This is a genomic window from Rhodopirellula sp. MGV (assembly GCF_002251265.1).
Taxonomy (GTDB): Bacteria; Planctomycetota; Planctomycetia; order Pirellulales; family Pirellulaceae; genus Stieleria; species Stieleria baltica_A.
Genome location: NZ_NPDI01000020.1, coordinates 57,672 through 115,342 on the forward strand (window position 1 = coordinate 57,672; position 57,671 = coordinate 115,342).

General features: G+C 56.1%; 35 protein-coding genes (2 of these 35 cut by a window edge). 18 read left to right on the forward strand and 17 right to left on the reverse strand.

Annotation, left to right across the window (positions count from 1 at the left end; all coding sequences use genetic code 11):
- The 3 genes from CGZ80_RS06385 to CGZ80_RS06395 form a co-directional block, all read right to left on the reverse strand.
- On the reverse strand, window positions 1–438 hold the 5' portion of the coding sequence (locus CGZ80_RS06385) for a YceH family protein (protein ID WP_094412516.1). Its footprint begins 237 nt before the window's first position; only the first 438 of its 675 coding nucleotides appear in the window; the start codon lies at window positions 436–438; its stop codon lies beyond the left edge, outside the window.
- A gap of 102 nt (window positions 439–540) precedes the next feature.
- Window positions 541–945, reverse strand: coding sequence for a hypothetical protein (locus CGZ80_RS06390; protein WP_143543774.1), 405 nt, complete (start codon window positions 943–945; stop codon window positions 541–543).
- 118 nt (window positions 946–1,063) lie between these two features.
- On the reverse strand, window positions 1,064–2,488 hold the full coding sequence (locus CGZ80_RS06395; RefSeq protein ID WP_094412706.1) for a RecQ family ATP-dependent DNA helicase: 1,425 nt from the start codon (window positions 2,486–2,488) through the stop codon (window positions 1,064–1,066).
- Window positions 2,489–2,704: 216 nt separating this feature from the next.
- On the opposite strand from CGZ80_RS06395, the gene CGZ80_RS06400 reads away from it, so the two are divergent.
- The gene (locus tag CGZ80_RS06400) at window positions 2,705–3,970 is read left to right on the forward strand and encodes a GspE/PulE family protein (protein ID WP_158222583.1); all 1,266 of its coding nucleotides are present in this window, start codon (window positions 2,705–2,707) and stop codon (window positions 3,968–3,970) included.
- A gap of 23 nt (window positions 3,971–3,993) precedes the next feature.
- On the opposite strand, the gene CGZ80_RS06405 is transcribed toward CGZ80_RS06400, so the two are convergent.
- Complete coding sequence (locus CGZ80_RS06405; protein ID WP_233148260.1) at window positions 3,994–5,034, reverse strand: ThiF family adenylyltransferase; 1,041 nt, start codon at window positions 5,032–5,034, stop codon at window positions 3,994–3,996.
- A 51-nt stretch (window positions 5,035–5,085) separates the two neighbouring features.
- Here CGZ80_RS06405 and epmA point away from each other — a divergent pair, with 51 nt between their 5' ends.
- The 3 genes from epmA (at window position 5,086) to CGZ80_RS06420 (ending at window position 9,669) form a co-directional block, all read left to right on the forward strand.
- Window positions 5,086–6,045, forward strand: a complete 960-nt coding sequence (gene epmA / locus CGZ80_RS06410; protein ID WP_094412524.1) for an EF-P lysine aminoacylase EpmA — start codon at window positions 5,086–5,088, stop codon at window positions 6,043–6,045.
- 128 nt (window positions 6,046–6,173) lie between these two features.
- Window positions 6,174–6,716, forward strand: coding sequence for a hemerythrin domain-containing protein (locus CGZ80_RS06415; RefSeq protein WP_233148261.1), 543 nt, complete (start codon window positions 6,174–6,176; stop codon window positions 6,714–6,716).
- A gap of 379 nt (window positions 6,717–7,095) precedes the next feature.
- Window positions 7,096–9,669 (forward strand): DNA gyrase subunit B, encoded by a 2,574-nt coding sequence (locus tag CGZ80_RS06420; RefSeq protein ID WP_094412526.1) that lies wholly within the window; start codon window positions 7,096–7,098, stop codon window positions 9,667–9,669.
- A 156-nt stretch (window positions 9,670–9,825) separates the two neighbouring features.
- Here CGZ80_RS06420 and CGZ80_RS06425 read toward each other — a convergent pair whose 3' ends face one another.
- Both CGZ80_RS06425 and CGZ80_RS28535 read right to left on the reverse strand, forming a co-directional pair.
- Complete coding sequence (locus tag CGZ80_RS06425) at window positions 9,826–10,857, reverse strand: PDZ domain-containing protein (RefSeq protein WP_158222584.1); 1,032 nt, start codon at window positions 10,855–10,857, stop codon at window positions 9,826–9,828.
- Window positions 10,858–10,918: 61 nt separating this feature from the next.
- Window positions 10,919–12,301: a S1C family serine protease gene (locus CGZ80_RS28535; protein ID WP_233148262.1), complete on the reverse strand. Its 1,383-nt coding sequence runs from the start codon at window positions 12,299–12,301 to the stop codon at window positions 10,919–10,921.
- Between the two features lie 167 nt (window positions 12,302–12,468).
- Here CGZ80_RS28535 and CGZ80_RS06435 point away from each other — a divergent pair, with 167 nt between their 5' ends.
- On the forward strand, window positions 12,469–13,431 hold the full coding sequence (locus CGZ80_RS06435) for an NAD-dependent epimerase/dehydratase family protein (RefSeq protein WP_094412712.1): 963 nt from the start codon (window positions 12,469–12,471) through the stop codon (window positions 13,429–13,431).
- A 129-nt stretch (window positions 13,432–13,560) separates the two neighbouring features.
- Window positions 13,561–14,352 (forward strand): MBL fold metallo-hydrolase, encoded by a 792-nt coding sequence (locus CGZ80_RS06440; protein WP_094412530.1) that lies wholly within the window; start codon window positions 13,561–13,563, stop codon window positions 14,350–14,352.
- A 6-nt stretch (window positions 14,353–14,358) separates the two neighbouring features.
- On the opposite strand, the gene CGZ80_RS06445 is transcribed toward CGZ80_RS06440, so the two are convergent.
- The 3 genes from CGZ80_RS06445 to CGZ80_RS06455 are packed head-to-tail and all read right to left on the reverse strand — an operon-like array spanning window position 14,359 to window position 17,665.
- Window positions 14,359–15,135: a 2-phosphosulfolactate phosphatase gene (locus CGZ80_RS06445; protein ID WP_158222585.1), complete on the reverse strand. Its 777-nt coding sequence runs from the start codon at window positions 15,133–15,135 to the stop codon at window positions 14,359–14,361.
- On the reverse strand, window positions 15,135–16,637 hold the full coding sequence (locus CGZ80_RS06450) for an MATE family efflux transporter (RefSeq protein WP_233148263.1): 1,503 nt from the start codon (window positions 16,635–16,637) through the stop codon (window positions 15,135–15,137). Before CGZ80_RS06450 ends, CGZ80_RS06445 begins: the two co-directional genes overlap by 1 nt.
- A complete protein-coding gene (locus CGZ80_RS06455; RefSeq protein WP_094412534.1) occupies window positions 16,634–17,665 on the reverse strand; it encodes a rhomboid family intramembrane serine protease in 1,032 nt (343 codons plus the stop codon). The genes CGZ80_RS06450 and CGZ80_RS06455 overlap by 4 nt, the downstream gene beginning before the upstream one ends.
- Window positions 17,666–17,940: 275 nt before the next feature.
- Here CGZ80_RS06455 and CGZ80_RS06460 point away from each other — a divergent pair, with 275 nt between their 5' ends.
- Together CGZ80_RS06460 and yidD are read left to right on the forward strand one after the other, a co-directional pair.
- Window positions 17,941–18,273, forward strand: a complete 333-nt coding sequence (locus tag CGZ80_RS06460) for a HesB/IscA family protein (protein ID WP_094412536.1) — start codon at window positions 17,941–17,943, stop codon at window positions 18,271–18,273.
- 141 nt (window positions 18,274–18,414) lie between these two features.
- The gene (gene yidD / locus CGZ80_RS06465) at window positions 18,415–18,654 is read left to right on the forward strand and encodes a membrane protein insertion efficiency factor YidD (protein ID WP_094412716.1); all 240 of its coding nucleotides are present in this window, start codon (window positions 18,415–18,417) and stop codon (window positions 18,652–18,654) included.
- Window positions 18,655–18,783: 129 nt separating this feature from the next.
- On the opposite strand, the gene CGZ80_RS28540 is transcribed toward yidD, so the two are convergent.
- Window positions 18,784–18,936 (reverse strand): hypothetical protein, encoded by a 153-nt coding sequence (locus tag CGZ80_RS28540; RefSeq protein ID WP_233148264.1) that lies wholly within the window; start codon window positions 18,934–18,936, stop codon window positions 18,784–18,786.
- Between the two features lie 224 nt (window positions 18,937–19,160).
- Between CGZ80_RS28540 and CGZ80_RS06475 the strand changes: the two genes are divergently transcribed.
- Both CGZ80_RS06475 and CGZ80_RS06480 read left to right on the forward strand, forming a co-directional pair.
- Window positions 19,161–23,957: an Ig-like domain-containing protein gene (locus CGZ80_RS06475; protein ID WP_094412540.1), complete on the forward strand. Its 4,797-nt coding sequence runs from the start codon at window positions 19,161–19,163 to the stop codon at window positions 23,955–23,957.
- Between the two features lie 374 nt (window positions 23,958–24,331).
- Window positions 24,332–24,649, forward strand: coding sequence for an HU family DNA-binding protein (locus CGZ80_RS06480; RefSeq protein ID WP_094412542.1), 318 nt, complete (start codon window positions 24,332–24,334; stop codon window positions 24,647–24,649).
- Between the two features lie 98 nt (window positions 24,650–24,747).
- Here CGZ80_RS06480 and CGZ80_RS06485 read toward each other — a convergent pair whose 3' ends face one another.
- Both CGZ80_RS06485 and CGZ80_RS06490 read right to left on the reverse strand, forming a co-directional pair.
- The gene (locus tag CGZ80_RS06485; RefSeq protein ID WP_094412544.1) at window positions 24,748–27,246 is read right to left on the reverse strand and encodes a DUF3488 and DUF4129 domain-containing transglutaminase family protein; all 2,499 of its coding nucleotides are present in this window, start codon (window positions 27,244–27,246) and stop codon (window positions 24,748–24,750) included.
- A complete protein-coding gene (locus tag CGZ80_RS06490; protein ID WP_094412546.1) occupies window positions 27,243–28,673 on the reverse strand; it encodes a DUF58 domain-containing protein in 1,431 nt (476 codons plus the stop codon). Before CGZ80_RS06490 ends, CGZ80_RS06485 begins: the two co-directional genes overlap by 4 nt.
- 145 nt (window positions 28,674–28,818) lie before the next feature.
- Here CGZ80_RS06490 and lhgO point away from each other — a divergent pair, with 145 nt between their 5' ends.
- From lhgO to CGZ80_RS06515, 5 genes are all read left to right on the forward strand, one after another.
- On the forward strand, window positions 28,819–30,039 hold the full coding sequence (gene lhgO / locus CGZ80_RS06495; RefSeq protein WP_094412548.1) for an L-2-hydroxyglutarate oxidase: 1,221 nt from the start codon (window positions 28,819–28,821) through the stop codon (window positions 30,037–30,039).
- A 12-nt stretch (window positions 30,040–30,051) separates the two neighbouring features.
- Complete coding sequence (locus CGZ80_RS06500) at window positions 30,052–30,855, forward strand: ABC transporter ATP-binding protein (RefSeq protein WP_094412550.1); 804 nt, start codon at window positions 30,052–30,054, stop codon at window positions 30,853–30,855.
- Window positions 30,852–31,697: an ABC transporter permease gene (locus CGZ80_RS06505; RefSeq protein WP_233148265.1), complete on the forward strand. Its 846-nt coding sequence runs from the start codon at window positions 30,852–30,854 to the stop codon at window positions 31,695–31,697. Before CGZ80_RS06500 ends, CGZ80_RS06505 begins: the two co-directional genes overlap by 4 nt.
- Window positions 31,698–31,956: 259 nt before the next feature.
- On the forward strand, window positions 31,957–32,802 hold the full coding sequence (locus tag CGZ80_RS06510; protein WP_094412720.1) for a serine/threonine-protein kinase: 846 nt from the start codon (window positions 31,957–31,959) through the stop codon (window positions 32,800–32,802).
- Window positions 32,803–32,958: 156 nt separating this feature from the next.
- Window positions 32,959–33,738, forward strand: a complete 780-nt coding sequence (locus CGZ80_RS06515; protein ID WP_094412552.1) for an SDR family NAD(P)-dependent oxidoreductase — start codon at window positions 32,959–32,961, stop codon at window positions 33,736–33,738.
- A gap of 22 nt (window positions 33,739–33,760) precedes the next feature.
- On the opposite strand, the gene CGZ80_RS06520 is transcribed toward CGZ80_RS06515, so the two are convergent.
- The gene (locus CGZ80_RS06520; RefSeq protein WP_103296471.1) at window positions 33,761–34,804 is read right to left on the reverse strand and encodes a hypothetical protein; all 1,044 of its coding nucleotides are present in this window, start codon (window positions 34,802–34,804) and stop codon (window positions 33,761–33,763) included.
- Window positions 34,805–35,179: 375 nt separating this feature from the next.
- On the opposite strand from CGZ80_RS06520, the gene CGZ80_RS06525 reads away from it, so the two are divergent.
- Complete coding sequence (locus CGZ80_RS06525; protein ID WP_094412556.1) at window positions 35,180–35,656, forward strand: 6-pyruvoyl trahydropterin synthase family protein; 477 nt, start codon at window positions 35,180–35,182, stop codon at window positions 35,654–35,656.
- Between the two features lie 53 nt (window positions 35,657–35,709).
- Here CGZ80_RS06525 and CGZ80_RS06530 read toward each other — a convergent pair whose 3' ends face one another.
- Together CGZ80_RS06530 and CGZ80_RS06535 are read right to left on the reverse strand one after the other, a co-directional pair.
- Window positions 35,710–36,705 carry an ROK family protein gene (locus tag CGZ80_RS06530; RefSeq protein ID WP_094412558.1) on the reverse strand — a complete coding sequence of 332 codons (996 nt, stop codon included), beginning with the start codon at window positions 36,703–36,705 and terminating at the stop codon, window positions 35,710–35,712.
- The gene (locus CGZ80_RS06535) at window positions 36,698–37,846 is read right to left on the reverse strand and encodes a Gfo/Idh/MocA family protein (RefSeq protein WP_094412560.1); all 1,149 of its coding nucleotides are present in this window, start codon (window positions 37,844–37,846) and stop codon (window positions 36,698–36,700) included. Before CGZ80_RS06535 ends, CGZ80_RS06530 begins: the two co-directional genes overlap by 8 nt.
- A 433-nt stretch (window positions 37,847–38,279) precedes the next feature.
- Here CGZ80_RS06535 and CGZ80_RS06540 point away from each other — a divergent pair, with 433 nt between their 5' ends.
- Window positions 38,280–39,101, forward strand: a complete 822-nt coding sequence (locus tag CGZ80_RS06540; RefSeq protein ID WP_094412562.1) for a LuxR C-terminal-related transcriptional regulator — start codon at window positions 38,280–38,282, stop codon at window positions 39,099–39,101.
- A 452-nt stretch (window positions 39,102–39,553) separates the two neighbouring features.
- Window positions 39,554–40,228, forward strand: a complete 675-nt coding sequence (locus CGZ80_RS06550; RefSeq protein ID WP_094412566.1) for a DUF1080 domain-containing protein — start codon at window positions 39,554–39,556, stop codon at window positions 40,226–40,228.
- Between the two features lie 16 nt (window positions 40,229–40,244).
- Here CGZ80_RS06550 and CGZ80_RS06555 read toward each other — a convergent pair whose 3' ends face one another.
- Entirely contained in the window at window positions 40,245–41,375 is a 1,131-nt protein-coding gene (locus CGZ80_RS06555; RefSeq protein WP_094412568.1) for a redoxin domain-containing protein, read from the reverse strand.
- A gap of 117 nt (window positions 41,376–41,492) precedes the next feature.
- Window positions 41,493–57,671, reverse strand: partial view of a tandem-95 repeat protein gene (locus tag CGZ80_RS06560; RefSeq protein WP_094412570.1) — the 3' portion only. It continues 7,908 nt past the right edge of the window; only the last 16,179 of its 24,087 coding nucleotides appear in the window; its start codon lies off the right edge, out of view; its stop codon occupies window positions 41,493–41,495.

Here is a 57,671-nt window from a genome sequence, read left to right on the forward strand (position 1 = left end):
GATCAGCGACTCGAGCACTGACTTCACTGCGTCCAAATCTGGCAGCGCGTACATTCGCGAAGCTCGCGTGCGCAGCTCACCCATCGTTTGCGGGCCACGCAGTAGCAACTCGGTGATCACGGCGGCTTGTGGGTTATCCAGCGTCAACCAGTCATACGCCGAATGGCGGAACTTGTTGACGCGCCCGCTGCCTTGGATCTCCCTCGCCGCACCACACGCACGCAACTCGTCGAGTGCCAGAAGCACATCGTTTTCGTCGAGTGACATCTGCGGCGAGCGATTCGATTTTTGGTTGCATCCACTGATCAACGCGGCAACGGTCATCGGATAGTTGTCCGGCGTCGTTTTTGCTTTTTCGACCAAGACTCCCAACACGCGGCGGGCGTTCGCGGACAGGGGGACAACCGGTTTGGAATCTTCGCCGTCGCTTTCAGACATGGGTGGATTGATTGAATTCGTGCCGCGGGTGGATGGGGAAACGATCGCAGAAGTATAACGCTGTGGGCACCGTCTGGTTAACGGGGGCTTGTCAGCTGTCGCTCAGCGGATCATTCCCATGAACGTCATCCACAGCGAATTGCTTGGCACCTCGAGTTGGAAATACCACGAGATCGCCGTTGCAGTGACCAGCGTCGCGGTCGCTAGCCCCACCCAGCTACGTTGAAACCCACGCAGCCCGTTGGCCAGCAAGAACAGTGAAGTGGAGAACACCAAGTACTCGCCCACAAGTAGCAGCAGATAGGCTTGCGTCTGGCGCGAAACGTTTGCGATCGAATTTAGGTCCAAGCCGATGCTGGAGCCCCAAAGCAGCCCGTCAAGTGAGATCACCCAAGCGGCGATGAAACTGACGAAGACGATGAACTCGCGAACGTTGTTGATCAGCGTCGAGTGCGAAGGTGTTTCGTGAGCAAGGTCGTGCGGCGGTTGGTAGGGCGACGTGATCATGGCGATTCGTTCCGATACTCGTTTGGCAGCCACTTTCATCGTAACCGCCAGCCACCGCCGAATGTGAGAATTACGCCGATTCTCATGCGATCGGAATCGAATGCGACCGTACGGCTTGCTAGCCGAAATAGCGATTGAGGAACTCTTTGCGGTCGCCTTCTTCACCGGCAAACTGCACCATCGCATAAAGCCGCTGTTGGTCACGGCGTTTCTTTTCACCCAGTATGTCTTCGTCTTGCAAACCCGGGGGAAGATCCGCGATCACGTCGTAACATGCTGGCGGATGGGGGCCTTTGACCACGCCGTGACGATCCAGCATGGGCAGGGCAGTGGCCAAGCGATGGTCGTGCTTGCTGCGTCGCTGAAGTTGTTCGTTGATCCAATCGAAACCATAGGCATGGCACTGTTCACCGCGTTCGACCAGCAAGCGATGGAGTCGAGTGTAGAACGCCGCGTCCGGGTTCGACCACTCGATGAACTGCATCTGTGTCATCAAGTCTTCTTGGGCGTACAGCCAAACGCAGCGACTGGGTTCGCCATCGCGTCCGGCTCGGCCGATCTCTTGATAGTAGGCTTCGATCGATCCTGGCGTTTCGGCATGCACAACGATGCGAATGTCTGACTTGTCGATTCCCATTCCGAACGCATTCGTGGCCAGGACCAAGTCAGCGTCGCCGGACATGAATTCGTTCTGAACGCGGGTGCGAACGTTGCGCGGCAAGTCGCCGTGATAGCAGACGTGGTCGACGCCTTTGGAAAGCAAGTCGTCGCTGAATCGCTGAAGTGTTTTAATCAGCGAAAAGTAAACGATCACGCTGCCGCCGCTGTACGTTGGGTCGCAAACGATTTCCGGTAGCAGCGACAGTTTTTCGGACTCGTCGTAAACCGGTTCGACATCCAGCTTCAGGTTCGGCCGATCGATGCCTTCGTTGAACAGTTTGATTTGGTCCGCGGAAAGACCGATTTGTTGATAGATGTCGGCACGGCATTCACTGGTCGCGGTCGCGGTCAAAGCGATCGTGGTCGGGTTGCCGAGACGCTCACGGATTTCTGCGATCCGTGTGTAGTCGGGGCGAAAGTCATGTCCCCACTGGCTTACGCAGTGTGCTTCGTCAATCGCCAGCACATTGATGTCACGCTGTGCGATCGCATCGAGGAACTCTTGTTTGCGAAACCGTTCCGGCGTGACGTACAGGATTTGGTAGTCGCCTTTTGCCAGCCGTTCGTAGCGCTGGGTTCGTGTTTGCCGATCAAGCGACGAGTTGATGAAGGTGGCGTCGATCCCACGGTCGGTCAGCGATTGCGATTGGTCCTGCATGAGCGCAATCAGCGGTGACAGTACCAGGGTCAACGATCCAGGGCTGCGTTTTGCGTTAACGAGTGCGGGGATCTGGTAGCACAGCGATTTTCCCATCCCGGTTGGCATGACCACCATCGCGTGTTCGCCATGGAGAACGTGGTCGATGATCGCTTGCTGGCTGTATCGAAACGAGTCGTAGCCGAAGTAGTGCTTGAGAAGCTGTTGTGGGGTGTCATTACTCATCGCGTCAATTGTCACGCTGAAACGGTTCCGCGAAAGGCTTCCGCGGTAAAATTTGCACCACCCCGTGGGGCTGGTTTGGGTTGGCCAATCTGAAATCCACGGTTTGCGAAGACAGGCAGCAATTTTGCATCCACGGGATCAATCGCGCATATTAGGCGGGCCGAAAGCGAAGCGTGCATTGGGAACCGACGAACGACACAACGGGACGACGTAACTGTGAGTGATGATTCGAGGATCGATTTTCAGGAAGTGGATGAAGGTGCTGGCGAGATCGAACTAACGCCGCCGGAGCTGTTCGCCGCGAATTTGATCGAATGGGCGCTGGAGCGGCACGTGAGTGATCTGTTCTTGTCGGATGTCGATGGGGCGGTGATGGTGACAGTCCGGCGGCTGGGAAGAATCGAGCCGGTGCGTCGATTCGCGCCAGCTTACGGGCATCGGTTGCAAGGTCACTTTCGCGTTCTTGCCGGTGCCGACGCGGGCGAAGCGGTGCGGCCGTCCGAAGGCCGTGGGCGATTGACAACGCCCGACGGATCGACCGCCCACTTGCGACTCAGTTGTGTCCCAACGGTTTTCGGCCACGACGTTGCCATCCGTTTGTTTGATCCACGCCGTGGGCGACGATCGATTCAGCAGTTGGGGATGGATACCGTTGATGTCCAGGCGATCGAACGTCTGGTGCGGCGTAAAAGCGGTCTGATCTTGGTGACCGGGCCCGTCGCGAGCGGCAAAAGCTGCACGCTGTATGCGATGCTGGACTACCTCAACAACGGCACCAAGAAAATCCATACGATCGAAGATCCCGTCGAACATCCCATTTCGGGGATCATGCAATCACAGGTCAATACGAAGCTAAAGATGGACTTCGCAGATTTGTTGACCGTGGTGCTGCGGCACAGTCCCGACGTGATCATGATCGGCGAAGTCCGTGACCGCCAAACGGCCAGGACGGCGGTGCGAGCCGGCGCGAGTGGCCAGTTAGTGCTGGCGACGGTGCACTCACGCAGTGCCGCCGAAGCGATCGAGATGATGTTGCAATATGAAAGCGATCACAAGTTTTTGTCCAGTTCGCTGTGCGGTGTGATCAATCAACGGTTGATTCGGCGTTTATGTCCGGAGTGTCGTCAGCCGTTTGAAATCACCGATGTCTATGAAGTTCCCGATCGGGTTCGGACCAGAATGGGACAAGATAATCCGACAGTGTTTACCGCAGGTCAGTGCAATACCTGTCACGATGGCGGGTTCGATCACCTGATCTCGATGCCCGAAGTGATGGTGGTGGATGATCAAATCATCAACGCGATCAGCAATCGTGCGACAGCAACGGAGATCGAATCGATCAGCATCACCAACGGGATGTTGACGCTGCCTGAAGTCGCGCTCAGTTATGTGATGCGAGGTCTGACATCAATCGACGAGGTCAACCAAGTGTTGAACGACCCCGTGCTGGCCGGTCTGGGCCGTCAGTGGAATCGCGAGTAGGTGGGGCAGCGGCATTCTCGCCGCTAGCCGCCGACATAGCGATCCACCAACGAACGGGCGCGGGGTAATTCGCTGGTTCCGTTGACGATCACTCTGCCATCACGAAACAGCGTCAGTTGTGTTTCAGAATCAATTTGGACACGCACAAAGAATCGTGATCGTTGTGTCGTGCCGATCTGCTTCCAGCGTTCTTCCATTGTCGCCAAATCGACTTGGCGTGTTTCGGCGGGAGTGATCTGCACCGCGTCGCGTCCGCACAGTGCCAGTTCGGTTTGACGTTGTTGGTCACCATCCAGGAATTCGAACTTGCGCCCGACACAGGCAACACAATCGGGCGAGAGGTCTTCGGTCAGGCGGATGCGCCGCGTGCGGTTGTGCCAAAAATCGATCGCCAAGACGTCTTGGGAAACCGCGTCACGGTTTCCGCTCAGCCACTTGATCGCTTCGGTCACTTGTAAACTTGCGATCGCATGCGTTGCCGATCCTAACACGCCGGCGGTGTCGCAAGTGTCGACGGCATCCGGTGGAGGCGGCGAGGTGACGAGGCAGCGAAAGCAGGGACGGGCTGCACCGTCGAACAGCCGCACTTGACCGGCGGCGCCTACGCATCCGCCGTGAACCCAGGCGGTGCCCGTCGACAGGGCCCAATCGTTCAGCAGAAAGCGGACTTGAAAGTTGTCGGTTGCGTCGATGACCAAGTGGGTGTCGTTCAGCAAGCCATGAATGTTGTCCGCTCGCACGTCGGCCGCTTGGGCGTCGACGTCGATCAGGTTGTTGATTTCTCGAAGACGCGATGCGGCCGCTTCGGCCTTGCTCGCACCTGTTTCGGCATCGTGTCCGTCGAACAGCGATTGCCGCTGCAGATTACTCCACTCGACAATGTCACGGTCAATGATTCGAATTCGTCCGATGCCGGCACGACAGAGCAGCTCTGCAGCGACGGTGCCGAGCGCGCCGCAGCCAAGCACTGCAACGTCGGCATCTTGCAAGCGTTGTTGGCCTTCGTCGCCGATCGGCGCGAATTGTTTTTGTCGGCAGTACCGGTCGTGAGTGTCGTTCGACATCAATGGCCGTGGTATCGGTAGGCGTGGCGGGAAACAGGGAATCGAGAGTCGATGATCAATCTAAAGCATCTGGTGGCGCGATCGGAAACGTTGCGACGAACGCGTCAGTTTTTTGATTCGCACGGGTTCTACGAAGTCCAGCCACCATGTTTGTCGCGGGACTGTGTCGTCGATGCGTACTTGGATCCTATTTCGATTTCGGTGGAGCGGCTAGGTGTTGCCGGCCCCAAGTTGGCGCCAGAGTATTTCCTGCAAACCTCGCCGGAATCAGCGATGAAACGCATGCTGGCTGCCGGCGCGCCGTCGATTTATTCGTTGGGGCCGGTATTCCGTGGAGCTGAGTTGGGGCGAAATCATAACCTCGAATTCACGATGCTGGAGTGGTACGAGGTGGGCGGCGACTACGAGTCAGCGATGCGTTTGACGGCGGACTATGTCCGTCCAATTTTGAACTGCGAGCGAATTGATCGGATGAGTTACCAGGCCGCGTTTTTGCAAACGGCCGGGATCGATCCGCTGGAGGCATCGGATGCGGACGTGGTCGAATTGGCTCGCGAGTTGATGCCGGGGATGTCACTAGCGGATGACGCGGACCGAGATGACTGTTTGGATTTGATCCTTTCGGAAAAGGTCTCGCCGGCGTTGGGAACGGAGCGGCCGGTGCTGCTGACGGACTATCCGCTTGCCCAGGCGGCGCTTGCCAAGACGTCACCGGCGGACTCACGTTGTGCGGCGCGGTTTGAGTTGTTTTACCAAGGCGTCGAGCTTGCCAATGGATATGACGAGTTGCTCGATGCGGCAGAGCTGGAGACGCGTTATCAAGACAACAACCGCAAGAGGGCTGCCAGTGGTCGTGAGCCGCTGAGCTGTCGCACAACCCTTATCGAGGCGATGCATGTCGGGATGCCTCGATGCAGTGGTGTGGCGCTGGGGTTTGATCGCTTGTTGATGTTGTCCGTGAAGGCAAGCGAATTGTCCGAAGTGATTCCCTTGCCGTTTGACCAAGCATGACGATTCTGACTGACCGGCGCAGCCGTCCTGTTGTCTTCAATGTCAGTGTAAAATGCGTTGATTCTCCGCCGTAGATGCTCAATAACGGCTACAATAAACGCGTCTCGAACGAATAAGGAGAAGGCCCGATGAGTGATGCGGTTACGCAAGGTGGAACCGGGATGCCGGTCAACACATCGCGAACAGAGCAGCCACAGGTGCAGACGCCGCGCAGCGGTCGCTTGGGCGTCAACGCCGCCTTCTTGCAAGAGATCAAAGAGGACAACCGTCATCTGAAGGATCTTTGGGATCGTTTGTTACCGCTGCTTTCTCATCCCGAGACGTCGCTCAACCACTGGGGTGAAATCATCGCCGCATTGGCGGAGCTTCGCGATCAACTGGCGATTCACTTTTCGCTGGAAGAAGCCTACGGGTACTTTGACGACGCCGTCGATGTCGCGCCACATTTGAGTGTCGAAGCAGAGTCGTTGAAGGGCCAGCACAGCGGGTTGTTCGCGCAAATCCGTGACCTTGCGGACCAGTTTGCCGAAGTCGATTTGCAGCGCGACGGACAGGTCGATAAGGTGCTTCGCAAATTCCAAGCCTTTCAGGCCGAATTTCAATCGCACGAAGAATCAGAGTTGAAGCTGATACTGAATTCCTTCGACGATGACATCGGCGTTGGCGATTGAATCGGAGTTGCTGCAGGCCCGTAGTAAGCCGCGGTCGTTACGAACGATTGTCGATTTGGGGGTGAGCCCCTGCCCTTAGTGAGGTGCCAGCTGGCGATCAGTTCGGACTGCCCGGTTAGTCCCCTTTCGAGTGGCTGCGCGGTATTCGGAGCAGGCGACCAAGCAGTAGTAGCAATTGCGACTAGGTGGCGGGTGAGGCTGATTGTCGGAAAAACTGAAAACCCCGTGTTTGACGAGGTTCTAGCGGCTCCAGACGCCTCGCGACCCAACGCGAAAAATGCTAGAATCGGGATTCGAAATGCAGCCCTTCGGGCCATGCCCGACGCGGGTATCGGACCGGAGGTGCGACGACGATTTTCCGCCTCCTTGATAGGGTTCTATGAGCGACGCCTCCTCCCCAGAACCGGCCGATTCCGAACCGATCGATTCCGAACCGATCGATTCGACGCCAGCGTCCAATCCTGCGACCACGTCCACGCCTGCGGCGAACGAGCAGTACACCGACGAGGACTTGAAGCACCTTTCCGACTTGGATCACGTGCGCAAGCGTCCCGGGATGTACATCGGTGACACGTCGACTCGGGGGCTTCACCACTTGGTCTACGAAGTCGTCGATAACTCGATCGACGAAGCCATGGCTGGCTTCGCGACGAAAGTCTCTGTCGTCGTTCACACCGACGGTAGTGTGACTGTCGAAGACGACGGCCGCGGCATCCCCGTCACTCAGCACAAAGAGCTGTCTGTCGAAATGGGCCGCGAGGTCAGCACCCTCGAAGGTGTGATGACGGTCTTGAAGTTCGGCGGGAAGTTCGAAAAAGGTGCCTATCAAACCTCCGGCGGTCTGCACGGCGTCGGTGTCACCGTCGTGAACTTCCTCAGCCAATGGGCGGAAACCGAAGTCAGCCGTGACGGTTACACCTGGAGCCAGGAATACGAACGCGGAGTCGCTACCGGCCCAATTACCAAGGGACGCGAGACCAGCAAGACTGGAACCAAAACCACGTTCAAAGCGGACTCGCAGATCTTCAGCGTGACGAAGTACAGCTTCGACACTTTGAACAAACGACTGCAAGAGCTCGCGTTCTTGAACAGCGGCGTCCGCATCACGTTCTTGGACGAACGCAACGGCGAAGGCGGCGACTATCGCTACGATCGCGGGATCACCGAATTCGTCGAGCACCTTAACCGCGCCAGCGATCCGCTGCATGCGGATGTGATTTCGATCATTGGCGAAAAGGAAGGCTGCCAGTACGAAATCGCGGTGCAGTACAGCACCGAGTACACCGAAAACGTCCAGTCGTACGTCAACAACATTCACACCATCGAAGGTGGAACGCACGTCAGCGGTTTCCGGGCCGCGTTGACACGGACGCTGAACAACTACGGCAAGAAAGAAAACTTGCTGAAGAACACCGCGTTAACCGGTGATGACATCCGCGAAGGCATCACCGCAGTCATCAGCGTTCGTGTTCCTCATCCACAGTTCGAAGGGCAAACGAAGACCAAGCTGGGCAACAGCGAAGTCGAAGGCATCATTGCCGCAGGTGTCGGCGAACAGTTGGCCAAGTACCTGGAAGAAAACCCACGGACCGCCAAATCGCTGGTCCGTAAAGGTCTGTTGGCGTCGGAAGCACGTGAAGCGGCACGCAAGGCGAAGGACTTGCTCCGCAAACGAAAAGACGCACTCGGCGGTGGCGGCTTGCCCGGCAAGCTACGTGACTGCATCAGCAAAGACATGAAACGCTGCGAGTTGTACTTAGTGGAAGGTGACTCGGCGGGTGGATCCGCCGAGGGTGGCCGGATGCGTGACTACCAAGCGATTTTGCCACTGCGCGGTAAGATCATCAACGCTTACAAAAGTCGCGAAGACAAGGTTTTGGCCAACGAAGAAGTCCGATCGATGATCCAAGCGATCGGGACCGGCATCGGCAACGACCAAGACATCTCCAAGCGTCGGTACAACAAAGTCGTCGTCATGACTGACGCGGACGTTGACGGTAGCCACATTCGCACCCTGCTTTTGTGTTTCTTCTATCGTCAAATGTACCAGTTGGTTGCCGACGGGCACGTTTATGTTGCCCAGCCGCCGTTGTTCCGTGTGACCCAAGGGCGCAATAAGTACTACGTCCAAACCGACGAAGAAATGAAAGGCCAGTTGCTCGAACGCGGTTTGAATGACACCGTGTTCGAAGCCGAGGATGGACGTCGTGTCGAAGGCGACGACATGCGAAAGCTGTGCTCCGCTTTGGCCGCGATCGAAGACGCGATCATGGCACTCGAACGCCGTGGTGTTTCGTTGCGTGTGCACGCACTTCGCTTGGATCCTGTGTCAAACAAGCTGCCCGCCTGGTTGCTGACCTATGCCAACGAAGAACACTGGTTCCACAGCACCGACGAAGTTCAAGAACACCTCAACGCCAACGGTTTGGTGTTGGACGACGAGGCGAGTCAGTCGGAACCTGCCGAAGGCGAAGAGAACGCCGAAGCAGCTGAGACACAGGAACAAGAAGAGAAAAAGCAAATCGCTCATTTGGCCGAATTGCACGAGGTTCGCACGATCAACAGCGGCCTGAAAGATCTCGCTGTCCTGGCATTCTCGATCGACGATTTGATCCCTGCCGACCGAACCGGGATGACCACCCCGCGATTCGAGCTCGTCCGTGGTGAGGATCACCGCCGGCCGCTGGAAGACCTTCGCGACTTGCTGACCGAAGTCCGTGCGGCGGGTGAAAAAGGTCTGCAGGTGACTCGCTTTAAAGGACTGGGCGAAATGAACGCGGAGGAGCTCCGCGAAACGACCCTGGATCCGGCCAACCGAACCCTCGTCAAAGTGAACATGAAGGACGCCGGTGCGGCGGACGAAATGTTCCGCTTGCTGATGGGCGACAAGGTCGAACCGCGTCGCGAATTCATCGAAAAGCACGCGTTGGACGTCCGTAATTTGGACGTTTAGCGGAAAGAAAGTGTGTCAGGCTCGTTGCAAGGCACCTGCCTTGCAACGCACTCAACGAAGACTCAATGGCGGGTTCTGCCTGCCACGAAAGGACACGACGGGTACTTCTTTTATCAGGCCGATCGCCGCTTCGAGGCACGATGATCTGGCCACCGGTTACTGACGGCGGGCTTCGTTCAGCATGCTAACGATTTCTGCGTTGATCAGCGCCGATGGCAATGCATAGGTAACGACGCGACCGGCACGTGCGATGTTGATTCCGATCACATCGCCTTCGGAATCCAAGATTGGGCCGCCGCATTGGTTCGGGGCCAGCACGGTGTCGTGCTGGATCACTTGATCAAAGCCACTCAACCTCGCGTTGCGTGGGCCGTTGACTTTGGCGTCGTTCTTTGACTCCATCAAAATCGCTTGGTCTCGCATCCGAGCAGCCAGCTCGATGGTGTCGTCGCCGCGAAGGATCAGAAGCTCGACAACTTCGCCGGGGTAGAATCGCCCCAGTGTCGAGATTGCCGAACGCGATCCTTGCATCTGTTCGCCATTGATACGCAGGATTTTATCACCGTCTTGAAGTCCGGCATCAAACGCTCCGCTGCTGGGGACGACCCGTTGGACGATTGGCGGTTCGGTTGCACCATCATAGAACGTGACCCCTAATCGACCGCGGTGTCCGACGTGGCGAGCGCCGACGCCGAGGGTTCCAATCCCAATGCTGTTTCCGTCGTTATCCGGCGTGATGACGAAGCTGCCCGTTTGGGGCTCACTCGTTTCGAAATTTGCGGGCCGGATGTCCCAGGTATCTGGTTCGCTGCCTTCGAGCTTTAGAAGGGCCAGATCGTTTGCCGGTCGAACGGCCGAGACGCGGGCCGGGACTTTCTTGCCGCTGGGGACGCGAACAGAAATCGGCGCGGCGCTCAGTTCGCTGAACTTCGTAATCGCATAGCCATCTTCACTGACGATGGTCCCCATGGCCACGATTCGGCCACCGGAGAACACTTGGATAATGGATTGTTCGACGCTTTCGGAAAGTGGCTGAATCAGGCGCATCATTTCGGCGCCGTCACGCGATTCGATTTCCGGTTGGCGCGACGCCCAGCGATGTAGCCATGATTCTTGTGCCATCGCTTGCGACGACGTGAAGCAAAGCAGTGCGGTGGCGACGGCAGAAGTCCAGCCTTGGCGTTTCATCAGCATTCTGGGGTGATTGTCCATGTCGTACGAAAAAGACCTAACCTGTGAATCGGTCGAGCTAGTCACCGCTGCGTCCGATCTCTACTGTCATGCGAATGATTTGATTTTGTCGGCGAAGGACGATCAAAACACGTTCGCCAGGCATCGTGTCGTCAACGGCCTCCTTTAATGATGCGAAGTCGGTCAGCTCTTTCTCGCCGAACTCTAAAATCACGTCACCAACTTGGATGCCTGCTTTGTCGGCGGGTGAGCCTGGGGCGACTTGGCTAATCAAGGCAGTCAGGTCGGATCCCTTTCCTGAAACGCCAAGGGTAGGTTTGAAGTTTGGTAGGTATCCCCAAGCTTTTCCCTTGAGCATGCCTTCCCAAGAGGTGTCGTAGTGGTCGATCGGGACGTGCAAGTTGTCGGCGACGTCGTTACCGATTCGGCTGTGCACCGCGATTAGTTCACCAGCCAGGTTAAACAGCGGACCGCCACTGTCACCACCAATCAACGCACAGTCGGTTCGGATGACATCTCTGGAAACCTCAAGCAATCGTCCGACGCGGACAACCGCCCCTCTGGCGGCATCGTAGCCGCCGGGGTGTCCCATCGCGATGCACCACATGCCAGGTTCCAGGTTCTTGCTTTTTCCCAAGCTGGCGTAGGGCCATGGTGTTCCGTCGCCTTGATCTGGATCAATCCGAAGCATGCCGGCGTCGACCGAGCGGTTCATGCCAAGCGTGGTCGCGGTGACGCGGCGTCCATCGCTCAGGGTCACGATCGCCGTTTTTCCAGGTCGGATCGCCACGTGGGCGGCGGTAAAGATATAGCCTTTGTTCGAAATCAGCACGCCGCAACCCTGGGCCGCGCCGATGCGAATGCTGACGGTGCATTTTGCGGCCAGTTCAGCGACTAAGCGTTGCTGACGCTCCATGATTCGCAATGTTTCTAGCGAGCCGGGCGTTCCGCCTTCGTACAGCAGTTCCTCAAGGTCTTCTGGAACGGAAACTTGAGTTCCTTCCGAAGGCAGCTTGCGGACGAAGTGGCTGGGGGCGGAAGTGGACGAGCTGGCAGCGATTGGCGTCTGCTTGAGCGGCTGTTCGCCGAAACCGGGACGGATCGGGCCGATCGATGGCCTCGTGTCACCCGTTTGCTTGGGGACAGCTGGCGGGCCAAAAATGTCATCGAGAGGGGGTTGTTGGACGAGTCGCTGCTGGGTTTGCGGTTTTTTGTCCGTTTCAACGCTGTCCGATTCCCAACGATATCCTGCAGAGACGTTTTGGTTTGCCGATGCCGTCGATTGTGGCAGGGTCGATTGCGACAGTGCAGAAGACTGGGCGGATACAGACGGCGTGCTCGCCCATGCCGCCGCTAAAACCAAACATGCAGGCAGGGTTGCCAGGAATGCCCCGAGACCTGCAAACTGCCGTCTGAGTGAATTCTGTCGATAAAAAATCAAAGCGGTCCCTCGTGGGTGGCACCAAGGGCACCGATTTTTTCGGGCCCAGTCAAGTTTTCGCTCGCTCAGCAGCACGGATCGTTAAGGCCAGCGCGAACGGGTTCGGCATGGCCATGCTGTGCGTGGAGTCCCATTGTAGCCAACCTGTGTTCAAAGGCGAAAAACAGATGCAAATTGCAACGTCAAATGGCGAAAAGGACGTGCTGGTGGTTGGGGCAGGCTATCTAGGAAAGCGAGTCGCCCGACTGTCTCAACAATTAGGTTATCGCGTATTCGCGACGACGCGGCATCGCGATCGATTTGACGAGCTAAAACGGGATAGATTCCATCCGATTTTGCTCGATTGGAATGATTCCCGGACATTTAGTGAACAGGATCCCCCCCAGGGCGAAACGGTCACCATTTCCGGGCAAACTTTCGCCCCAGGATTGCGAGTGTTGGTTGCAGTCGCCTATGACCCTCGCGGTTTGGGGGCCAAGCCGGTATCACGATACGATTCCCAGGTCCTTGGGCTGCGACGATTACTGCGGCATTTGCCCAGCGACGCGCTGGTGTCCTACGTCAGCACGACCGGGGTGTATCACCAACGAAACGGCGAATGGGTGGATGAAACGTCCACGACCCATCCAACACGCGAGGCTGCGGCAGTGCACCTGCAAGCCGAGCAAGAGTTGCATCGTAACCGTCCGAACGGCAAGTTCTTGGTTTTGCGTTTGGCAGGAATCTATGGACCGGGGCGGATCCCGCGCGTGGCGGATATCGCTTCGGGAAAGCCGATTGAAGCAAATCCGGACACCTATCTGAATCTGATTCATGTGGACGACGCAGCAAAAATTTGTCTGCGTTCGTGGGATTACCTCGATTCGCACTCCTTTCAAGGGGCGTCGATGCAGCAACGATTGATGCTGGTGGCGGATCATTACCCCGTGGCGCGTGGCGAGTTTTATCGTGAAGTTGCTCGCCAAGTCGGTGGGCCCAGCCCGAGCTTCGTTCCGCCGGCGGCTACGACAAGCCCGCGGCGTCGCGGTGAGGCCAACAAGCGAATTTGCAATCGCAAAATGGCCCGGTCGCTAATGTCAAACTTGGCCTTTCCGGACTATCGGCAAGGTCTAGTAAGTGCGTTGGGTTGACCGCTACACTGGCCAGCCGACTGACTGACCACGTATCTTATCCCCTGCGCAAATTCGTTCCCTGCCGCCTTTTGGAATTGCACTTCCGTGTGGCGTTCGCGGTTGAACTGGAATTGCAATACAAAACCGATGCTTGAACGAAATCCGATCTATCCCGGTATCATTGAACTGAACTTCCAAGCCCGCGAAGTCTTGGGGTGCAACGTTTATCTTTTGTATGACGCCGATGAGTGGGCGCTTGTTGATATCGGATACGAAGAAACCGTTGATGATTTCATCGATATCATCCGCGAGTTGGATTTTCCGCTGTCCCAGTGCAAAACGTTGATCGCGACGCATGCCGACGTCGACCACATCCAGGGGCTGGCCAAGATCAAGAATATTTTGAAGACCAGTGTGACGGCGCACCCGCACGCGGTTCGTCCGCTCGCCGAAGGGGACACGCTGTGGACGCTGGCGGAGATCGAAGCCCAAAACCTGAAAATGGACATGCCAAAGGTTGATGTCGAGCATCAAGTCAACGATGGCGACATTATTAAAGTTGGGGCGTTGGAAATCGAAGTTTGGCATACGCCAGGGCACACCAACAGCCAGTTAGCGTTCCGAGTCGGTGACATGCTGCTAAGCGGTGACAACATCTATCGCGATGGCTGCATCGGTGCAGTGGATGCCCACCACGGGAGCGACATCAAGGCGTTTATTAAATCGTTGGAGCGGATTCGTGATAGCGATGTGAAGTGGTTGGCACCCAGTCACGGGCCAATCTTCCGCAACGACAAAGACTTTATGAATCGTACGATTGATCGCGTGCGTGGTTACCTGAAAATGGCCGACTTCGGAACACTCGCCGAGTCTTGGCCGCTGATGGATCAGTGGGACGACGAAGTCGCCGAAGGGATCTTGCCTGACGGCCTTCGTTAGTTTTGATCAGGCGTCCTTCCATCCGAAGGTAACGACACCTTCGGATCGATTTTTGGGATCACGCTCGACGATACCATTCGCGCTGTCAATCACCGCACAGCGTTGAAGGTCTTCGGCGTAACCGACACGCAGCAGGTTTCGTCCGCCGAGTGAAAGTCCGAGCGATTCCGCTAGCGGTTTGCCGGTCGCACAAGCCTGTTGCCAGGACGCCCAAGCCATTCGTGCCGAATCATCGACCTTGTTGGACGTGTCTCGCTGCATTAGCCCGTCAACAATTGCCCCGGCTAGCAAGACGTCTTCATAGCTGATTTGCCCTTCGGTGCCGGCACAGACGATCAGCAAATCCTGTTCATCTGCCACGCTATTGACCGTAGCGGTCAGGTTTAAAAACGATGCGATCAGCAATCGCTTCGCATGTTGAACCGCAGCGATCGCTTTGGTTCCATTGGTGGTCGTTAGCAGCACGTGACGGTTGGCAACCACGCTGGACGGATATTCGGCGGGCGAGTTTCCGAGGTCAAATCCCTTAATCGGCACACAAGCTCGCTCGCCACAAAGCAGCGGCCGCAGGTGCGGGGCAGTTCCATCGGCAAGCTCGCGTGCCAAGTCGACTTCGCCGCACGTCTGCAAGCTGGCGGCTCCATTTCGTCCCGCCGTCGTCATCACGCTTGTTGCACGCAACACGTCGATCACAATCGCGCACCGCAACGACTGTGTCTCGTCTTGTCGCAGATCTGAGGTGATCAATGAGGGTAGCAATGCGACCGAGATTGACTGTTTCATTAAACCATCCGCATCGATTTCCAGCGTCCGCTGATGAAACGCATTGCCATCGCGGCAGCAAGCGTCCAGATCCATGCGGTGATGACCCACCACCACAAGTACAACGAATCCTGATGGTCGTCGATTAGGATTCCGATTCCGATTGCCGAGACACTGACAATTGCCCCGGTCAGCAGCACAAACCAAGTATCACCGGCGCCTTTGAGGGCCGCAGCCAAGATCAGTTGGACCGCGTCGAAGACGACATACGCAGAGACGAACCCCAGCAAAGTGCTTGCAATCACGATCGCCGCATCGGAATTGGGATCGGTTGGCCCAAGCCGATAAAGCGAGAGGAGCCAATCGCCAGCGGCAAGGTACATCGCGACCCACGAAAGCGAATACGTCAGCGAGATTAGCAGAGCCGCGATTGTGGTTCGCATCGCAAACGCAGGGCCGTTTTGCAGCAAATGACGACCTGCCAAAACGCTGGTTGCAATCGCGACACCGACCAAGGGGATGAATGCGATCATGTTAAAGTTGATCGCCATCGTTGTCGCGCGAAGCGGGATGTCGCCCAGCTGTCCAATCTTTAAAACGATGATTGTGAACGAGCTCGCTTCGGTTAGATACATCAACCCGCTCGGCAGGCTGAAGTAGACGAAGTTCCACAACACTTTCATGTCGAAGCAAAAGCCGCTGCGCATTCCATAACGTTCGCGGTACTCCTGCTTGAAGAGGATCGCGGCATAGCAAACGACCTTGAACCAAAACGCCAGCACGCTGCCAATTGCTGCGCCGGTAATCCCCATCGCCGGAAAACCCGCGAAGCCGAAGATCAACACTACATCCAAGACGACATTCAGCAGGCCACTGGCAATCGAAACCCACATGATCACGGACGTTCGCTCGGTCCCGCTAAAAAATCCGCTGAGTGCCGATTCGATCACCAGCCCTAATCCGCCGAGCATCAGCCACCGCAGATACGTTGCTTCTGCGGGGATTAGCGTTGGGTCTTGCCCGGCAAACGTGAATAGGCCTTCGGCATACAGTCCGGCGACGACAAACCACGGCGACGTGATCAATGCCATCCAGAGAGATTGCCAGAGCAGTCGCCCGATCTTGTGTTCTTCGTTGTTTCCGATCAGTTGTCCGATCACCGCACCGGTCATCGAAGCGGCACCGACGGGAACACAGACCAATACCCAGAACAAATTTCCTCCGGCCATCGATGCGCTCATCGAGACGCCATCAAAAAAGCCAAGTAGCGTTCGGTCGGCAAACAGGACGATCGAAAACATCCCGGTGCTGACCATCAACGGCAGCGCCACCCGGAACACTTCGCTCGCGGCACCACGCATCGTCGTCGGTGCCGGTAACTCATCACGCTGTTGTGAGCCGTCCCGTTCAGACGAGTCGTCGCCGGGAACCGGTCGGTAGCCACTAACGGAATCCTTTTCGGTTGCCACCGTTGCTGGCTCGGAGGCTTGGGCATCGCCCGGTTGGGCGTTCACTGAGCTCACGGAAAGCGGCCTGGGTGAATTTTTGCAACACCCACGGCAAACAGCATCCCGGCAAACAGTCCGCCCAGGTGTGCGCCGTTGGCGATGTGATCGATCAGAAAAATACAGATCACCAAGTATCCGAGCAGGAACGCGACGTTCGCTGGCGAGATATCGATCGGGTAGCTTCGTGAAAGCATCGGCCGAATCCAAAGGTAACCGAACAAGCCGATCACGCCGCCCGATGCGCCGATCGCAGCATGCGAGCCGGCGAGACCATGCAGGATTGGGGGCAAGGATTCTTCGGGCGGGAGTGAGATTTGGAAAATCATCCCCGCCATCGCGCACGCCATGAAGAGGACCGCCAGGAAAACGGAGCCTTCGATGCGTTCGATTGCGGAGCCGAGGAAAAACAACGCCATCATGTTGAAGGCTAGGTGAAAGGTGTTTCCGTGCAGGAAGATTGGCGTGACGAAACGCCAGACTTCGCCTTTCTTGATCGATGCGTACGGATCCCCGTCGATCATGTAGTCGTCCATCGAAACGAACGACAATGCATTACGGACCGTTTCCTCACTGGAAGGTTCGCCTGGAATTCCGGAACGTTGTGGTCGGTCGAATCCGGTCGAAAAACTGGCCAGGACAGACAACGCAATGATGGCAATGACAACCGGAGTCGATTGCTGGCGAGCACCGAACGCGGGGCGGCCTCCACGTGGCGTAGAGTGTTCGACTTTTTTAACCAGCTTTTTTTTACGGATCTCCTCCGAAGCTTTCTCTTGGCGAAGTTGGTTGGCTTGGCTCGCAACCTTGTATTTTTCGGCTTGAGGATTGTCCTGGAAGGACTTCAGCTCCTCTCGGGCGCGGTCAACCTGTTCTTCATCACGGATCCAAAGCTCGCACTGCGTCGCCACCTCGTTTGCCAAAGATTGCGACTCGGATTGAGGTGGTTTCTCGATATTGATGCTGCAATCGATCGACTGGGTAAACAGGTAGTCGGCAAAACGACGCGCTTGGTCTGGATTCGTGAGAGTGCCGATACGGCGCATGAAAACTTGGTTGCTAAGGGTGTGTGGACAGCCACAGGAGGGGCTGCGGGGCCCCGTTGATCTCGGTTTTGCGGTGTCGAAACGCCGAATTGTTGTCGATCGTCACGGGGGTGGACGACGATAAGACTTGCCGCAGCAAGGGCTGCGCTGAATACTATGACGGGTAGTTGGAGCAGTCGCTACGCGATCTGCCGGAAAGATGTGGAATACCCTTTCCCGCAACTACACTAACAACGAAACATTCGATTCGTCCACATTACGAAGGTAACGCTGCCATGGCAGTCAAATTGAGCGAACGCGCCGCTCAGGAAGTTGAGCGATTCCGCCAGGAACACGATTTTGGAGACGACATGGTCCTCCGCATTGAAGTTGCCGGCGGCGGATGCAGCGGATTTGAATACCGTCTGAACTTCGACGACAAGTTTGACGACAAAGCGGACTCGAAGTACGAAAGCCACGGCGTCGCTGTCGTTGTCGACAAGAAAAGCGCCCTGTACCTCGATGGAACGACCGTCGATTGGTACGAAAGCCTGGAAAAGCAAGGCTTCACGTTCGACAACCCGAACGCAACGAAAACCTGCGGCTGCGGCAGCTCGTTCCAAGCCTAATCGGCCAAATCAAACTCCAATCCTCGTCCACGATTGCGTAGTGGACGAGGCGACGAGTCCTCCTCGAAACACCGTGGACGAGGCGACGAGTCCTTCTTTGCCCAACTTCTCCTGGGCGTCCCAGTTTGCGGTCAACAACCCGTGCTTAGCAAAGCTCTCATCGGTTTGATTCGCATCTATCAGCGGTACATCAGCCCGCTCTTCCCACCCCGCTGTCGGTTCCAGCCTTCGTGCAGCCAGTACGCGTTGGAGTCGATCCGCAATTGCGGCCCGCTGAAGGGTTGTTTTTATGCGGCGGTGAGACTTTTGAAGTGCCACCCACTGCATCCAGGTGGCCACGATCCGCCACCGCAAAAGTCGCCCGGAAAGTCGGCTGACTGACCACGTGTGATCCGCCGAGCGGCATTCGATTCTCCAAGCAGCGGCGTTTCACCGATGAATTGCGGCGTTTCGCGAAATCGATGGACTTTTGTGCATTCAGGGAAGCTGGGAATTTTGCGTCAGTTCGATTCACCGGTTCGCTTCGCCGGAACCATCGCTGTCGGTGGTGCGTCGAACGTAGCGTGTCAAAAGGTACCGGTTGTGACGGATTTCCTCAGCCCAAGCACGGTCGCTTGCCGAATGCCCCAACTGCAGCCGTGATGGAGTTGAAAAAACTTGCACGGCAGCTTTCCTAGAGTACCCGCTTAACACGTGTGCTCACACAACACCTGTACCCGCTGCCTACGTAGCCGCGTCACGGCGAGTTCCCCCTCAAGTCGATCCCCGCTTCAAGGCGAGCCTTGCTGTTTAGTTGAGCTTAGGACGAATTGGTTTCTGCCCGGTATTTGGGCCGCAGGCTGGTTAGTCCGCTCGTCGACGAATTTCACCGAATTTGGTTATCAAAGATGTCTAAAGGTCGCAACCAATCTGCCCGCCGAAACCAGCTTTCACGTTTGCTCGGCGATCTTATCGGCGCCTCGAAGCATGATGGCACCGCGCGACGCGGCGGTTCTGCAAAGGCGATCCCGCGGCCACGTCGCAACCAGCGTTTGGTACTTGAGGGTTTGGAGACACGACAGTTGCTCGCCGGTGACGTCGCAGGGCTGGACGAAAGCATCTTGGGGCCTGTCGACACCCGCGACACATCCGGTGAGGTGGCGTTGATCGCGAGTGCTTCGCTGACGACCAATACAGCCGCCGAAGGCGAAGCGGCACCCGACTTGGTTCAGTTTGCCAAAGACCTCACCGCGGCGGACGTCAAGTTTTTTGGCGCGAATTGGTGCCCGGCGTGTTCGGAGCAGAAAGCGTTGTTTCAAGACGGCTACAAATACCTACCGTTCATTGAGGTCACGAATCCTGACCGCACGATCGGGCAGATCGGAACCGACAACAACATCACCGCATATCCCACTTGGGTCTTTCCAGACAACAGCCGCGAAACCGGCGTGTTGACGCTGCAACAGATCAGCGACCGCAGTGGCGTGCCCATTCCGACAAGTGAGGATCCGACCTTCGCCGATATCGGTGATCAAACGGTGCTGATCGGATCTCCCCTGCACATTCCCGTTGACGCTTACGATCCGAATGGCGGGCCGTTGACCGTCACCGTATCGGTTGCGGACCCCAGTTTGTTGGACGCGACGGTACTGAGCGGCAACCGTTCGATTCGGATCGATATGGAAACCTATGGCGACATGGTGTTCCAATTGTTTGAACAGCGTGCTCCGCTGGCGACCGGCCGGGTGATTGAGTTGGCAGAGGACGACTTTTATGACGGAATCATTTTCCACCGCGTGGACGATGGCTTTGTGATCCAAGGTGGTGACCCGACGGGGACCGGTTCGGGCGGATCGACTTTGGGTGACTTTGACGACGATTTCAATCCCGAACTGCAACACAACCGAACCGGCGTGCTGTCGTTTGCCAAGTCATCCGACGACACGAACGATTCGCAGTTCTTCGTCACCGAAGTGCCGACGCGTTTCTTGGACTTCAACCATAGTGTCTTTGGCCAGTTGATCGAAGGCTTTGACGTTCGTGAGGCGATCAGCAATCACGCGGTCAATTCATCGGATCGTCCCACGACGGACATCGCGATCAATACGATCGACGTGTTCAACGATACCGAGAACGGGCTGATCATGTTGAAGCCGGTCGGGAATAGTGTCGGGACAACGAACGTGACAGTGACGGTGACCGATGGTGATGGAAACACGCACAGCGAGACGTTCGAAGTCGATGTCGCCAACGATACCGCGAACAGTCAACCCTACCTGAGCAATTCGGTGACCACTGATGCGGAGTATCCCGCTGGTCAGGCGGCGAATCTGCAGTTGGTGAGCGTCGATGTAGAAGGCGATGCGGTGACGTATTCGGCGCAAGTCGTTTCGACAGGGACGGGGGCAACCGCGTCGGTGAATCAAAGCGGTTTGCTGACCGTCACCCCTGCGCAAGGCTTCACCGGTACTGTTCAAGTCAACGCCCGCGTCCAGCCTGGGCCAGGTGTGACCGGTAACAACAGCGGCGACAACGACAACCAGGTCTATACGTTTAATTTCGTGTCCGGCGATGGCCCTGCGGCACCGTCATCGATCGATCTTCGAACCAGCAGTGACACCGGAAGCAACGGAACCGACAACATCACCAATGCCGGTACGTTGGCATTTACGATCGGTGGTGTGAGCAACGGTGCGACGGTCGAACTGATCAACACTCAAACCAACGCGGTCTTGGGTGCGGCAACGGCCAACGGGACCAGTGTCACAATCACGACGAATAACTTTGCGGCTTTGGGCGATGGCGTGTACACCGTTGCCGCTCGTCAGACCGTCAATGGCGAAACGAGTACCTTGTCGTCGACGATGCAAGTGACGTATGACACGACCGCGCCTGCTTCCGTAATCGGTGGTGTAGCGACAAGTGCGAATGTCGGTCGTCCATACACGACGGATCTAAACAGCGCCGAAGAGGGTTCAGTCGCTTATGTTCTGACCCAAGCTCCGACGGGCGCGACAATCAATTCGAGCACCGGCGTGATTACTTGGACGCCAGACACCGGAGATATCGGAGACAATACTTTCACGGTGCGTACGACGGACTTGGCTGGCAATGCGACGACGGAAAGCTTTACCGTTGGTGTCGCGGACGAGCCGCTTGCCGAAGTGAAACTGGTGGCCCGTGATACCGATGGAAACATCATCACCAGCTTGGAAGTCGGCGAAGAGTTTGTATTGGAGTTGGTGGGTGTCGATGCCCGTGGCAGTTTTGACCGCGTCGGGGTCTTCGGTGTGTACGCGGACATCCTGTTCGATTCTGACATCATCGAGCCGGTCAGCGGTAGTTCGATCGAATATGTGGGCAAGTTCACGCTTGGACCAACTGGCACGTTCTCGGACGGCTTGATCGACGAAATCGGCGCGTCTGCAACATCGACGACCGCCTCAAACGAAGCGGAATCTTTGATCGCTCGCGTTCAGATGAAGGCCGTCGGTAGCGGGACGGTTAACATCCGTAGCGAAGAAGCAGACGGAACGGAGAAGGTTCTGCTGTATAACATCGATGACAACATCCCGTCAGAAGATGTGTTTTATGGAAGTTTGAGTTTGGCTGTCGGATTGACGTTCACCCTGAACGATGACAGCACGACCATCGCCGAAGACTCCGGCGCGGCGACGATCGACGTACTGGCCAACGACACGGCGGCAAGCGGGGACACGTTGTCGATCTATTCAGTCACCCAGCCTAGCGAAGGCGGCACGGTCACGATCAGCAACGGCCGCCTGGTGTTCACGCCGACCGCAGACTTTAGCGGTACCGCGACCTTTACATATCGCGCCGGAACGAGCACCACGACCCAGGATGTCGCGACTGTCACGGTAACTGTGACGGGCGTGAACGATCCGCCAACCGGCGTCAACGATTCGTTTACCGTCGATTCGAATTCCAGCAACAATTCGTTGGACGTGTTGGCAAACGATTCGAGTGCACCTGATAACGGCGAAACGTTGACTGTCACCGCGGTCAATTCCAACACCAGCGGGGCGTCGGTCTCTGTCGCATCCGGCGGCACCCGAGTGAACTATACGCCACCGACGAACTTCACCGGAACCGATACGTTTACCTACACGCTCAGCGATGGGACCTCGACCCAAGAGGTGACGGTCAGTGTCTTGGTCACGTCCTCGGACGATCCGCCAACGGCAACCAATGACAGTTTCAATGTCAACGAAGACGCTGCCGAAGCGACCTATAACATTTTGGCGAACGATCAACGCGATGGCGACAACCAATCGTTCGTGATCGACAGTGTCGCGACGCCTAGCCAAGGCGGTACGGCACGAATCAGCAGTGACGGAAGTACGTTCTTCTATGAACCTGCGGATAACTTCTTCGGGACTGAAACTGTTGTTTATACGATTCGTGATACTGGCGGCGGATTGGCAAATGCGACTGTGACGTTCACTGTCGCGGCGGTTAACGATCCGCCACCGGTGTTGAATGACACCGTCAGTGTGAATCAGGCCAGCACACCAACAATCGTTCTGCGTTTATCAGACTTGCCAGAAAATGTTGATGGTACTTCCGAAACATTGACATTTACCAATCTTGGGACGCCAACCAATGGCGGTACCGTCGCGATCGATTCGTCCGGGAACATCACGTACCGGCCTTCCAGCGCTTCGTTCTCTGGAACAGACACGTTTACTTACCGGGTCAGTGACGGGACGACGACTAGCACGGGAACGCTCACCGTCCAGGTCGAAAACTTCGCGGAACGTTCGATCCGTGTTCGCTTCAATGGGTCGAATGCACTCTCGGTTGTTGGAAGCGTGCGGTTGGTCGGAACTGATACTCTTGGTAACAGCGTCGACATCGGAGCGAGCCTCGACAGTGCGGACTCGTTGTTGTTTGACTCGGTATTGCCTGGTGACTACGCGATCGAGATTCCCGCGGTGCCGTTTTACCAGGGGGCTGAGCAAGCCCAACGTATTGAGTTGACGAGTGCACCCGACGATGGTGACACCGTCGTCGAAGCCTCGTTGGGACGTATGAAGGCGAAGTACCTATCGGTGCGGGATTGGTTGCGATCGTCACCAAAGCAAGCGGCGTTCATTGCCGTTGAACCTGGCAAGACGGCAGTGTCGACAGAGCTATCGGAAGGGGCGTCGGATTCGATCACCGAAGCAGAATTGTCGCTCAATTCTGCGGGAACTCAGATCACCATCACCGGCAAAGACAGCTCCGATGATGATGTGACGGCGACCGTTTCCACTTCGCGCCGTGACTTGGTACAGCAGCGTGGCCAAATCGGAAATCTGCGGTTCTATCGCGTGAACGTTGATGACGCGGTCCTCAACTACACCGAGGTCGCATCGGCAAGTGCGGTTGCAGCGTCGGGAAGCGGTGAGGGCGAAAACATCGCCGCATTGTCCGCAGCGGACGCGGTGACGAGCGAGGTCGTCTCGGGTGAAACACAAACTGCCGCGTCGACGCTCGCCACCGAGAACGAAGCGGAAGCGGAGGGCGCCGCGGCGGCAACTTCGATCAATGAGGTGTCAGCACCGATGCTGTCACTCAGTAGCGTGAGCGAGAGCGACGTGGTTGAGAACAGCGAAGTTGAACCCGAGCCGGAAGATACCCCAGTGGAAGCTGCGAATCGATTCGCGAGCATTGCGGATCGATTCTTCCGTCGTCGTCGTTAAACCGCGGTTTTTACGAAATATTCGCAGGAAAAATCGTGGGCGTATTCGGTGCGCCGGATCCGTCCATTTGGACCTCGGAAACAGCGTTTTTACCGCTAAACAGGCGGTTTTTGGGCCCAAACCGTCGGAAAACTGGCTAATTCCGGGGTTTTTGGCCCCTTTTTGCACTTGAATCGGCCAGTAACTGACCGGCTGAAGGTACAGTTCCGCGTAGGCCATAGTCGCTAAAACCCCGTTATTCGCGGGTTTTTTCGCGGATGCCGGGTTGCATCAAAACTCGGCGACGCATAACACTTGGCCCCGTCAGAAACGCACGGGATCATCATTCCCGCTCTAACCCTTCCTGCATAAGCAATCAGAAAAGGTTCTCGCAAATGGCTAAAGCTCCGCCGAAAGCACCCACCAAGACTCAGATCATCGCAAACATCGCTGAGTCGACCGAATTGGCCAAGAAAGATGTGGCTGCGGTCTTCGATGCACTGACTGACGAAATCGCACGAGAGATGGGCCGCAGCGGCTCGGGACAGTTCACCATTCCCGGACTTTGCAAGATTCAACGCAAAGATGTTCCCGCCAAACCAAAGCGAAAGGGACGTAACCCAGCCGATGGTTCGGAAATTTGGTTGAAGCCAAAACCGGCCAGCAAAAAGGTCGTGATCCGTCCTTTGAAAGGCCTGAAGGAAATGATCTAAACAGATCGTTTCAAATGTGAATCGACAGACGACACGCCAGATTCTGGTGTGTCGTTTCTTTTTGCGCTGTTGCCACTCACGTGACGTTCCGGGAAACGCTACTTGGACGGACTGGCGAGCAAGCGTTTTAGATCGGTAAGTGCTTCTGCAATCTCGTCGGAAGCCTCAACCCGTTGCCCGCCATAGCGGCAATCATTGAACGCATCGGTCAACACTTTCAGCGGCGGATAGTGCACGCCAACACGCTTGGCAAATTCGTCAGGCGTTTCGAAGTCATCACGCTCAATACCGGTTCTTCGTAACAATCGAATTGCTTCGCCATAGAACGGAATCGAAATCTCTTTCGCTCGATGCTTGCGTCGCCTTCGAAATGGAAACCCAAAGCTGGGAATTGAGATTTTCGAGACCACATAAATTGCCATCGCAACGCAGACGGCTAACAGAATCGCGACCAGATACCTGCGATCAAGTGAGAACCGTTTGTCGGATCGCTGCGAACTGAGTTGGCTCATGTTCTGTTTCATCTGACGCCAAAATGTGTCATAGGTCGACTTCATTTGCTGGTACTGGGCAGCTTGTTGGATCGCATCGTTTTGTCGGTTGCGATTCATGTCGACGACATAGTCTTCCCAGATGTTATTGGCGAGGTTCATCAGACCTTGTGCACCTTGGCGATCTTGTTGCTGTTGAAACAGGCTTGCCGCCGGTGTCGGGTCCAGACGCAACCAGTACCAACGCGACGGTTTTGATCCGGCCGGGATTGCAGCTTGTGGAAATTCCTTGCCTTCGACAAGAGCTTCGACCCAAGCATGGGCGTGTTGCTGCCTTGCGATGTAGTAGCCGCCAATTTTATTGAATTCGTCGCTGCGATAGCCGACGATGACACGACTGGGAATGCCAACGCTGCGCAACATCAACGCCAACGCTGACGCAAAGTATTGGCAGTGGCCGCGTCGATCCGTGGCAAGAAACTGTTCGATCGGGTCGACGTTCGGCAGCACTTTCGCCGACAGGTCCAACGTGTATTGGAACTGCGGATCCGTTGCCAAGTAGTACGCGAACTCTTTTGCGATTCGGGATGCGACGCGTTCTTGGTCGGGGATTGTCTCGAGGATCTGTTCGGCGAGTCGTTCGGCACTCGGCAATCGATCTCGATCGAAGGTCAATAACTGACGCTGGTATTGGCGAAACTCACGGGAGTAGTAATCGTCCCGTTCGGCGTTGCCAAATGAATATGGCAAGCCGCTACGGTTGTAAGTTGTTGACGTGCGAATCGGGCGCGGGGTCAGTTCGGCTTGGACGCCTTTGTAGAACGAGTTGGTGAAAAATCGGTAGGTAAGTGCGGGGAACGGAGGGCTATCGGTGTCTCGCGTTAGCGTCCAGCGATCGACCGCATGCAATATTTCGGGGTTCAGTTCATCGCTGTAATAAGGCGCGACGGCAAACAAAGCTGGACGCGACATCGATTCGCAGGTGATCTCGACTTCGACCTTGTCGTATCGCAGTCGTTGCGCGCGGTCGGCTGGAACGTATCCGGCCGGCAAACGGCTGAGGACTCGTGGTGGCGATGTCGACGACACCCATTTTGCGATGGGCTGCCCTCGCGAATAATCGACATCGTAGCGTTCCAGGACTTTGCCACGCAGATACAACCCGTGTTGCAATTCGTAAGGAGCGCCGGTGTCTGCATTGGTGAGTTGGACCTTCAAAGCCCGCGCCGAGTTTTGCATCACTTGGCCGAGTTGTTCCAAGCGAATTTCGTCGTCGAATCCGACCATCGCCGGTCCAGAAAGCGACGACCTTGTCGGGACAATGCGACGTGGCAACAAGTAGAAAAACGTCAACATGACCAAGCAAATCGCAGGCGTGGAAACCAACAACGGAACTTTGGCCCAACGCACTGCCGATTCGTCCACGATCGCGGCAGTCGACGGCGATTGGATGGTGACGCGTGAGTTCGGTGTCGACGGCTTGCGAACGTATTCGGCAATGCGTCGTAAAACACGTGCGAGGCGAGTTTTGGGTTCGGCCGCAGGCCGGAGAGGTAGGTTCGATTCAAGATTTTCGGCAATCGTGACCACACCAAGCAAACACAACGCGCTGGCGCCGATGATCGAAATCGGCAACACCATGACGCCAAATCCGATCGCATCATTGAAGATTGCGGCAACCACCAATTCCAACAGGCAAAAGACAGCGAGCTGTTCCAGGATCCTTCGCGACTTGCGTTGCATCATCAAGATGCCTTGAACCAACACCAACAACAAGGCAACCGAAACCATTTGGGTTTGGCCGCGTTGTTCCAGCAGCCAGAAATCCTGGATGCAGTAGGCTGCCGAAAGTCCCATCGCGATGTACCCGAGCAACTGTGGCAACGCGATCAAACTGAGGTAGTCGACAAACAAAAATCCGAACACCGCAAAGAACACGGCCAGGACCGCGATTTCGTCCGCGTCTTGGCCGATGCCCAGTACGACTCCGCCGGCAGCGGATAGCAACGCATAGTAAAAATACAGCTTCGTCCGCGCACTCGGCAGCGAAGAAAACGGCGCCTTCGAATTGCGTCGAAGCGGTGCGGTAGAAGTGTCGCCGTTCACGAATTCACTGCCGAAGGTGGAGTATGAGCCGAAGTGGGCCGAGCCTGGCCAGCGTTCTCACGAGGGAGTCGCGCGTTTTCTTGTGTGAACTGTACGTACTCCTGGGAGAACTGTACGTAGCGTTCGGTTTCCTGGGAGAGGATATTGATCCAGGACAAACGCCCGCTGCGTGCCAAAGAGAGCCAATCTGGCGAACGCCGATGTTCTGGCATTCCACCCTGTCCAGTAGGAAGCATCACGTCACGAAACTTGCGTTGACTGATCACGACCAAGTCACGTTGTGCCAACCTCGACGCATAACGAGTTACCAAATCGACAAGCGGGTCAGGAAATTTGGTTTGCTTTGGTTGACTGGCGGACACGGAGCCTTGTTCGCTGAGTGCGAGGCGTTCGAGCAGCGGTCGGCAGTCTGAACCGGTAACCGTCAACAAGGGTGATTTGCCAAATGTTTCGCTGACGGCGTCACAAACCAACAATGAGACCGGGACCGACATCTTGGTCAACTCCGAAATGAACGTCGCGGCTAGCGACAGAGTTTTTTCAAAGTCGGCTTCGTCACTCGGTGTAGCGTCCTGATTGGGGTTAGCTAAGGAAGGAATCACTCCGTCGACGATGAAACAGATTTGATGTCGATGGCGTTGTTCGAATTGACGTACGGCCGGCTCACCAATCCTTGCGGTCGTACGCCAATGAATGTGTCGAACATGGTCTCCGGATTGCCAAGGACGCAGGCCATAGAACTCGCCTTGGTAGTTGGTCCCGGTGGTAGACCGGTCGCCATCACCGCCGGGACGGGGCGGGAGCAAGCGTTGCCAATGTCGCTTCAGAGTTAGCAGGCTCGGATAAACGTAAATCGTTTGTTCGCTGTTGACGGTCTGTCGTTCACTGACACTTAACGCAAACGGAAATGTTGTCGAAGCGATCAGCGGGCCCAGTTGGAAAGCCCCGCGTGTGGCGAATCGACATTGCACCGAGGTCTCGATGGACTGTTGAGGTGCGACGGAGCCGGTCGCCGCAAAGACCGACCATTTCTCGTCGTCGTCAATGGCATCTACAGGGACAAGTGATTCTTCGATTTGAACGAATGCGGTCGGAAAAAAACGCGACAGATTTCGGACGCGATAACGTATGTGAACGTCGTCTCCCACATGTCCGCCGGACAGCGGTTGTCGGGACAGGTGCACTCGTCGGATCGCCGTGTGTGCCGTACGCCACTGGACGATGACGACACTGATTAAAAGGCCTGCCAGCAGCAACAGCAGGTTGAAACCGCGCAGCGATCCGCCAATGATCGCGAATAGGGCGACAAACAAAAAATGCAGCCCCAGACGGGAAAGGCGATCACGGTACCGAATTCTTGTCCCGTTCGTCCGGATCGGTTCCCGTGTCAGGCCCGGGAGGCCGTTGGGGGGCGGTGTCGAGGACATTCAGGGTTTCGCTTGCCAGGGAGTTAAATCAAGATGAGGGTCGTCGCCTGAGACCAACTGTATTTTATGCGATTTTGCCAATCCCCCGAAGCGGAGTTTTGATCGCTTGGTGAGATGGCGCGCAATCCTAAGATTCTGAGACGTCATGCCGGATTCGAAGCGGAACTATGATTTTGTTGTTATCGGGGCCGGGATCGTGGGGCTTGCGACAGCGTCCGAGTTGCTGACGCGATACCCGGATTGCAGTCTCGCGGTCGTCGATACAGAAAATCGTGTCGCCAAACACCAAAGCGGTCATAACTCAGGCGTCATTCACAGCGGGATTTATTACCGACCGGGCTCACAGCGTGCGACCACTTGCCGGCGTGGCAAAGTCCTGATGGAGGCGTTTTGTGATCATCACCAAATTCCGTGGGAGCGGTGTGGGAAAGTCGTCGTCGCCACAAACGCGGCCGAAGTCGAATCGCTACAGCGAATCTCCGAGCGTGCCGAAGCAAACGGTGTCGAGTTCAAAAGGATCAACAGCGACGAACTGCGGGAGATCGAACCGCAAGCGTCCGGGATAGCCGCTTTGCATGTGCCGGAATCTGGAATCGTCAACTACGCTCGCGTTTGTGAGACGTTGGCGACGCTAATCCGGCAACGTGGTGGCGAAATTCGTTTCCTGGCTGAGGTAACATCGATTCAAAATCTTGCTTCTTCCGTCGTGGTCGGATTGAAATCGGGGCTGTCTTTGTCGACGGGGTATTTGATCAACTGCGCGGGACTGCAATGTGATCGGGTTGCCCAAATGGCTGGCGTGAAAACCGATGTCCGAATCGTGCCGTTCCGGGGGGAGTACTACGAACTTGCTCCCGGTCGAGAGCACATGGTTAATCACATGATTTACCCCGTCCCCAATCCTGAATTCCCCTTTTTAGGAGTTCACTTCACGCGGATGATTGATGGCGGGATCGAATGCGGACCGAATGCCGTTTTGGCCCTGGCGCGCGAAGGTTACCGTTGGAATCAAATCAGCCTGCGTGATATGAAGCAGACCGTTGTCTTTCCAGGATTCCAAAAGTTGGCTTTCAAACATTGGAAAACCGGATTGGGCGAAATGAATCGTTCATTGCGAAAATCAGCGTTCGTCTCGGCGCTGCAAAAGTTGTTGCCGACATTGCAGTCATCGGATTTGGTCGCCGGTCGAGCGGGAGTTCGTGCGCAGGCGGTGTCTGCCGGTGGTGAGTTAATCGACGATTTCTTGATCGAGTCGGTGGGGCTGTCCACACACGTTTTGAATGCGCCCTCTCCGGCCGCTACGGCGTCACTCGCGATCGCGGAGTTGATCGTCGATTCGATCCCGAAACCAGACCAGTGCGCGTAAGTCACTAAATACATGGATGATCCACTTCTAAACGAGTCGTCGGCGGTCCGCTGTGACGGCGTGACCGTCGCCTTCGATCAACAGGTTGCCGTCCGCCAGGTCGATTTGCTGGTCCAGCGTGGTGAGATCGTTTCACTGATCGGGCCGAGCGGGTGTGGAAAGACGACGTTATTGCGCGCGATGGCGGGGTTGCAGTCGGTGACAAAAGGCACGGTGACCATCGACCCGCCTGCCGTTGCCAAACAGGGCCAGATCGGATTCGTATTTCAAAGCCCCGCTTTATTACCTTGGGCGACGACATTGCAAAACGTCACGCTGCCGCTGGAGTTGATTGGCTGGGGTAATGCGAAGGAGCGATCCGAAAGGGCCCGCGACGCGCTCGCATCGGTGCAACTGTCGACGGTAGCCGATAGGATGCCGCACCAGCTTTCCGGCGGAATGAAAATGCGGGTCTCGATCGCTCGGGCACTCGTCAGCGAACCGAAACTGTTGCTGCTTGACGAGCCATTTGCCGCGCTGGATGACATGCTGCGCAACGAACTGGGGCAGTTGGTCCTGTCACTTTGGGAGCAGCAGCGATTTACGGCAGTGATGGTCACGCACAACATTAGCGAATCGATATTGCTGTCCAATCGGATTGCGGTGATGCGTGCAGGCCGGCTCGAATCGGTTCTTCAAAATCCGATTTCGTGGCCGCGACATCCCTCGCAAATGAGAACAACGCCTTTCGCGGAGTTTCTCGGTGTGGTCAGCGATCGCCTACGCGGTGAACCTGCTGTTGTGGCGGATGGCGCGACCGAGAGAGGGTTGGCATGATGTCGAACGACCGTGAATATGAACGTTTCGCAGGCGAAACAGGAAAGCGATTCTGGCGGCGTGCTCTGGTGACTTGGACGCCGGTGCTGGCGGTCGCGATGGTGACGTTGCTAGTGTGGTGGGGAATTGTTCGGGCGTGGGATTTACCGCGAGCCCTGTTGCCGCTTCCGAGTCAAGTATGGGACGCGGTGCTGGTGCATCGGGTCGAGCTCTTTCGCGGGTTCTTGACAACCGGTTTGGCAAGTTTCGCGGGCTTGTTGTCGGCTGTCACCCTAGGTTGTTTGATCAGCGTTGGGTTTTCGCAGTCTCGTCGAATTCGTCTGGCGTTTTTTCCCTACGTCGTCTTTCTGCAGACGGTCCCGATCGTCGCGATCGCGCCACTGTTGATCACTTGGAGCGGCTACGAATTTCGGACGGTGGTGATCGTGACGGTCATCGTTTGTTTGTTCCCCGTTGTTAACAATGTCACCGCGGGGCTCACCATGATTGACCATGCTTGGGGGGATCTGTTTCAGTTGTACGGTGCGTCGAGAACTCAGAAACTGGTCAAGCTGCAAATGCCGAGTGCGATCCCTTCATTGGTGATTGGCGCGAAAACAAGTAGCGGTTTGGCCGTGATCGGTGCGATCGTGGCCGAGTTTTTCGTCGGGAACGGGAGCGGCAATCAGTACGACGGATTGGGGACCTTGATGACGCACTGGCAGGGCTTTGTAAAAACCGATGCGTTGATCGCGGCGGTGTTCGCGTCCACGTTGTTGGGATTGTTGCTGTTTGGTTTAGTGCATCTGATTTCGATCACGTTGCTGTCTCGGTGGATGCGGCTTGAGGTGCCTCGTTCGTAAGCGTGGACCGCTGACTTTGAAAACAGCCGAGTTCGAAATCTGCCGAAAAGTCCGATCGCAGCACCTTAAAAAACTATATCGTCGACTCCGTTTGTGCCGATTAACTGAAGCGCGAGAGGTCTGCTTTTAACCCCGGTTGATTGCATGTCACTCGCCGCCGGTGAATCAATTCCCGCTGTCACACCGGCTTTTCGCTGCGCAATTGATCCGAAAGCCTGTGACGACGTTCAGAATCTTCGCCAATCAAAAGTCCGCCACGATGAACCTTCGCGTCGGTTCGAGACTTGGGAAATACCGTCTTACCAAGCGATTGGGGGAAGGCGGATTCGCGACCGTCTTTGCGGCTGCCGACACGATCGAGGGCCGCCATGTCGCGATCAAAATTCCCGATACCCGTTACATCAGCAACTCGCAATCACTTGACGATTTGCAACGCGAAGTGCGGATCATGGCTCGCCTGGAGCACCCCGGGATTTTGCAGCTGAAGAACGCACAATTCATCGACGATGTCTTCGTGATGGTGTTCCCGATCGGTGACGAGTCATTGGCTGACCGTTTGTGTCGACGGATGTCACGAGCGGTTTGTGTTGACTTTCTCGTGCAGATGGTCGATGCCGTCGCCTTCGCACACGAGCATCGCGTATTGCACCGCGATATCAAACCGGAGAACTTTATCCTGTTTCCAGGAAACGTGATTCGGCTGACGGATTTTGGGCTCGCTCGACTCGAAAACGTTTGTCATGACGTGTCGGCATCCGGCACGCTGGGGTACATGGCGCCTGAGCAGGCGATGGGACACCCGAACTATCGCAGCGATGTATTCTCGTTGGGGCTGGTGCTGTATCGATTGCTGTCCGGCGAGCTGCCTGAGTATCCGTTCGAAGCCCCATTGCCGGGATACAATCGACTTCGGCGCGGACTGGCTGCTGACTTGGTGTCGTTGATTCGAAAGTCGATCGACCCCTCGCCACGAAAGCGGTTTCGTGATGCGGTCGCGATGCGAAACGCACTGACGAAAATTCGGTATCCGCTTTCGGATCGCAGTGTCGTGCAACGGGGACCCGAGTTGCGTTTGCATCGCCGTTCGACGCGCAATGTCGCGTAAGGGGCTTCGGCCGGTGGTACTGTCTGCATTTCGCAGAGCGCGATCACTTCATCGCCGCAATAGCTAGCGGTACTTGCTTGGGGCCCGTGGGTTGGCGTACGTTGGGTGTTGGTTTAGACCCCACCTGACTTTCTCGCATCGAATTGGCCAGCCCCGATGAAGCAACTTCCCGGAATCAAACTATTTGACTTGTCTGACCGCGTGGCAATCGTCACCGGAGGTTCAAAGGGGCTTGGGGCGGCCATGGCAGCCGGTTTGGCATCGGCTGGGGCAAAGATCGCGTTGTGCAGCCGCAATGCGGACGAGGCCCAGCAGGCGGCCGAGGAGATTGCGCAGCAATATGGTGTTGAAGCGATTGGTATCGCCGCCGACGTTGTCGATGCTGACCAAGTTGCCAAGTTGGTCGCAACGGTTACCGAGCGATTCGGCGGGATCGATATCCTGATCAACAACGCCGGGATCAACCTAAGGGGTTCGATCGAGGAGCTGTCCTATGATGACTTTCGAAAAGTACAGCAAGTCAACGTTGATGGCGTTTGGTTGACATGCAAGGCAGTTGTGCCTGAAATGAAAAAACGCGGCGGTGGCCGTATTGTCAATCTGGCGAGTACCTTGGGATTGGTCGGGCTCGCCAACCGCACACCGTACACCGCCAGCAAAGGCGCGATCGTGCAAATGACACGTGCGTTGGCATTGGAATTGGCTGAATCGAAAATCACCGTCAATGCGATTTGTCCTGGGCCGTTCTTGACCCCGATGAACGAACCGATCGCTGATTCCGAAGAGGCAAAAAAGTTTATTGTCGGTGCGGTCGCGATGAATCGCTGGGGCAACCTAGAAGAGATTCAAGGTGCCGCGATCTATCTTTCGAGCGACGCATCAAGCTTCACCACTGGAAGCATGCTTGTCGTCGATGGAGGCTGGACCGCACGTTAGTGCTGAGCCGCTTGCCAGCTGATCAAGGAAAAGCTCGGACGATTTGACCGAGTTTTATCGCGACATCGAGATAGTCGCGGGTGATCTGCTGTTCGATTTCGGAAAGCTCGATTGGCTTTGGCGTCGATGACTTGGCTGTTCCCCGTTGAAAGCGTTGCAAGAATTGTTGGATCGCATTCGGAGCCGGTTTCTTAACGACCGTCGTATGTGCCTCTTCGAGTTTCCGCCGAGCGGTACGAAACTGATGGTGCATTAATTCAATGCTCTTGTCATAGATCGATTCGAGCAGGGGCTGCAATTGCACGTCTTTGAATGCCGCCCCGTCGTCACCGATTTCCAGTTTTCGTAGCTTGCGAACGAGTTTCAACAGATCAGTTGCTTCTTGTTTGCCTAGCTTTTCGTTGACCGAGGTCCATCGGGCGCGGAAGCCGTTTAGGTCAAGGTGATGGTATTGTGACAATGCGTAGTGATGATCACGCATTAATTCTTGTGTCGGGGAGATGCGATGATTTGCTTGGCGGACGAAATCTGAAATCGTCAGGTCGGAGCGTTTGGATTGCGGGTCCACGCGACGAGCTGGTGCAACGCCACTGAGGACGAATGCGAGATCGCCAATCCGATCGCTATCAATGGAAGGGCGAATTGCGGCAGCGATAAAGGGAAAGTACTTACGTGTCGGTAGCTCTTGCGTGAGTTGTTGTGGCGCGTCGTCGGGGGATTCTGCATCGGCGGTCACGACCGTGTCTTCTTCGTCGGCGACATCTGATTCGGAAGTTGCCTGCGTGAGATCACCGGCACTGCTGTCGTGTCCGGTTCCTTCTAGCCAGCCGAGTTGCTGGACCGCATTGAAGACGAAGTTTGCTGCGGCAAGGTTGATGTTTCGCTGCGGTAGTGCGCAGGTGTTTTTGCGGAACTCACTGGCAACTTCGATCGCTTCTTGCCGGCTTAGCGTCACGGGCTCGGAGTAGTGTCCTTCGTCCATTCGATAGACGATGACACAACGGCCGTCACGATAGATTTTGGAGCGAGACTTGCTGACACGCATCGGTTCGGTTCCGCCAGTCACTAAGTGCGGTGAAAAAATTGAACCGCGATTGATACCAGTTCGGCGCCTCTGTGATCCGCGTTTCCAAACTTCTTGGTACACAATTCACTTAAACTGAACACGTTCCAGGCGGAGGCTTTAAGATCCAGCCGGGGGGCGAAGAAGTTGCTGTGAGTGAGATTCCGGCCAACGGAGGATGAATTCTCCCGCTGAAAAATCTCGTTCAGGAGACGGATGATGCCAGTTTGAACGGTGACTCGCGCTAACGGCGCTACTGTCCGGTTTGGGATTTCGCCTTTCACGACAGTTGTCGTCGGTCAATAATGAAGAACTCGGCCGTATTCTGGCCGGCATTCACCCATTTGCCATCTGACTGATCCACACGAGCAATTTGCCATGGCCCTGACCATCATGCGCCGCATCAAGTTTTGCGCCGGACACCGATTACTTCATCATGGTGGCAAGTGCGAAAACTTTCATGGCCACAACTATGTTGCCGATTTCTTTGTGCAGGGCGAGCAACAGGATGATGTCGGTCGTGTGATCGACTTTTCAGATCTGAAAAGTCGCGTCAAAGGTTGGATTGACGAGAACTGGGACCATGGATTTTTAATTCACCAAGACGACGACAATGCGCGAACGGCATTGGAGATGGTGACGCCATCTCGGATTTTTTTGATGCCTTACAATCCGACCGCCGAGAACATGGCAAAGTACTTGCTCGAGGAAATGTGCCCGGCGGCCCTCGATGGCTCAGGCGCGAAAGCCGTCCGCGTACGTGTTTGGGAAACGGACGAATCGTTTGCCGAAGCAAGCCTTGATCCGGTCGGTGGATCAACCAACCTGTATTCCGAAATGGCTGTCGGACAATAACTTTGCGAAGTGGCGCGATTGCTACTTGAGCAGCGTCACTTGTTCAACGCCGGTTAAACTTCCAGACCGGCGGCTTCTTTCGCGAGCGAGATTGCTCCATAGATCCCGGCGTCGGCGCCTAAATCAGAACACACGACGCTGACGTCGTCCGTCGGAAACATTCCGACGTGGCGATCGATTTCTCGCTTGACCACCGTCGTCAGCAGATCGCCTAGCTTTGACACGCCACCCCCCAAGACGATCGTCTGCGGGTGTAAGATCGTCACGACGTTGGCCGCCCCAACCCCGAGATAGATCGCGGCACGCTCGATCGCTTCGGCGATCAGCGGATCGAATTCGGCGGCTTCGGCCATCGTTTCCGGCGACACGCGGTTCATATCTCCGCCAATGATTCGGCGCAGGTTTGGTGCCAGTCCCGATTGAACCAAGCGAATCCCTTCGGCCGTGATCGCCGGTCCGCTTGCCAGCGTCTCCAGGCAACCGTGATTGCCACAGCCACAACGTGGGCCATTCGGAACCATCGTTTGATGACCGAGCTCACCTGCGGCACCGAGCGGCCCTAGACGGACTTGCCCGTCGATTACGACGCCTCCGCCAACACCGGTTCCGATGGAAAAGAACGCGAACGTTGGGTTGTGTTGAGACTTTCCAATTCCGTACCGCAATTCGCCCAGAGTTGCCGTACGAACATCATTGCTGAGCTTCACAGGGCAGTTCAGTGGCTGACCAAGCGTTGATGCGACCGGAACATCGCGCCACTGTGTTGGCAAGTTGGGAAGAAATTTCGTCACGCCAGCTTGGACGTCGATCAAGCCCGGGATTCCCATCCCAAGTCCTGCGAGTGAGCCAGCGGGAACTGAATTGCTCGTCAGCAAACGTGCCACCGCGTCAAGGATCGAATCGAGGACTGGCGTCGGTCGCCCATCGGCTTGGGTGCAGACGCTATCGCGGGCCAAGATCATCCCATGCTGATCGGCAAGAGCGATCTTTGCGGAGGTCCCACCGAGGTCGACGCCAATGAAGAAACATTCAGTTGCTCGATCAGGCATTGTCACTCACCTTAACCCAGGCTTGTTCGCGATGGCTTTTGAGAATCGCTTCACAAATCAATATTTCGTAGTGTCCTTCTTCAAAGGTTGGGAAGGGACGTGCGGCTTGATAGTCGCCAGCGCTGATGTAGCCATAAAAGCTGCGGAAAAGTTGTTTGAAGGTGTCTGGGAAACCTTCGTTGTGCCCTCCCGGATACGACGTCGTTTGCAAAGCAGAAGGGGACAACAAGGCAGGGTCCCGAATGAGTGTTTCGCTCGCCTTGTCGCGATGCCCGATCCACAATGTATTTGGCGATTCGCTATTGAATGCCAACGAAGACTCGCTTCCGGCGAGTTCGAACCGCAAGCAGTTTTTGCGTCCGGCAGTGGTTTGTGAGACCCACAAGTTTCCGTTCGCGCCATTGGCAAAACGGAGCATCACGGATCCACAGTCTTCCGTTTCGACCGCGATGTCTTCCGTGTTCGTAGCCGGCGCAGCGTCTCCGGAAAACGTTTGGGCGCCACCGACCGGGCGTTTTCGAATCGGATGAACGGTTCGCAAGTCGGCGCAGACCTCGGTAATTTTTTGTCCGGTCACAAACTGAATCAAGTCTAGCCAATGGGTGCCGATGTCGGCGATCGCGCGTAAGGCACCGCCGTCTTCTGCCGAGACACGCCAATTGAAATCGGTGGGTTTCAGCAACCAATCTTGAACATAGGATCCGGTGACATGAAAGAGGTCACCGATCCGTCCGTCGGCAACACGTGCGGCGGCTTCATGGCAAAGCGGATAGAAACGAATGTTGTATGAAACGCCAGCGACTGTGTTCGTGTTGCTGGCCAACTGGACCAGTTCACGAGATTGTTTCGAATCCATCGCAAGCGGCTTCTCGCACATCACGTGTTTGCCAGCTTGCAAGACCGCTTTGGCTTGTTCGAAGTGCAAGCGGTTGGGGGAGGTCAAGTGAATGCTATCGACGTCATCTGATTGCAGTGCTTGCTCGAATGTGGTGATCGATGTGGGCAGCCCCAATCGCTCTGCGGCGGCGACTGATTTTTCTGGGCTCGATCCCACCATCCCGGCAACTTCAACGCCTGCGCGGCGGAGTGCTTCGACATGTACGGGGCCAATGAATCCGGTTCCGACAACGATGGCTTTCATCTGGTCAATCGTCAGTGGTTTGTGCAGACGGGTGGCGTGAGGACGCAAGTTTGAGCGCGGTGTTGCAGAAACGCAACCGCCGCGCCGCGGGGTTCATGCGAAGTGTAGCGAAGTCGGCGAACCCTCACGTTGAGCACTCAACGTCATGAGTATTCACCCTACCCCTCCTGTGTCCTCGTACCCGCGTCGGTTTTCCCTCTCATGAGGGTTTGACACTTTCCTTTGTCGGGAGCCCGACCGAGTCAAACACACGGGCGTGTTTGACGCTGTGTGTTCTGCGCTTGCGTGGGACACACGCGCGTAACACACGCTATCGCGGTGAGTGAGGGCGAACGCTCATACAAGCCGATGCAACTGCTGGACGGAGGCCTTCCACATTCGGGTGTGGAGTACCCCCTCTAGTCTTTCCACGTACCTTCTGGGGTTTGAACTGATGATGAATCATCACGAATCTTCGATGGGCTATCCACCAACGCCATTAGCGCAGGTGCGACCCGTCGTCTTTGCCGCAAGCAAAGATTCAGCTTGGCTTTCACGAGTCGGGCAAGCAGCGAGTGCCGAAGGCTATCGCTTTCAAACGTCTCCTTCGATCACGTCTTTGGTTAACCAAGCGGCGTCGACTGAGGAGATCGCCTGCATCTTCCTGGACTATGATCCCAGGATCCAACAATGGTCGAGCATCGAGCAGTTGTTGTTCGAAAAGAACGTTGCCGCACCGGTCGCGTTAGTTTTGGACGAGAACAGCGGCATGTCGGCATCGGAAGCGGTCGCACGTATCGCTCACGTTGTTTCCTTCAACACTATGGAAACACACGAGATCGTCGACTCGATCCGCGACGCGGTTGCCTTGAGCAGCTTGGTCACGCATCAGTTCGATGTCTTGCGTTGCCATCGGCTCTATCAAACGCTTCCCGAGCGTCAGCGAAAGATCGTCGATTTCGTCGTCGAGGGAGCTCCCAACAAGCAGATCGCTACGAAGCTCAAGGTTTCGGTGAAAACGATCGAGCGTGAGCGTCAGAAGGCATACCGTCACCTGAACGTTCGCAGTACCGCCGAGATGACTCGCGTGGTAATTCTCGGCGGGTTGCACGACGTGATCTTCCCGGTCGCACGTGCCCGCAACGGTTTCGTTGATCGTCGAATTGATCAACGGTCCCTCGAACCTTCTAAGGGTTCGTCGATTTCGCCGACTGCTTCCATGCCGTCCGTGATGAACAATCCTTCAATGCCTTCGAGTAGCTACGGTTCTATTTGAGTGTTCGGATTGATAGGGGAAGGCCCCTACGGAAAACGATTGCGACGCAATCACAGAACAAGTTGTGGCACAGCACAATGAGTTCGCCCGCACGAAAACAAGAGCGTGCGAGTAAGACGTCACCGCCAGGTTCCTTTCGGTGTCGTGTGGAAGACTTCCACAAAGGCTTGTCGGGCCGGCCGTAAACCCCGAGGCGGTCGAAGCCCCGATCAACCAAGCCAACAATCTCGTCCGGATTTCCTGTCCGGAAACAATTTGATTTGCAAGTCAAAACGCACAAACGTTGCCCGCGTTTGGGTGTTCTTCAATGACCTTGCCAATCCGCGTGAGCTGGCAGACCGTATCGATGCGTCTTGCCACGAGTGTCAGTCTGCAATCATGCAGGCGATGGCGTATAATGCCGCTCAAGTTCTCTTTGACGAACACTCCCGCCTCTCTCCGAAATCACTCTGATGAAACGAATCTTATCCCGCCTGTTGATGTTGTCCCTTTTGACTTTCGCTGGTCAAGCTTCTGCTGCCGACGGTACCACCTCATTGTTCGACGGAAAAACACTTGACGGGTGGTCCGTCAAAAGCGGCTATGCGACGTACAAAGTCGAAGACGGTGTCATTGTCGGCAAGACCGCCGAAGGATCGGGAAACACCTTCCTTTGCACCGACAAAGAATATGGCGATTTCGAACTGACCTTTGAAGTCAAATGTGATGCCGGGCTCAACTCCGGCGTCCAAATCCGATCGAAACTGAAAAGTGAAAAATCGTCGGATGCCTACGGCGGGCGTATCTATGGCCCCCAGGTGGAGATCGAAAATGGTCCCGGACAAGCGGGGTGGATCTATGGCGAATCGACCGGACGAGGCTGGCTTTCTCCCGAGCCACAATCAGATGACGCCAAAGTCAACCAACATGACTTCTACAAGAACGGCGAGTGGAACGAGTATCGCGTTGTTGCCAAGGGAGCCAACATCAAAACGTTTCTCAACGGCCACGAAATCGCTGACCTGACCGATGAAGCGATTTTCGAAACCCACCCACAAGGCGTCATCGGTTTGCAAGTTCACGGAATTGGTGCGAACTCGGGCCCATTCGAAGTCCGTTGGCGCAACTTGGAAATCAAGTCGCTGTAATCGATTGAGCGATGGCTTAGCCTTCTTCGGCGATCAACTGTTCGATCGTCTCGCGCATTTGCTTTTCACCGGGCGTCTCTTTCCAGTTCATTTCGCCCTGCCACCACCGCCGTAAGTAGCCTTTCTTGTCGATCAGGTACACGGTCGGCCACATGGTGTTGGACCACTGCTGCCAGTTTTTTGATTGAGTATCCATTAGCACCGGATACTCAATCTGTTCGTTCTTGATCGCCGCTTTGACCGCCGATGGGTCACGCTCCCGCGGCGTCTCGGGTGTTTGGATCCCGATGATGACAAGGTCTTCATCTGGGAAGTCGGTCCGCCATGCGTTGTAGTGCGGCAGATTTCGTCGACAGTTAATGCACTCGAATGCGTAGAAGTGAACTGCAACAACCTTGCCACGAAGGTCTTTCAGTTCGATAGGACTTCCTTGCAGCCATTCTCCGCCTTGCAGCGTCAACTCGGGAGCAGAGGGATAGGTCCGTTTGACTTTGGAAAAGTCGAAGCTCTTGCCAGTGACATCGACGAATTTAACTTTTTGCGATGCGGAGAGCTTGTCCATGAACGATGTTCGTTCTTCGTGCTGAAGCCGTTGGATCTGCTTTGCCGCCGCCTGTGAATCCAGTTCACCGGCGCTGACTTTCGATTGAGCGTCTTGTACCGCAGCATCTGTCTTGCGGAAGGTGTCATACAAGGATTGGCGGTCTCGCTCCGTCAATTCCAGTGTGTCCGCGACCGAATCGCGAACAATCATCCGGGTGCCTAACGCCTGGTTGCGAAGTTGGTCAACGCGTCGGAGTTGTTGGTCATCGAGGATCTGTTCCAGTGACGTTTCAAGCTGACGAGTGAGTTCTGCGATTGTTTTGCCACGTTCGTCTGCGGGACGAATACGGACGCGAAACCAGGGTCCATCAATCGCTTCAATGGCGACCCGAATCTGTTGGATTTGATCCGGGGTGAGGTCGAGTTCTCGGTGGACCGCGTCGTCCCGAATCATCTGCAACAACACCGGATTGGTCTCCGGCGGTTGGGCATGCGATTGCGGTGCTGCAGCGATTTGCGCCGCAACAACCGATGACGACCAGTCAATGGAAAACAGACCGGCCGCGGTCAACGCAACCGTCGCCAGCGTCGTTCGGAAAAGCATCGGACATTCCTGTGGAAACAGATTCGATCGGCGGAGCAGAAAAGGAGGCGACTCAACCTAGTATGGTTGATTGCCGATTCTGTCCGCCATCGAACTGCCGAATTCGCTGGCTGAAATTCAGTCGAGCAAATCGAAATCCAACAAGGCCGCATCGATTTCGGAATCACGACTCGGATCTTCGTCGTCGACAATCAAGCTGTCGAGCAAGTGTGGCTCGACCGGTACCAACGTTCCGGTGGCGACAATTTGATCGACTGCGGATTCCATCGTAACGGAACCGTTGTCGGCCGGTACGTCACCGAACGGAGATTCCGGTCTCTTCGTCGGGGCACCAATTAACGAACTGAGCGGTGTCACTGACGTGGCCTCACCTTCGCCAGATCCGCCGCCGGAATTCTGTCTGGCGATACTGTTGATCACGTTCAGAGCGTCCAAAGGACTGATCTTCAAGTCACCATTGACGTCAAAGTACCTCGGCCCGACGGCGTCATCGGGGACCGGGATTTGACCGCCTGTACTGGCCTCTGACCCGATTTTGTTGATCACCAATAGTGCGTCCAGTGGCGCGACTTTTCCGTCAGCGTTCACGTCATAGTTCGACAATGGGTTTTGTAGGGCACTCGCAACCACTTTGATCGTGATCGTTGCCGTATCGCTCTCAAAACCACTCGCGTCGGCGACGGTGAAAGTGATCGTTTCTGTTCCGACAAACCCGTCGTTCGGCGTGTAGCGAATTTCACCGGATGTCAAAATCTGGGCTTCACCATTATTGGGGCCGGACTGAATGGTGACCGAGCTTGGCTCTGCTCCCACCACACCCGCAATCGGATCCACCGTAACTGCGCGTCCCCGCGAAGTACCGGCGAGAACCGCCTGTGGTTCCGGAGCGATTCCGACTCGAAGCGTCACCGTCGCTTGTGCACTCTGTTGTCCGAGTTCGTCGGCGACGGTGTACTGGAACGAGTCGGTTCCACGGTAGCTTGCGAGCGGTGTATAGGTGACTGAGCCATCGTCAGCGACGACCAAGGCGCCGTGGCTAGGCTGAGTCGTGATGATCACAGTTGAGGGAACGATCGTGCCATCGACGTCAACGTCATTGGGATAGATATCCAAGGTTGTCGGCGTTGCTGGTGAAATCACGAATGTGTCATCCGTCAGACGCGGTGCGTCGTTGGTACCCGCTACCGTGATCGATATTTGGGCGGTCGATTGGATTTCGCCGTCGGTCAACGTGTAGGTAAAGGTGTCGATGACTGAGTCGCCTGGACGCATCGCATCAAGAGTCGACGAACTGGTCGGATCGTAAACGATATCGCCCGTCACGCTGTTGAATGTGACCGTCGCACCGAGTGTCGTCGTGAATTGCACTGGCATCATGATCGACAGCACTTCATCGTCGTACGGAGCTCGGTTGTTTAAGTCAGGATCGATATCGTTGGAAAGAATGTCCGCTGACCGGATGGTCTTGATCGAGTCTTCATCGCCGCTGATCGGATCGTTGTTAGCGATCGGAGCGTCGTTGATATTCTCGATTGTGATCGTCAGATCATGCGACGCGCTGGAAGCTCCTTCGGAATCGATCGCTCGAATCCCCAGGACAACTCGTCCTGCCGCATCGTCGGCCGGTGTGAAGGAGAGGAATCCATCGGGAGAAACCGAAGGTTGAACGCTGAACAAGTCTTCCAATCCGGGCGGAACAGTAACCACGAAACGATCGATGGACTGTGATACTTCACCTGGACCGGTGGAAATATTGGTCGCCCAGGTTTCGGAGTAAGCACCGCTGTCTTCGAGAACGGAGACACTGTCAGTGCCCTCGAAAGTTGGCGGGTCGTTTACCCCTGCGATCGAAATCGTAAACAGGTACGACTGACTGGCGTCGTCTGACTCGTCGTTTGGCGTGCCGCCATCATCGGTCAAGATGACTCGGTAAACCGCATCACCGAACCCATCCGGATCGGCTTCGAAGGCCAACGAGATACGGTCACCGGTGAGTTGCACTTGTGGTGCCGAGGTGAAGACGAAGTCGCTGCTGACCGCTTCGAGGGTCGGTTGTTTCAGCGTTTGGCTTTGCAATTCATCGACCGCATCGAAAGGCCCAACAGTGGCACCGAGCATCCAGTTCGCGTCGAAGTAGGCCGGATCGCCTTCGGTCAACGAAACGTTCAAGCTGGCCGGATTGTCGTCGGCACTGGATACCGGCGGGTCGTTGATCGGTGTGACGTCGATCATCACCGTCACACGCGTGGTTTTGGGATCGTCGATCGGCATCAGACCGGCACCGATTTGGACCGACTGGCCATCATCTCGAATGGTGTAGACGAGTTGATCCATGCCGCTGTAGTTGCTCGGCGGCGTGTAATTGAAGCCGATCACATTGTCATTGGCATCCAAGATCGGAGTCAGCGACACGCCGAGTTGCGTGGTCGCCGGGAACGATGCCAAGTCGACCGAGATCGATTGCCCATGCAGCGTCTGGCTACCGAAGGTTGTATCGCTGTTCTCGTTGTCTGGACCGCCAGCAAACGCCGCGAGCAGGTCGTAGCCGCCAAGGTCCATGCCGAATGACAGGTCCATCGAACCGTCTTCATCGACGACGATCATCGGGGCCGGATTGCCATCGCGAGTGGACGGCGGATCGTTCACCGGAAGGATCGTAATCGTAAACGTTTGACCTTCCGAACGATTGACGTCACCACGGTCCGTGGGACCTTCGGTGCCGATCGTGCAGTCCGGATCCAAGTTGTCCGTCAATCCGTTGTCACACAAGTGGGCAACGAATTCGAACATACCGAATACGTTTGGCGCCGATTGGTAAGTCAGCGTGCCATTCTGTGAAATTTGTGGCAGCTGTGTGAACAAGGCTGCGACTTCGGTGTCGCTGAGGTTTGCCGATCCGACATGGAACCGAACGCTTTGGGTGCTTTCGTCAGTCGCCTGGGTTGGCCCACCGGCGATGTTGGTCGCGAATCCAAAGACGTTCTGCACGCCCGAGTCCTCGCGGACTTCGGCGGGATTCGCAGCGATGTCGAACACCGGAGCGCTGTTGACCGGTTCGATGCTAAACGACACGCGGCCAAAGATCGTGCGCGGGTCAGGCCGCACTTGTCCGTTGATGAACGAAGCGCCGTTGTCGCTGACTGTGTACCGGAAAGTATCCAAACCGCCGATGTTACGGTTGTAGTCCGCGGCGGGTTGATACTTCAAAGCGATGATGTTGTTCTGGGCATCGCGTACGGCATCGATCGATCCACCCTTGTCGGTCGTCACGGGACCATTGGCGAACACGTCGACAATCGACAATGTTTGCGAACCGCCTTCGGAGACGTCGTAGTTGCCCGAAATCTCATTGTCGGGGCCCGCGATGAACGGGTCCAACAATCCAGGTGCTTCGTAGGAACTGGTACCGAGCGACGAGAGGAACGCCGGGTTGGTCAGAGGGATGATGTAGTCGGAAGCATTGCCGCTCGCGTCGACGTTGTCTTCCTTCATCGTGAATGTGATCGAACCGTTCGGCCCAATGCTGTAGGCGGCATCGGTTGGCATCGTCGGATCACTCGCCGATTGGCTGGCCGCCGCAGGGTTCACACGCGGCGGATCATTGACCGGACGTAGGTTGATCGTGATCGTTTCCAACCGTTGTGGATTAACGAACGCAGGGTCGCTCGGCAGGTAAACCCCGTCGTTCGCTGCAACCACAAACGTCGCGGTTCCGAATTGATCGGGTGCCGGGTAGATCTTGATCGTGCCATCGAACGGATCCAGTTCGGGAGCTTGATAGAACAGCGATTGAGGATCGCTGAAACTTTTCATGCGGAAGTGAACCGCCTGTGTGGCTTCATCAAGAGCCGTGACTGGTCCACCAAGAATGTTGGTCGCCCATTGGAAGACCGTCGGTGATCCGGTGTCATCACGTTCAAGAATGTCGACGCGCGGTGTGGTGAAGCTCGGTTCGTCATTGACCGGAGTCAAACGCAAACTGGCGACACTCGGCGTGCCTTCGACCGTCGACAACACTTCGCTGCGGTCGGACGATTCACCAAAGAAATCGCCACTGCCGGGAAGCTCGACTTCGCCGTCATCCGCAACGATGTACTGGAACGCGTCAATCGCGATCAATTCGTTGTTGTCGGGAGAGGTGGATGTGTACAAGCCATCGACCAATACGCCGCCGGCGAAATTCAACGCCAGAGTCCCGTGGGACATTTGGATGGGGCTGCCGGCCGGAGTGCTGGTTCGGTATTGCTGGCCGTTGTAAACCACCGCAACGACACGCAGGTTCGCAATTTGTTCGGTCTCGTCGAATACGTCGTCGCGAGTGGCATCCGCACGAATCGGCAGGGTCGGTTGGCTGCTATTCATCGCCAACAGATCTGCGGCGGTGAATGGTAGCGGTGTGTCTTCGGTACCGATCAGATCACGATTGAACGAAACGGGAGCATCGTTTGTCGGATGCAAAAGCACGTCGACCGTTCCGATGCTAGTCAGCGGGGCTGGCGTCCGTGCACCGTCGATGTTTTCGTTAACGCCGCTGTCGGTGGCCGAGTACTGGAACGTGTCGACACCGAAGGCGTCTTCCGGAGGCGTGTAGCGAATAAACCGTTGGCCTTGTTGGGTCACCAATTGAACCGAGCCACCAAGTGCGGTCGTCGAAACTGGTAACGCGAATTCCAGCAGTTCGCCATCGTTGAGCGGCGGATTGCCTTGGTTTTCGTCTGCCGCCGTTGGCGGTCCGGCGAACGCATAGTTATCGATGTAATCCAACGGGATCAGGATTACGTTAGCGGATCCTTCGCGTGGCACAGGGATCTGGCTGGTATTGTTGCCGTAGTAGGCAGCCCAATCGGATCCGGATTCGTCGGTGATTTGAATCGGTTCCAAGAACGGCGCGTCGTTCTGTGGGGTGACCAAAATGTCTGCCGTTCCGGTGCTGGTCAGCGAATCGACTTGACGCTGTCCGCCTTCGGGCCATTCGGCAAAGCTGTCGTCTTGGACGACAAAGCGGAACTGGTCGTTCGTTCGCGCGCCACCGGTTCGCGGGTTGTCGGCATTGAAGTCCTGCGATTGGACGTAAACCAAGTGATCGAGATAGCCATTGGCGAAGACGACTTCGATCGTTCCGTGCGGCGTTTGATACGTGCCATCGCTGACGATCGTGACGTCGATGCCTTGTCGGTTTGTGGCGATCAGTGCCGAAATTCGCAGCGTCTGGCCGGACTCGTCCTGTGGAACTCCAATCGACGGGTTCCCACCATGTGCGACGGAACCTTGCAGCAAGTCGCTCGCGGTGATCGTTAGGTCTTCGCTTTCACGGATCTTGAATCGACGATCTTCCGATGGAATCATCGAATCGTCCAGAATCTTGTCTTCTGCCAAAGGTGCATCGTTGACCGGATAGACGACTAAGCTGGCCGTCGCACTGGCATACTTCGCATCTGGAGTTGTCGTGCCGTTCGCATTCACGGTGACGCCTTGGTCCACGATGAAGTATTCGAAGCTGTCGACGCCGTAGAAGTCCGCAGCAGGCGTATAAACCAAGTTGCCGCCCACCAGACTGACCCGACCACCTTGGGCAGTCGTGATCGGGAACGCCGACCAATTGCTTGGGAAGTTCGGCGCCGCCGAGAAGGTGGTCACGATGGAAACCGGACCGTCGTTGACGCCCGACGCTTCGTCATCGGACGCGATGCGACCGGCGTAGTCGTTGCCAGTGAGCATCGATGGTGTGATCACGTAAGGCGTGTCCTCCAGAATCAGTCCCGGATACTGGTCTGTTCCAAGGACGTCATCATTCGCTGTCGGTGCGTCGTTCATCGGCAGCACACGCAGACTGACCGTCGCGTCGAACGTTTCGGCCGCCGGCATCGGGTCGGCGGGGTTTCCGTTGGGCAACGTGGTTTTACCGTCGTCGCTGACGGTGTACACGAACTGGCTCAGCGACGGGTTGCCGCCGAGCGCAGGGTTGTCTTCGTTGTAGTCTTCGTCTGGTTGGTAGACGACTTCCGTGACGATGCCACCAGCAACGGTCACGGTGACTTCACCAGTAACGGTGCCAAGGCCGTCGGCCAGATGGCTCGTGAGAGTGTAGTCGCCATCAGCAGCGTTTGCCGGAACGATCGGTGTTAACGTGCCTGACGCGTCGTAGACCGAGATCTGCACCACGCTGACCGACTGTTCTTGCTCGTTCCATGGTGGCAACCGCAGCAATGCATCGTCTTGTGGCAAGGAGCCGGTCAGCAGTTCTGCGGCGGTAATCGTGACCGCAGTGTTCGTGTTTGTATCGGTCGGTTCGGACGTCGTACGCGAATGATCCAACGCAAATGGCGCGTCGTTCACTGGAGCCACATTGATCGTTACCGTCGCGGCTACTGTGCTGCGGACAGGAACCGTGACACCGTTGACGGTTTGATTTCCCGTGAGGCGGTAAACAAACGTGTCGACGCCGAAGAAGTCTTCTGCCGGTGTGTAAGTGAATTGGCCGGTGGTTGGATCCAGCGACAGCGTACCGTTGCGAACGCTTTGATTGGGATCCAATTCGAATCCGATATTGGTCGCTCCCTTGAACTGGTCGCCATCACTAACGCTCACGACTGAAGCGAACGGTGTGTCCTCGACCGCAAAGTAGGTGTCGTTGTCCGGCACTGGCAACTGAGCGGAGATGATCGAGACTTGGTAGTCCTCGACTTCACCGCCGATGATTGCGCCTTCTGGCAATGTGTTGCCTGTGGTGCTCAATCGGAACCGTGCCCAGGTTTGTCCAAACCCGTTCACCGAAACCAGCGGAGCTGGGTTGTTTGGCGTCAGGATTCGTACGGTATTGCGTCCGTCGACCAGCGTTTGGTTCGACAAAACTTGTTCATACGGATCGTTGAAATCGCCGTCGCCGTTGAAGTCGATCCAGGCGTCCAACAATCCGCCGCCGGTCGTGTCGATCACCAAGTCAGACCCTTGTGGCGACAGTGGGTTCAGGTAACTGAGCACGGCGCCGGTTTCTGGATCAAGGAAGACACCGTCGAGAGCACCATCGCTGCCGATCCACACGCCGTCTTCGTCGTCGATCGAGTCGATCGTAAAGACGGATTCGCCGTTTTGGTGATTGATACTGACGCGGTACGTCGTGGTTGACAGGTCATCGGCAATCGCCGCGGCAATGCGTTGAGCCAACGCATCGGCCGGTTCACCTGGGACGACGATCACACCAACATTGTTGCCTTGTGGGACGGTGCCAGCGAGGATCAGTTCGTAAACACGAACGACCGAATCGATGGTGACTTCCAAGGTGTCACCTGGAGATGCGGACGCGGAATCGACTCCGATCTGGCGACCGTTGACGGACACGCCGATGGTGAACGCGTTGCCGGTGGCACTCGCGTCGACCGTCGCTGGCACGTCGTCGGCATCAGGCCAAGCAAAGGCGTCGACTTCGGTGTCAACGTGGCTTCCCAATCGCGGCAATCCGAGTGGACTGACCGTATGGCGAGCTCCGTTTTCGTCGAACAGCGTCAAGTACCCGTTGGCACTGTTGGAGCGACTTGGTGCATCGCCATAGTCAAGACGCACGCCTGGCATCAGAATCGTGAACTGAGTTTCGCGATTGACGCGATTGGGTTCCAGTGTGTTGCCAGCTTGATCGCGAATCGAACCTGCCAACCCGCTTTCCGCACCGATCACATTGGCCGTGTTGTCCAGCCAAACGGTTCCGCCGCCAGGGGCGAACGTTGTCGTTTGCATTCCACTGGCTTCGATTGCGGCGATGACTTGACCGACCATCGCATCAGCGGTGAAGTCGATCGACGGTACAAATGGGATCGCGACGATACCGCCGGCGATGCCAGATTGTGTGATTGATGTCAGGCTGACATCAATCGACGTGTTGATCGGCGAGCTACCGGGACGTAAGAAGTCAGGTTCACCAAGTGTGATGACATTGTCTTCGACCGAGGATCCGAATCCGGGGAAGCGTGCTTGAATGCGTCCGCGCAGTGCGGCCGCGATTTCGTTGGGGCCATCACCTGGAAGCAACAGCACCTTGTCGCTGGTTGTCGTCACGGACGAGTTCGTGGTCAACAAGAATGTTACCGTGACGCCGCCACTGGTGATCGTTAACTCTTCGCCGTTGACGCCTGCGGCAGTTGCTGCTGGTGGCACCACCAAACTCGCTTTCGCGGTCGTTTGTGGAGTCCCCGTTAATTGCAAACCGCCGGAGCTGACGTTCAAGCGATCACTCGATTTACCGCCCAAGTAGATCACACCGCCAAGCAAGCCGCGGGCGTTGAGCCCCAGGCCTGCGTCCGCGACAATTGCCGCCGCGCGGTCCGCCAACGCTTGCGGCGTATCGGTCGCCGAGAATGGGATCACATGGGTCGTCGCAGGGTCCAAGTTGCCAGGAACCGAGAAGGGGTCGGCAAGGCCCGAATCATCGAACTCAAATTGGACGGTGATGCCGCCGCCCTGGGCATACAGAATCGTGTCGCCATCAACGATCCCGCTGTCAACACCGGTAACGGTCAGTGGGTTCAGTGTGGTATCGACCGAGGCACCGCTTTGGCTGCCAAGTTGGACTTTGTCATCACCGACGCGAACCGGTGAAATCTGCAATTGGCTGGCAATCGAAGGCTGCGACAACACGCCGAAGATCGCGTCACGGACGTCGGTAATCGTGTCGGCGGATCCGATATCGATCGCGACATTATTGCCGCTGACTCCACCGATCGTTTCAAATTCGAACGTCAGTGTCGTTTGACCATCGGGGGACGTGATCGAGAACGTATCCCGGTCGATGAATTGGTCAGCCGCACCGACCACGTTCAGTGTCAGCGTTTGTTCGATTTGCAACACGTAGCCACTGTTGAATTCGAACGTCGCGGTATTGCCGGCGTTGTCTTCGACGACGAATTGATCACCGTCGGCGGTATTCAATCCGTTGTACATATTCAGCACATAGCGGTCACGGTTGTTGAGCGTGATCTCATATGCCGATTGTGGATTCCATACTCCGCTGGCTGCCGTCAGGATGATCTGGTTGCTGGTCGCAAGGTACGCGAATGTGTAATCCACACCAGGAATCAAGCGTCGCCCGTTCTCGGTCAACACGACCGTTTGCGCGGTCACTGTCGAATCGTCAGGGCCACTGCCGTCGACGTCGTCCAAGCGAACGACGAACTGTTGTTGGGTTCCATTGACCAAACGGACGTAGGTGCGGAACGGATCTTGATCGCGTCCGTCAGCCCCGTTGTCGAGCGGATCAGACAAGAATGCTGTAGGACCGACGAAGTCGCTGCGGTCCAACGCACCACGGTCGATGAAGACAATTTCACCGGTACCCGATCCGTTATTGACCAACGGATCGTCGACACGGGATTGTCCGGTCAAATCACGGATCGGAGCAATGATGGGTGATTCGGCGATCCCAAGGTCACGCCGCAAGTTTTCCAGAACGGCGCGATCGTCCAAAGCTCCTAAGCCGCTATCGATCAAGGCCGACAATGCGATCGGATAAAAATTACCATTATCTGGATCCGTGAATAGGTTTGGATCCAGTGGAGTCAGCGGGAATGCGCCCAGGCTGGTACCGGCCGCGTTGGTCCCGTTCATGGCATAGATCGTGCCGAACATTTCCATCGCGTTGACGCCAGCGGTCACGTTCACGCCGGTTGCCAAGTTAACGACTGCGTTGTTCAACAGCGTCGGTGCGGCACCGGCATCGACTTGGATACCGACGTCGCCACTGCGATCACCATAGATCGTATTGTTGACGATGCGGGCAAAGATCTGCGGTGCATTGACGCCGCCCTGTTGGTCGCCGGAAATACGAATGCCGCCCGACCCGTTGGTATTCAGGATGTTGTTCATCACAACCACACCCGGTACCAATTCGTCCGGTTCTTGAGTGACGAAATTCATCGCCGAACCGGGACGCGGCAAGGTGTTTGCAGATCCCGCGGCAACGTTGGTGCGGTCTCGCGACCCGGCGTCGACCACGATGCCGAATTGCGAACTGTCGCTGATGATATTGTTTTGCAGGATGATTTGACCCTGCGGGCGGAAACGGTTTTCGTCGCCACCTTCTTCACCCGGACCATCGACAGCGTACTGAAGCACTGTCAACGGGAATGAAATTGGATCGGCCGAGAAGTCCAGGCGTCCGAACAGATCACTTGCCGCCGGACCGTGCAGCAGCACGGTGTCGGAGGTTCCGTTATTAACGCCAGGTCGAACTTCACCGGTGTCCAGTGACGCGCTGACTTTGAAGAACGATTGGACCGCCGGTGAGTTGATCGCGTCGCGAATCGCCGCCGCGATGTCCGTCGCTTCCATGCCGACGGTGAATTCGACCGGCACGTTTCCGTTGGTAAATCCGGTACGCACAACCGGGTTGGAGATGTCTTCGAATTCCAAATTGATCGTGCTTTCGCCATCGCTGATGCGGATGATGGTTCCGTCTGGAATTCTGGCACCCGACAGCGGCAACCCGTAGATCGCATCCTGCAGTTTCAATCCGATCGCTTGCGCACGCGGGATATTCGAGTGCTGTGGCGTACCGCCATAGTCAGCACTGAGGCGAACTTCCAATTGGTACTGGCCAAAGTCGACTTCGGGACGCGGGGCAGGTTCACCGGTCTGAGGGTCATAGATTGTGATCGCTTCGAAATATGGATTCGCAACGAACTGTTGTGCCGCGGTTCCACCATAGACCCGCTCACCACGTTCGCTGACACCGATCACCAAGTCATCGATATAAACGCCTTCAAAGGCGTTGTTTTCCATCCGACGAGCGCCATTAATCAGCGTTTGGCTGGTGCTGTTGCCTTGTTGGTAGTAACCGAAATTGGATCCTGGCAAGACGCCATCGATCGAGGGCGAATCAACGATCGTCGGAAGTGTACCGGCAGGGTTATAGCCACCGAATGCAACAATAGGTCCAGGATCGACTGCGTTAAATCCGAACAGACGCAGCGTTTCGTTGAAGACTTGATATGGCTGCAGGGCGCCCGCATCGATACCACGGATTCCCAATTCTGGTTGTTCGACGGTGGACACCACCGGGCGAACAGAGATGGGATCATCGTTCACCGGAGTGACTTCGATGTCAACGCGAATGGGGCCGTCTGTCGCATTCGAATCAGTGAGTTCGTACTCAAAGAAATCCGGACCGTTGTAGTCGGGGTTTGGGGTGTAAAGGATGTAATTCCCGACGACCTGGACGGTACCAAACTGCGGTGCCGTAACGGCGGCGATTGGGGCGACACCCAAGGTATGGACATCACCAATTTCTTCTGGCGTGTCATTGTCCATGACGTACAAGCGTTTGGCCGTATCTTCGCGAACCTGATAGAAATCCGGTTGACCGACTGGAGCGTCGTCTTCGGTTTCAATCGTGATCGTCGCGGTGTTGGGGACGCGACTGCCCGCGCCATCGATCACATAGAAGTTGATCGTGATCACCGGATCGACGGCATCAAAGTAGATGTCGTAGGCGTCGGTGTCGATGATGATCGAACTTGTGCCTGGAATAAATGTCAGGCCTCGATCATCCCCGATGATCTCCAAGCTCTCGATCGGTACGCTGACCGTGCCACCTTCAGGATCAACAACGCCTTGAAGCAACGGCAATTGCTGAATGCCAGTATTCTCTTGATACGTTGCGGCAATCGGCGCGACACCCGTAGGAGTCTGATTGTCCGGATGCACCGTCACAGTCACGGTCCGAACAGGCGATTCGCTCAAACCGTCGGTCACGTAGTACTCGAACGTATCCGTTTCGATCCCGGTCGCCCCGAAACCTGGGTTAGGTACGTAGCGGATGGTTCCATCGGGGTTGACTTCGACGCGGCCATTCAGCGGCGGGGTGCTGACCAGCGGAGCGAAGAAATGCGGGGTCAAGGAATCCAATGCGTCGACGTCGTCATCATTGAACAAAACATCGATGATGACTTCTTGGCCGGGCAACAACGGATCTGCGTTAGCTTTCGTCGCGGCAAAATCAACCGCCGCAGTCGGCGCATCTTGTGCCCCGATCACCTGAAGCCGAATGGAGCGTGGATAGGAAATGCCGTTACTTTCGATCACGTTGTACGTGTAAACGATCTCTTCGATTTCGCCACCGGCAAGATACTGGTAGGCATTTGGATCAACATCCAAGCCACTACCAGTAAAGCTGATTCCGGCATCATTTCCCTGTTCCAAAACAAGGTCATCGACCGATAACGGGCGGAATTCCAAGTCGTCGGTTTCGTCCAACAAGTCAAAGAACGTCGCATTTTCCTCTTCACCGATGCTGTAGTCGAAGTGGTCAGCGGTGACCGAGACCGTGACGTCGACTTGCGCGGTCGCTTGGCCGTCCGAAATCGTGTAGGTCAGCATATCGACGCCGACAAACCCATTCCTTGGGACGTAAGTCAGTCGCGTGCCTCCGGCTGTGATGGTCACCGTACCGTTAGCGGCGGTGGGCACACCGACGATGCGGTGGTTGTCACCGTTGTCGGGAAGTGAATCATTCGCCAGCACATCAATCACGATCGGAGTGCCCGGTTGTGTAATCGCAACATCTTTGGTTCCGAGTGGAGCCGTTTGTGTGCCATTGATTTGGATCGTTCGATCGCGAAGGGCGACTTGGCCGACCTGATCACTGACCATCCAGGTGAAGCTGACCAATTCTGTTTGGCCGGCATTCAGATACGTGTAGTAACTTTGGTCGACGATCAATTGGTTGTTGACCGGATCGAACTGAATCCCGCCGGCATCACCACTTTGGTGTTCAAGCTCAACTGCAAAGAACTGTGGCGGATCAAAGTCGGGGTCAACAACATTTGCCAACATGTTGACGTTGGCAAAACCGTTGCCTTCGGCGGTGACGAAGTTTCCGATCGGGGTCGCGACGGGCGCGGTGATCGAATCCGTCGCGGTGTCGGAGTAATTGTTGACATAGACAATCACTCGTTCAGAAATTGACTCGGTGACGACTGCCGCGGCGATACCGGACAAGCTGACGGTGTTGCCACTCGCACCGGCCGACAATCCGTCACCCGCAAGAACGCTCGCAAGAGCCGTTGCGATTTGGTCGGCCGTATCACCCAAAGAATAGGTAACCAACAGATCGGTCGAGTCTGCCGCGACACCAGTGGTGTTGAATTCGACCACGACGGAGCGGTCCGTATCGGTCGTCAGAATCACCCGCTGGCCATCGACCATCGTCGCGCCATTGACCAACGTGATCGCGGTCTGGCTGACGCCGATCGGAGAAGTGTCGGTCCGGCCATCGGTGACGTAGTATGTAAAACTATCTTCGATGTAGGGCTCGCCGTCGGGAACATCCAAATTGGATTGGTAACGGACTCGTCCGCTTTCCACGCTCAGGATGGCGCCCAGTTGACTGCGATCTGACGGCAGCAAGATTTGCAACGTATCACCATCGGCGTCGTAGTCATTTAAGAGGACGCCAATGTCGATCGTTTGGCCTTCAATGACACGTCCACGGTTGGTAAAGCCGTGGTCGGGAACCGCAACGGGTTTGTCGTTTTCGCCAGCGATTTGAATTTCGATGCGGCGTGCAAGTACACCGCCGTTACCGTCGATCACGTCAAAGTCAACGTAGACCTGCGAGTTCACCAGGGCCATCAGTGAATTCAGCTCGTCAGGATTGATCTGCAGTTCACCTGTGGTCGCATTCAGCGATAGTCCTCGTGGGGATGCACCGCTGAATCGGACGTTCGAAACCATCAACGGATCCGATTCAACGTCGACAACATCTGCAAACAGATCTTGTGTAAATACCACATCGTCTTCGCTGAGTGTGACGGTGATCAACGCGTCATCTACGGTTGGTGCGTCGTTAACCGGGGTGACCGTCAGGTTGACCGTTGTCGGAGCCGATACGGTCGTTCCATCGTTGACTTGGTACGTGAACGAATCGCTGCCTACAAAGTTCTCTGCCGGCACATACCGAACACGCCCATTGATGACATCGACCGTACCACCGGCGGTGGTCGTGTTGGATGCCAAGATGATGGTCAAGTTGTCGTTCTGATCGACATCAGCATCGTTGTCGAGTACGTCCAACATCGTCAGTGTGTCTTCGACGACTTCGATGTTGTCTTGGTTTGTGACCGTCGGATCGTTGACGCCACGGAGCGTGATGGTGGCGACTCTCGCGACTCCGTTTCCACGGCCATCCGTCACGTTGTAGCGATACTGGACCGTTTCAAGTTCACCGGCGGACAATCGTTCGTACGCATCCGTCGAAACTTCAAAACGCGCGTTCAGTCGATTGAAAACGATTCCCGTGTCGTCACCCGATATCTTAAAGACGTTGGTCACGCCCAATCCGTCGCCTTCGGTTTCACTCGCACCGGCAAGCAAATCGACAACGTGGTTGCCACTGTTTTCGTCGAACGTCGGGGTCAAATTCGCGCCAACGATCGGCCCAGCGTTGTTCGGATAAACACGCACATTGACCAACACTTCGGTCGAATCAATCGTGCCGTCGTTGATGACATAGCCGAACGAATCCGAGCCTACGAATCCGGGTTCCGGTTCATAGTGAATGACATTGTTGATCAGTGTCACCGTTCCAGAGGCAGGCGGACGAGTTCCGAGCGCGACCGTCAGTACATCCGTTTCATCGGGATCCGAATCGTTATCAAGAACATTAATGTCGACACCGCGGCCGACGACCGTTTCGGCGGAGTCAGACACCGCCGTTGGGCGGTCGTTTAATCCGCGGATCGTCACCTGGGCCGTTTGAGGCGTGACGCCGCCGTTGTTGTCGTTGGTGTCGTAGGTATAGACAACGGTCATCGTTTCGCCGGCACCCAGACGTGTATAACGCGACGGGTTCACGGTCAGATAACGCACACCGTCAAACGCGATACCGGAATCGTCGCCTGCTGTGACTTCAAGGTTTTCGACAACAACGGTGTCGTTCAGGTCGGCTTCTTGAGTGTTGAGCAACAAGTCCAAAACCGGATCAGCGGTTGGCGTTACGTTGTTGTATTCGCGTGCAACATAGGCTTGCATCAAGTCGCGAATTTCGATGGTGGTCGCATCAATGCCAACCGGAATCTGCACTGCACCTGTGACGCCGGGACGTTCGACGACCAAGTTTTGCGTGACGAAGCCGCTGGCGCCGCCGATGTCCGGAGTCCCATTGCCTTTGATGCTTAGACGCTCGGGGTCTTCCGGATCGATGATGACATCAAAGAATGGCGTCAATCGGCCGGCAAACTCGAGTGAGATTTTGGCGGCGGTCATGTTCGTCGTGTACGGAATCGTCAGCGCACCATCGGTCGGGTTCGGGCCGTTCTGATCGCTGAAGGTATACGTGATGCTGGACCCATTTGCGGGATCAACCACGGTGATCGTGCTGCCGTCGACCAGGGAGCCGCCGCTTGGCATCTGCAGCACCAAGCCGTAATCGAACTCGAAGGTTCGCGTGCCACCGCCCGAGTTGATGGTGTATTGGAACGATCGATTGTCCAGCATGTATTGCGGCCGAACGGCTCGCAGTTCCAAAGCGTTGATTTCGGTTTCACCGGCAGTGTTGAAATCGAATCGGAACCGCACATCCGTGTGCCCAGCCCACGGTGCGAGGGAGACCTTTGCTTGACGCCATGAGGACGAGTCGTGCAGTGGCTGGACGAACTGATAGATGGGATCACCGAACGCATCCTGATCAAAGTTCTTGACATAACCCGATGCGTTCAAATCGAACTCATCCAAGTTGTCCAAGAAATCATTGCCGGCGACGTCGGTTGCGACGTTGTTGGTCGAAACCAAACGCCAGGTGCGGTCCTGCTCGCTGGAGACGAAGACACGCATCGCGTCACCGATTTTTGCGGTGGTGTTCGATTGCGCGTTCGTGTCTTCGGTATCCAGGAAGTACGTGAAGTACAGCGACGGTTGGTCTTCGTAAGCGTAGCCGCGAAGGTCAAGGGCATAGCTTTCCAGTTGTCCCTGCGCACCGCCCAGGAAGTTGTACCCGCCGCGTCCTTCGTAGTAGTTCGTCGGGACACTCCCATTGACAATGTCGTTGTCCAAAGTTGGGAAGCCGAAGTACAAACTGACGTCTTCATCGGTGGTCGGATCCAAGTCCAAGTCGTTTGACCCGACGTCATCACCACGCTGTGTCGTTCGGCCCCACAAATTGGAATCCAAGTTGGCGAATCCGATCCCGTGGACGGCCGTGTAACCCAGTGACACGGAGCTCTGTCCGGCGCCCAAGACTGGCACAAAGTTGCCGAGTTCATCGAGGGCATACAGGTTGCCCGCTGTATCGGTCGCGAACAGCAAATCCGCGTA

Excerpts from the sequence above, each read along its gene's own strand:
- CGZ80_RS06390 (WP_143543774.1), bottom strand. The coding sequence starts at position 945 with ATGATCACGTCGCCCTACCAACCGCCGCACGACCTTGCTCACGAAACA.
- CGZ80_RS06395 (WP_094412706.1), bottom strand. The coding sequence starts at position 2,488 with ATGAGTAATGACACCCCACAACAGCTTCTCAAGCACTACTTCGGCTAC.
- CGZ80_RS06405 (WP_233148260.1), bottom strand. The coding sequence starts at position 5,034 with ATGTCGAACGACACTCACGACCGGTACTGCCGACAAAAACAATTCGCG.
- epmA (WP_094412524.1), top strand. The coding sequence starts at position 5,086 with ATGATCAATCTAAAGCATCTGGTGGCGCGATCGGAAACGTTGCGACGA.
- CGZ80_RS06415 (WP_233148261.1), top strand. The coding sequence starts at position 6,174 with ATGAGTGATGCGGTTACGCAAGGTGGAACCGGGATGCCGGTCAACACA.
- CGZ80_RS06420 (WP_094412526.1), top strand. The coding sequence starts at position 7,096 with ATGAGCGACGCCTCCTCCCCAGAACCGGCCGATTCCGAACCGATCGAT.
- CGZ80_RS06425 (WP_158222584.1), bottom strand. The coding sequence starts at position 10,857 with ATGAAACGCCAAGGCTGGACTTCTGCCGTCGCCACCGCACTGCTTTGC.
- CGZ80_RS06435 (WP_094412712.1), top strand. The coding sequence starts at position 12,469 with ATGCAAATTGCAACGTCAAATGGCGAAAAGGACGTGCTGGTGGTTGGG.
- CGZ80_RS06440 (WP_094412530.1), top strand. The coding sequence starts at position 13,561 with ATGCTTGAACGAAATCCGATCTATCCCGGTATCATTGAACTGAACTTC.
- CGZ80_RS06445 (WP_158222585.1), bottom strand. The coding sequence starts at position 15,135 with ATGAAACAGTCAATCTCGGTCGCATTGCTACCCTCATTGATCACCTCA.
- CGZ80_RS06455 (WP_094412534.1), bottom strand. The coding sequence starts at position 17,665 with ATGCGCCGTATCGGCACTCTCACGAATCCAGACCAAGCGCGTCGTTTT.
- CGZ80_RS06460 (WP_094412536.1), top strand. The coding sequence starts at position 17,941 with ATGGCAGTCAAATTGAGCGAACGCGCCGCTCAGGAAGTTGAGCGATTC.
- CGZ80_RS06475 (WP_094412540.1), top strand. The coding sequence starts at position 19,161 with ATGTCTAAAGGTCGCAACCAATCTGCCCGCCGAAACCAGCTTTCACGT.
- CGZ80_RS06480 (WP_094412542.1), top strand. The coding sequence starts at position 24,332 with ATGGCTAAAGCTCCGCCGAAAGCACCCACCAAGACTCAGATCATCGCA.
- CGZ80_RS06490 (WP_094412546.1), bottom strand. The coding sequence starts at position 28,673 with ATGTCCTCGACACCGCCCCCCAACGGCCTCCCGGGCCTGACACGGGAA.
- lhgO (WP_094412548.1), top strand. The coding sequence starts at position 28,819 with ATGCCGGATTCGAAGCGGAACTATGATTTTGTTGTTATCGGGGCCGGG.
- CGZ80_RS06500 (WP_094412550.1), top strand. The coding sequence starts at position 30,052 with ATGGATGATCCACTTCTAAACGAGTCGTCGGCGGTCCGCTGTGACGGC.
- CGZ80_RS06505 (WP_233148265.1), top strand. The coding sequence starts at position 30,852 with ATGATGTCGAACGACCGTGAATATGAACGTTTCGCAGGCGAAACAGGA.
- CGZ80_RS06510 (WP_094412720.1), top strand. The coding sequence starts at position 31,957 with ATGAACCTTCGCGTCGGTTCGAGACTTGGGAAATACCGTCTTACCAAG.
- CGZ80_RS06515 (WP_094412552.1), top strand. The coding sequence starts at position 32,959 with ATGAAGCAACTTCCCGGAATCAAACTATTTGACTTGTCTGACCGCGTG.
- CGZ80_RS06525 (WP_094412556.1), top strand. The coding sequence starts at position 35,180 with ATGGCCCTGACCATCATGCGCCGCATCAAGTTTTGCGCCGGACACCGA.
- CGZ80_RS06530 (WP_094412558.1), bottom strand. The coding sequence starts at position 36,705 with ATGCCTGATCGAGCAACTGAATGTTTCTTCATTGGCGTCGACCTCGGT.
- CGZ80_RS06535 (WP_094412560.1), bottom strand. The coding sequence starts at position 37,846 with ATGAAAGCCATCGTTGTCGGAACCGGATTCATTGGCCCCGTACATGTC.
- CGZ80_RS06540 (WP_094412562.1), top strand. The coding sequence starts at position 38,280 with ATGATGAATCATCACGAATCTTCGATGGGCTATCCACCAACGCCATTA.
- CGZ80_RS06550 (WP_094412566.1), top strand. The coding sequence starts at position 39,554 with ATGAAACGAATCTTATCCCGCCTGTTGATGTTGTCCCTTTTGACTTTC.
- CGZ80_RS06555 (WP_094412568.1), bottom strand. The coding sequence starts at position 41,375 with ATGCTTTTCCGAACGACGCTGGCGACGGTTGCGTTGACCGCGGCCGGT.